This window comes from Burkholderia puraquae (assembly GCF_002099195.1).
Classification (GTDB): Bacteria; Pseudomonadota; Gammaproteobacteria; order Burkholderiales; family Burkholderiaceae; genus Burkholderia; species Burkholderia puraquae.
In genome coordinates, this window is record NZ_NBYX01000019.1 from 56196 (window position 1) to 112282 (window position 56087).

The following is a 56087-nucleotide window of genomic DNA, read 5'->3' on the forward strand; positions in this document are numbered from 1 at the left end:
GGCACGTCGGGCGTGATGCCCTTGTTCTGGATCGAACGGCCGCTCGGCGTGTAGTAGTACGCGGTGGTCAGGCGCAGCGCGGTGTCGGCCGTCATCGGGCGGACCGTCTGCACCGAACCCTTGCCGAACGTCGTCTTGCCCATGATCTGCGCGCGCTTCGAATCCTGCAGCGCACCGGCGACGATTTCCGACGCGGACGCCGAATAGGCGTTCGTCAGCACGATCATCGGCACCGTCTTGAAGACCGGCGGCAGGTTCTTCAGCGGATCGCCGTCGAAGGATGGCAGGCGATAGTTGTCGTACGTATCGCGGTAGACCTGCTTCGAATCGGCGATCTGGCCGTTGGTCGACACGACCACGGAGTCGGGCGGCAGGAAGGCGCCGGCCACGCCCACCGCGCTCTGCAGCAGGCCGCCGCCGTTGTTGCGCAGGTCGAGGACGAGGCCCTTCAGGTTCGGCTGCTGGCGTGCGATGTCCTGCAGCTTCGCGGCGAGATCGGGCGTCGTGCGCTCCTGGAAGCTCGTGATGCGGACATATGCATAGCCCGGATCGAGGATCTTCATCTTCACGCTCTGGACCTTGATGATCGCGCGCGTGACCGTGACCGGGAACGTGCGGTCGTCGCTCTTGCGGAAGATCGTCAGCGTGACCTTGGTGCCCGGCTCGCCGCGCATCTGCTTGACGGCCTTGTCGAGCGTCATGCCGCGCACCGGCTTGTCGTTGATGCGGGTGATCAGGTCGCCCGGACGGATGCCGGCGCGGAATGCCGGGGTATCTTCGATCGGCGAGATCACCTTGACGAGGCCGTCTTCCTGCGAGATCTCGATGCCGAGACCCGCGAAGCGGCCCTTCGTCTGCTCCTGCAGCTCGTCATAGTCGGTCTTGTCGAGGAACGACGAATGCGGGTCGAGGCTCGACACCATGCCCTTGATCGCGGCCGTCAGCAGCTTCTTGTCGTCGACCGGTTCGACGTACTCGCGCTTGATCTGTCCGAAGACTTCCGCGAACAGGCGGAGCTGGTCGAGGGGAAGCGGCGCCGTGGCGGTCTGCTCGGCCGATGCGGAAACCTGCAGCGTGGCGAACACGCCCGTGGCGAGGCCCGCGGCAATCAGGCCGATGTTCTTCAATTTCATTCGCATAGAGATCTGGTGCGGTCGGGAAGCGCGTGGCGGTAGCGGGGATGTAGCGGACAAGTATAACTGTTCGTCCGATGACTCAGTGGAACGGCGCGAAAAGCGTCGAAATGGGCCCGGAGAAGGCCCGCCGGGGCGCCGCCGGACGCGCTGCGGGTTCGAAAGCGGATTCGACAGCACCCGGGGCGCGAAGGTTCGCGCGGTGCGCCGGGCAAGGGCCGGGGCCGCGGCGCACCGCGCCGGGCGCGGCCCACCCGGCCCACCCGGCCGACGGGCGTCAGCCCGCCTTGCCCTGCTTCGCGACGGCGGCCTGCGCCTGCGCGATCGCGTCCTGGTCGCCGAGGTAATAGTGCTTGATCGGCTTCAGGTTTTCGTCGAGTTCATACACGAGCGGCACGCCGTTCGGGATGTTCAGGCCGACGATGTCGCTGTCCGAGATGCCGTCGAGGTATTTGATCAGCGCGCGCAGCGAGTTGCCGTGCGCGGCGATCAGCACCTGTTTGCCGGCGCGGACCGCCGGGGCGATCGACTCGTTCCACAGCGGCAGCACGCGCGCGACCGTGTCCTTCAGGCACTCGGTGAGCGGCAGCTGCTCGCGCGGCACCTTCGCATAGCGCGGGTCGTTGAACGGCGCGCGTTCGTCGGTCGGTTCGAGCGCGGGCGGCGGCGTGTCGTAGCTGCGGCGCCACACGAGCACCTGGTCGTCGCCGAACTTCGCGGCCGTTTCCGCCTTGTTCAGGCCCGACAGCGCGCCGTAGTGGCGCTCGTTCAGGCGCCACGAATGGACGACCGGCAGGTACATGAGGTCCATCTTGTCCTGCACGTGCCACAGCGTGCGGATTGCGCGCTTGAGGACCGACGTGTACGCGATGTCGAACGTGTAGCCGGCCTCCTTGAGCAATTCGCCGGCCTGGTAGGCTTCGTTGCGACCCTGTTCGGTCAGGTCGACGTCGACCCAGCCGGTGAAGCGGTTTTCCTTGTTCCACGTCGATTCGCCGTGGCGGATGAGAACGAGTTTGTACATGGATCTTGCGGTCGGTAGTGAAGGAAGCGGTGGCGCGTCGTGCAGGACCCGACCCGGGCCCGCCATCGCGCAAGACGGTTATTTTATAATGGCGGGATTGTCCTCATCCGATTTCTCTTTTTCCGGCGGAATTCCGTGACGTTCTTTACCGATTACACCAACCTGGCCCTTATCGCGATCCTGGTGGTATCCGGCGGCCTGCTGGCCTGGCCCGCGCTGCGCCGCGGCCGCGGCGGCCTGTCGGCCGCAGAGGCGACGCAACTCATCAACCGCCGCAACGCGGTCGTGATCGACGTGCGCGCCGCGTCCGATTTCGCTGCCGGCCACCTGCCGTCGGCGCGTCAGGTCGCGGCGGGCGAAATCGGCGCGAAGATCGCGCAGGTCGCGAAGAACAAGAGCACGCCGGTGCTGCTCGTCTGCCAGAACGGCCAGCAGTCGCAGAAGGCGGCGCGCGAGGTCGAGGCGGCGGGCTACGCCGAAGTGCACGTGCTCGAGGGCGGCGTGGCCGCCTGGCAGCAGGCCGGGATGCCGGTCGTCAAACAAGGAGTGGCGAAGTGAACAAGGTTTTGATGTACAGCACGCAGGTGTGTCCGTATTGCATCCAGGCCGAGCGCCTGCTGAAGCTGCGCGGTGTCGAGCAGATCGAGAAGGTGCTGATCGACCGCGATCCGGCCCGCCGCGACGAAATGATGACGCGCACGGGGCGCCGCACGGTGCCGCAGATCTATATTGGCGATACGCACGTCGGCGGCTACGACGATCTGTCGAAGCTCGACCGCGAAGGCGGGCTCGTCCCGCTTCTGCAAGCGGCCTGATTAGGGCAGAATGGCCGCCGGCCGCGCCGCGGCTTGGGCGCGCAGGATTCATCCGTGGCGGCCGGCGAGAAGCCGGGCCGCCCCGTCACCACTTTTAGGGAAACACCATGTCCGACGTCGAAAACCAACCGTTCTTCAACATCCAGCGCGTCTACCTGAAGGACATGTCGCTCGAGCAGCCGAATTCGCCGGCGATCTTCCTCGAGCAGGACATGCCGTCGGTTGAAGTCGAAGTCGACGTCAAGGCCGACCGCCTCGCGGAAAGCGTGTTCGAAGTCGTCGTGTCGGGCACCGTCACCGCGAAGGTGAAGGACAAGGTCGCTTTCCTGATCGAAGCGAAGCAGGCCGGCATTTTCGACATCCGCAACATTCCGGACGAACAGCTCGACCCGCTCGTCGGCATCGCATGCCCGACGATCCTGTTCCCGTACCTGCGTTCGAACATCGCCGACGCGATCACGCGCGCGGGCTTCCCGCCGATCCACCTCGCGGAAATCAACTTCCAGGCGCTGTACGAACAGCGTCTCGCGCAGCTTCAGCAGCAGGCCGGTGCCGCAGCAGGCGCGCCGAACGGCACGACGCTGAACTGACGTTTTACTCGGAGGACCGGTGCTGGGTATGAAAGTAGCCGTTCTCGGCGCCGGTGCCTGGGGCACCGCGCTCGCGGGCCATCTGGCCGCGCGGCACGATACGCTTCTATGGGCGCGCGACGCCGCGCTCATCGCCGGGCTGCAGGCCCGGCACGAAAATTCCCGCTATCTGGACGGCATCGCGCTGCCTGACGCATTGCGCTACGACGCCGATCTCGGCGCCGCGCTCGCGCATGGCGCCGCGGACGACGCACTGTGCGTGATCGCGGCGCCCGTGGCCGGGCTGCGCACGCTGTGTCACGCGATGCGCGACGCAGGCTGCGTGCCCGCGCATGTCGTCTGGGTCTGCAAGGGCTTCGAGGCCGACACGCATCTGCTGCCGCATCAGGTGATCGCGGCCGAGCTGCCCGAACAGCAGAGCAACGGCGTGCTGTCGGGGCCGAGCTTCGCACGCGAGGTCGGGCAGTCGCTGCCTGTCGCGCTGACGGTGGCGAGCACGTCCGCCGATTGCCGCGAGCGCACGCTCGCCGCGTTCCACCACGGCGCGATGCGGATCTATACAGGTGACGACGTGGTCGGCGTCGAGGTCGGCGGCGCGGTGAAGAACGTGCTCGCGATCGCGACCGGCATCGCCGACGGCCTCGGCCTCGGGCTGAACGCGCGCGCCGCGCTGATTACGCGCGGCCTCGCCGAAATGTCGCGGCTCGGCGTCGCGCTCGGCGGCCGGGCGGAAACCTTCACGGGCCTCACGGGCCTCGGCGACCTGATTCTCACCGCAACCGGCGACCTGTCGCGCAACCGCACGGTCGGCCTGCAACTGGCGGCCGGCCGCACGCTGAACGATATCCTCGGCGCGCTGGGCCACGTGGCCGAAGGCGTGCGCTGCGCGCAGGCCGTGCTGGCCATCGCGCGCGCGCAGTCGATCGAAATGCCGATCACCGAAGCCGTGTGCGGTGTGCTGTTCGACGGCATCGCGCCGCGCGACGCCGTCAGCGGCCTGCTGCGGCGCGACGCGCGCGCCGAGTAGCGCGAACCGGCGCCGCCTGGCGCCGTGTTTGCCTCGGGCGCGCGGCGTCAAAGCGCGCTACGCTTGAACAGTCTCCGGCGTTCCGGGAGGTTGTCATGCTGCAGATCCATTCCACCACGCTCGATGCGCAGGTCGTCGACATCACGACGCTCGACGTCGACGCGATCGTCAACGCGGCGAACGGCTCGCTGCTCGGCGGGGGCGGCGTCGACGGCGCGATCCACCGCGCGGCCGGCCCCGGCCTGCTCGCCGAATGCCGCACGCTCGGCGGCTGCGAGACGGGGGACGCCAAGCTCACGCGCGGCCACGGGCTGCCGGCGCGCTACGTGATCCATGCGGTCGGGCCCGTGTGGCACGGTGGCGGGCGCGGCGAGGCCGAGCTGCTTGCGTCGTGCTACCGGCGCGCGATCGAGCTGGCCGAAGAGGTCGCGGCGACGTCGATCGCGTTCCCGGCGATCAGCTGCGGCATCTATCGCTATCCGGCAGAGGCAGCTGTCGACATCGCGGTGGGCACCGTCGCCGAAATGCTGCCGCAGGCACCGAACCTCGCACGCGTGGTGTTTGCGTGCTTTTCTCCCGACATCTACGACCTGTATCGCGCGCGGCTCGTGCGGGCGTGACGCATCCCGCGGGGCGGGACGCGCAGCGCAAGCATCATGCGCCGCCTTCGAAGCCGGCCTGGCGCCACGCCTCGAACACGACCACCGCGACCGTGTTCGACAGGTTCAGGCTGCGGTTGTCCGGCCGCATCGGCAGGCGCACGCGCTGTTCGTTCGGGAAGCGCTCGAGCAGCTCGGCGGGCAGGCCACGTGTTTCCGAGCCGAACACGAACCAGTCGCCGGGCAGGAACGCGTGATCGTGGAAGCGGCCCGAGCCGCGTGTCGTGAACGCGAACATCCGCGCGGGATCGGGCGTTTCCGCCGCGACGAACGCGTCCCAGTCGCGGTGCACGCGCATCTGCGCATACTCGTGATAGTCGAGGCCCGCGCGGCGCATCCGCGCGTCGTCGAGCGGGAAGCCGAGCGGCTCGATCAGGTGCAGGCGCGCGCCCGTGTTGGCGCACAGGCGGATCACGTTGCCGGTGTTCGGCGGAATTTCGGGGGCGACGAGAACGACGTTGAACATGTTTCGGTTTGGCTGGGCCGGCCGGGGCGGCGCAACGCGCGCGTTCCCGGCCGGCCGGTTCGTGACGGCCGCCGCCGTGTCCGGTCGGTCGGCCTCTCTATCTAATTAATCCCTGGCGGTGCGCAGCGCAACCAGATTCGTCACGCGCGCGGCGCCCGCCGCCTTCAGCGCATGCGCGGCGGCCGCGAGCGTCGCGCCGGACGTCATCACGTCGTCGACGAGCGCGACGTGGCGGCCGGCGACGCCGCCGGCCACCGCGAATGCCGCCATCACGTTGTCGCGCCGTGCGTGCCGGTCGAGCCGCGACTGCGGCGCGGTGTCGGCGACGCGCGCGAGCAGCGCCGCATCCGCATGCACGCCGAGCCGCCGCGCAAGCGGACGCGCGATCGCCCACGCCTGGTTGTAGCCGCGCGCGACGAGCCGCCGGTGCGACAGCGGCACCGGCGCCACCAGGTCGAAGCCGCCGGCGCCGGGCGTATCGTCGATCAGCCGGACGAGCCGCGCCGCGAATTCGGTGCCGAGCGCGAGTTGCCGGTGAAACTTCAGGCCGCGTGCGAGCCCGTCGAGCGGCGCGCGGTAATCCGCCAGCGCGAGCGTCGCATCGAACGGCGGCGGTGCCGCACGGCACGCGTCGCACCGGTACGCGGCCACGCGGCCGGCGCCTGCGCGAGCGCCGCGGGCCGGATGCGAACGCGGTGGCCCGATGCCGAGCGGCAGCGCGCAGACGTCGCAGCGCAGCCGCGCCTCGTTCCAGTACGCGGCGTCGCAAGCGCCGCAAATCATGGTGTGTGACAAATTGCCGCACAGCGCGCAGCGATTCGGCAGCGCGACCGCGGCGACGCGCGCTGCCAGCGTGCGAACCTGCGACAAAGCGACGCGCATCGTGCGTCGGGCGGAACGACGGATCATCGCAACACTCCTGACACCCCGCCTCAATGAAGCCTGCGGGGCGAGCGAGTATACTTCGGGCTCTTCGCCAGTGTGCCCGACATGTCCCCAGCTTCGACTTCAACCGGCCGTCCGGCCAATGACGCAAGGCGCCTGCGGCGGATCTTCGACCGCCGTGCCGCCACGTTCGATGCGGTCGCGTTCCTGCCGCGCGAGATCGCGCAGCGGATGAACGAGCGTCTCGAATACATCAAGGTGAGCCCCGCAGCCGTGCTGGACGCGGGCTGCGGCCCGGGCGACGACCTGCCGGCGCTGCGCGCACGCTTTCCGGAGGCGCCCGTATTCGGCGTCGACCTGTCCGGTGCGATGCTCGCGCGAGCCGGTCAGCGCGAGGTCGAGCAGACGAGCTGGCGCCGCTGGCTGCCGGCCTCGCTCGGCCGCGCACTGGGCCAGCGCGGCCCGCGCGTCGCGCAGGCCGACTTCGCCGCGCTGCCATTCCCCGGCGGCGCGTTCGACCTGATCTGGTCGAATCTCGCCCTCCACTGGCATTCGCGCCCGGATGCGGTGCTGCCCGAATGGCAGCGCGTGCTGCGCGTGAACGGGCTGCTGATGTTCAGCACGCTCGGCCCCGACACGCTGCGCGAACTGCGCGCGGCCTGTGCGGACGCCGAAGCGGCGCTCGGCATGGTGCCGCCCGCCGCGCGCGTGATCGACTTCGTCGACATGCATGACCTCGGCGACATGCTTGTCGAGAGCGGCTTCGAGATTCCCGTGATGGATCAGGAAGTGCTGACCGTCACCTACAAAACCCCCGACTCCCTGCTGGCCGACGTGCGCCGCTGGGGAGCCTATCCGTTCGACCGCGCGGCGCCGCAGCGCGCGACGCGGCGCTTTCGCGCGGCGCTCGGCGACGCGCTGGAGGCGCGCCGGCGCGCGGACGGCACGATTCCGCTGACGTTCGAAGTGATCTACGGCCACGCATGGAAGGCCGTGCCGCGCACGACCGCCGAAGGGCACGGGATCGTGCGTATCGAGGACATCGGAAAGGGGCGTCCGAAGAATCGGTAAAGCGGTAAAGAGGGGTTTTGTTATGTCTGAAATTAGCGGCGCAAAGCGGGGTCGAATTGGCGCCTGAAATGGCCGGAAAGCTTGTCGCGCTTGGCTCGCGGGCCGATAGTCGCTTGCTTGTGGATGCCATTGAACCCGCCTATAATGCGTCAGCTTGTCGTCCCGGGGTCCCCGCAATACGGGGCGACGAGTCCGATGCAGGCATGCATCGCATGCCATTCGCGTGAGGCGGCGATGGAAGCAGCGAGGGTTTTGGCGGAGACGACGAACGGCGAGCTGGTCCTCGAAGACTGGCTCATGAAACGCAATTGTTCGGCGTCGCCGCGCCAGTTCGTGCTGTTTTACGCGTCGCTCGCGGGCTTCTCGCTGGTGATCGCGACATTGCTGATGTGGCAAGGGGCTTGGCTCGTCATGCCCTTCACCGGAATCGAGTTGCTGGCAGTGGGTGTCGCATTTGCGATCTATGCTCGCCATGCGGTCGATTACGAACGCATCAGGCTGTATCCGCACCGGCTCGTGATCGAGCGGATGGATGCGGAGCGGCTCACGCAGATCGAATTCAACCCGCGCTGGGTGCGGGTCGAGCCGGGTGCGACGCCACGCGATCCGATTCGGCTGGTATCGCGCGGGCAGACCGTCGTAATCGGGCAGCATCTCGCGCAGCACAGGCGTGCGCAGTTCGCCGACGAACTGCGCGTGTCGCTCAGGCGCTGCGGCTGACGAAGCGCGGGCACCGGCCGGATACCGGCCGGCGGCTTGCGACGGGGGAGGGTTTGAATGGAAATTTTGGGTAAGGATGCTATGAAAACAATCAAGCGAGCCCTCACGGGCGTGCTGGCATGCAGCGGATTGCTCTTTGCCGGTGCCGCCCTGGCGGTCGGTGATAGCCCGGGCGGCCCCCGCGTCAACGAGATCAACTTTCAGCCGCCGGTCACGAAGATCGCCGAGGAGCTCTACGATCTCCACACGATGATGCTGATCCTGTGTACGGTGATCTTCGTCGGCGTGTTCGGCGTGATGTTCTATTCGATCTTCGCGCACCGCAAATCCAAAGGCCACAAGGCCGCCAATTTCCATGAAAGCACGACCGTCGAGATCATCTGGACGATCGTGCCGTTCGTCATCGTCGTGCTGATGGCACTGCCGGCGACGAAGGCCGTCGTCGCGATGAAGGACACGACGAACGCCGATCTCACGATCAAGGTCACCGGCTACCAGTGGAAGTGGGGCTACGACTACGTGAAGGGCCCGGGCGAGGGCATCGGCTTCCTGTCGACGCTCAGCACCCCGCGCGACGAAGTGATGGGCAAGAAGCCGATCACCGACACCTATCTGCAGGAAGTCGACAACCCGCTCGTCGTGCCGGTCAACAAGAAGATCCGCATCATCACGACCGCGAACGACGTCGTCCACTCGTGGTACGTGCCCGCGTTCGGCGTGAAGCAGGATGCGATCCCCGGCTTCGTGCGCGACACGTGGTTCAAGGCCGACAAGGTCGGTACGTTCCGCGGTTTCTGTACCGAGCTGTGCGGCAAGGAACACGCGTACATGCCGGTCGTGGTCGTTGTCCTGTCGGATGACGACTACGCGAAGTGGGTCACCGCGCAGAAGGCCAAGCTGGCCAGCGCCGCAGTCGATCCGAACAAGGTCTACACGATGGCTGAACTCGTCGCGCACGGCGAGGAAGTCTACAAGGCGAACTGCGCGGCCTGCCACCAGGTGAGCGGCAAGGGCCTCGGCGCATTCCCGGCCATGGACGGCAGCCCGATCGTGAACGGCCCGATCGCCGGCCACGTCGAGCGCGTGCTGCACGGCAAGGGCGCGATGCCGTCATGGGCGTCGCTGTCGGATCTTGACATCGCCTCGGTCATCACGTACGAACGCAATTCGTGGGGCAACCACAAGAACGACCTGCTGCAGCCGAAGCAAGTGGCCGACGCGCGTAACGGCAAGATGCCGGAAGACGCGGCGGGCGCAGCGGCAGCGGCACCGGCCGAAGCTGCTTCGGCGCCGGCGCAAGCCGCGTCGGGCGCAGCCGAGCAGCCGGCGGCAGCGTCGGCATCGGCCGCCCTGTCGACGATCTACTTCGAGACGGGCAAGAGCGTGCTGCCGCCCGACGCGAAAGCGGCGATCGCCGCCGCGGCCGACTATGCGAAGGCACATCCGGACGCGAAGCTCGCGCTGTCGGGCTTTACCGACAAGACGGGCTCGGCCGACGCGAACGCCGAACTGGCGAAGCATCGCGCGCAAGCCGTGCGCGACGCGCTGAAGGCAGCAGGCGTGGCGGAAGACCACATTATTCTCAAAAAGCCGGAAACGATCACGGGCGGGGCTGACGCGAAGGAAGCCCGGCGTGTCGAGATCGGCCCGGCGGCTTGACGTGTCGCTGAGTTAGTCGACGTATTCGCATTAGGAGATTCTCATGTCTAGCATCGGGCACGACGTAGCCGCGGACCACGCGCACGACGAACACGCGCACGAAATGCCGCACGGCTGGCGACGCTGGCTGTTCGCCACCAACCACAAGGACATCGGTACGCTGTACCTGCTGTTCTCGTTCATCATGTTCCTGTCGGGCGGCGTGATGGCGCTCGCCATCCGCGCCGAGCTGTTCGAGCCGGGCCTGCAGATCATGCGTCCGGAGTTCTTCAACGAACTCACGACGATGCACGGCCTGATCATGGTGTTCGGCGCGATCATGCCGGCGTTCGTCGGCTTCGCGAACTGGATGATCCCGCTGCAGATCGGCGCGTCCGACATGGCGTTCGCGCGGATGAACAACTTCAGCTTCTGGCTGCTGCCGGTCGCGGCCGTGCTGCTGGTCGGTTCGTTCTTCGCGCCGGGTGGCGCGACGGCCGCCGGCTGGACGCTCTACGCGCCGCTGTCGACGCAGATGGGCCCGGGCATGGACTTCGCGATCTTCGCGGTGCACATCATGGGCGCGTCGTCGATCATGGGCGGGATCAACATCGTCGTGACGATCCTGAACATGCGCGCACCGGGCATGACGCTGATGAAGATGCCGATGTTCGCCTGGACGTGGCTGATCACGGCCTACCTGCTGATCGCGGTGATGCCGGTTCTGGCAGGCGCGATCACGATGGTGCTGTTCGACCGCCACTTCGGCACGTCGTTCTTCAACGCGGCAGGCGGCGGCGACCCGGTGATGTACCAGCACATCTTCTGGTTCTTCGGCCACCCCGAGGTGTACATCATGATTCTGCCGGCGTTCGGGATCGTGTCGCAGGTGATCCCGGCGTTCGCACGCAAGACGCTGTTCGGCTATAGCTCGATGGTGTACGCGACGGCTTCGATCGCGATCCTGTCGTTCATGGTCTGGGCGCACCACATGTTCGCCACGGGCATGCCGGTTACCGGCCAGCTGTTCTTCATGTACGCGACGATGCTGATCGCGGTGCCGACGGGCGTGAAGGTGTTCAACTGGCTCGCGACGATGTGGCGCGGCTCGATGACGTTCGAAACCCCGATGCTGTTCGCGATCGGCTTCCTGTTCGTGTTCACGTTCGGCGGCCTGACGGGCCTGATGCTCGCAATGGCACCGCTCGACATCCAGTATCACGGCACCTACTTCGTGGTGGCGCACTTCCACTACGTGCTGGTGGCGGGCTCATTGTTCGCGCTGTTCTCGGGCTGGTACTACTGGGCGCCGAAGTGGACGGGCTGGATGTACAACGAGACGCGCGGCAAGATCCACTTCTGGGCGTCGATGATCTTCTTCAACCTGACGTTCTTCCCGATGCACTTCGTCGGTCTCGCCGGCATGCCGCGTCGCTATGCGGACTACCCGGCGCAGTTCACGGACTTCAACCAGGTGGCGACGATCGGCGCATTCGGCTTTGGCCTTGCGCAGGTGTACTTCCTGTTCGCGGTCGCGCTGCCGGCCTACCGTGGCGGCGGCGAACTGGAAAAGGCGTCGGACAAGCCGTGGGATGGTGCGACGGGCCTCGAGTGGACGGTGCCGAGCCCGGCTCCTTTCCACACGTTCGAGCAACCGCCGCACGTCGAGTAAGTTTCACAGCGCGCTCCGCCGCTGCCTGCCGCGCAGGCAGGCGCGGCGGGTGCGGAATCGAGTTTCAGCGAAGCTTCAGATGAACCGGAATCCACCAGAAAGACGAACGCCCGAGCAGATCCGCGCGGGCAACAAGCGGCTCGGCCTCATCCTGCTCGTCATCGCCGCCGTTTTTTTTGTGGGTGTCGTGATCAAGCAGTGGTGGCTGTCCACTCACTGATGCAGCAACAGACGCAGTAGCGAGGAAGTTGTCGTATGTCGAAGCCGGAAGAGGGCGCCGTCGATCGCGCGTTCAATCGTTCGATGCTGGTGAAGCTCTTCGTCGTGGCCGGGCTGATGTTCGGTTTCGGCTTCGCGCTGATCCCGATGTATCGGGCGATCTGCCAGATCACCGGCATCAACAACCTGGTGCAGCGCGATGTCAGCGAGCGCGAGGTGAAGAACTCGCAGGTCGACACCAGCCGCACGGTATCGGTCGAGTTCGATGCGAACGCGCGCGGCCCGCTCGGTTTCAAGCCGGAGCACAACAGTCTCGACGTGCATCCGGGTGAGCTGACGACGATCGTATACGACGTGACGAACGGGCAGGGCCGGCCGGTCGTTGCGCAGGCGATTCCGAGCTACGCGCCGAAGCAGGCGACGGAGTTTTTCAAGAAGATCGAGTGCTTTTGCTTTACGCAGCAGACGCTGGCCGCGAACGAATCGCGCAAGATGCCGGTGGTGTTCGTGATCGATCCGAAACTGCCGAAGGACGTGAAGACGATCACGCTGTCGTACACGTTCTTCGAGCTGAATACGCCGGCCACGCCGGCGCCCGCGCCGGGCAAGACCGCGGCGCAGGGCGCGGCGAAGCCGGACGCATGACGACGGAGGCGGGGCGATGACGGAGGGCAAGCGGGGCGGGTCGTTTGGCCAGGCGCTGAAAGCGGTGCTGTGGTCGTTCTTCGGGGTACGCAAGCGGCGCGACCTGGAAGCCGACGCGACGCAGCTGAATCCGCTGCACGTACTGATCGTCGCGCTGCTGGCGGCCGGTGTGTTCATCGGTGTGCTGATCCTGATCGTGCGTGCCGTCGTGGGCTGAAGCCCGCGGCCACGAAAGAATGCAGTGCGTGGCGCCACGGCGCCGCGTGCAGGAAGGAGCGGTGGTGGTCACGCCGCGCAAGAAATAAAGCCGGAGCGGTTTCCGGTACACAAATTGGACTGAAGTGGAGAATCAAGCATGAGCGGTCAAAACCAGACCCCGTACTATTTCGTGCCGCATCCGTCGCAGCATCCGATCAGCGCGGCCATCGGCCTGCTGGTCATGCTCGGATCGACAGCGCTGTGGATCAACGGTCACGACTGGGCGCCGTTTACGGCGCTGCTCGGCCTGCTTTGGTTGCTCTTCACGCTGTATCACTGGTTCGGCGATGCGATCGCCGAATCGGAAGGCGGTCATTACGGCAAGAACGTCGACAAGTCGTACCGCTGGAGCATGAGCTGGTTCATCTTCTCGGAAGTCATGTTCTTCGGCGCGTTCTTCGGCGCGCTGTTCTATGCCCGTGAAATCGCGCTGCACCAGCTCGGCAGCCTCGACTACAAGCTGATCTGGCCGGATTTCTCCGCCGTGTGGCCGAACGAAGGCCCCGCCGCGCTCGCCGGTCACTTCAAGACGATGGGCCCGTGGCCGATCCCGACGCTGAACACCGCATTCCTGCTGTCGTCCGGCGTGACGCTGACGATCTCGCACCACGCGCTGCGTGACGATCATCGCAAGAAGGCGATCGCATGGCTGGCCGCGACGCTCGCGTTCGGTATCTGCTTCCTGTTCCTGCAGGGCTTCGAGTACTACCACGCGTACAACGAACTGAACCTGACGCTGAACTCGGGCGTGTACGGTTCGACGTTCTTCCTGCTGACCGGCTTCCACGGCTTCCACGTGTTCCTCGGCGGCACGATGCTCGCGGTGGTGCTGGTGCGGATGATCCGCGGCCACTTCAAGCCCGATCATCATTTCGCATTCGAAGGCGCCGCGTGGTACTGGCACTTCGTCGACGTCGTCTGGCTCGGCCTGTACGTCGTCGTCTACTGGCTGTAAATGGAACAACGGCCCGCGCAGCAATGCGCGGGCCGTTTTCATTGGGTCGGCCGGGCAGCGCGATTGCCGGCCTTCACCACCCTGGCGCCGCCGCGACTCAGTCAGGCGGCGCTTTTGCTTGGTGCCGTGGCCGTGCGGCGAAATGTCACAGTGGTCACAGCGGCCGCGGCAGCAAATCGATCAACGCCCGATCGGCAGGCCGGTCGAATGGATCCAGCCCATCCCGTTCGCGATCAGGATGAGCAGGAACAGCGACACCGACAGCCCGACGCGGGTGGCGAGCGACCAGACCATGCGTTTCGTGTGGCCGCGGTCGTGCATCATGAAGTAGAGCGCCGAGCCCATGCTGGCAATGATGAGGACGAAGGCGATGGGAACGAGTATGTGCATGACACGAACCGGACGACGGCAATTCGAAAGGAAGAGGATAATTATCGCACTTCGCTTTCGGGCATGCGCCGGACGGGCGGCATGATGAAGATTCGCTGGCTGCCTGCGCTGCTGATTCTCGTCGTCGTCGCGGTTACGATCCGTCTCGGTTTCTGGCAGCGCGACCGCGCGCACCAGAAGGAAGCGCTGCAGGCGAGCATCGAGCGCTACGAGCAGGCGGCACCCGTCGACGTCGGCGCGCAACCGATTCCGCTCGCGTCGATCGAGTTTCATCGCGTGCGTGCGACGGGCCGTTTCCTGCCCGACCAGGCCGTGTTCCTCGACAATCGGCCGTATAACGACCAGCCGGGTTTTTACGTCGTGATGCCGTTTAAACTCACGGGCGGCGGCGTCGTGCTCGTGAACCGCGGCTGGCTGCCGCGCAATATCGCCGATCGCACGGCGATCGAGCCGTTCGCGACGCCCGCAGGCGACGTCGAGATCGTGGGCATCGCGCGCGCCGACGCGTCGCGCGCGTTCGAGCTCGGCGAAGGCGGGTCGGCCGCGCACCAGAAGATCCGGCAGAACCTGGACGTCGCCGCGTATGCGAAGGAAACGGGGCTGCCGCTGCAGCCGTTCGTGATCCAGCAGACGAGCGACGACGGTGACAAGCTCGTGCGCGACTGGCCGGCGGCGACGACCGGCGTCGAGCGCAATTACGGTTACATGTTTCAGTGGTGGGCGATGGCGGCGGCCGCGCTCGGCTTCGGCCTGTATGCCGCGAGGCGTGCGGCGAAGAAGTCGGCCGGCGCGTGAGTGCCATGCCAGGACGCGGCGCCGGCGCCGCGGGTTCGTTTCGAGAGGTCTGATTTGTCCATGCAATCTTCCCGTCAGGGTCCGGCCGCTGCGCCGATGTCGCAGGCGGCCCGCAAGCGCGGCCGCTGGATGCTCGTGCTGCTGGGTCTCGTGTGCGCTGCACCGATGATCGCGTCGTACTTCACCTATTACGTGATCAAGCCGAAGGGCGGCTCGACCAACTACGGCACGCTGATCGAGCCGCAGCGTCCGATCCCCGCGGATCTGCAGGTGACCGACGAAACCGGCAAGACCGTGCCGCTGTCGTCGCTGCGCGGCGTGTGGCTGTTCGTGATGACCGACCGCAGCGCGTGCGACGAAGCGTGCGCGAAGAAGCTCTATTTCATGCGCCAGATCCGCGTCACGCAGGCGGGCGAGCGGCACCGGCTCACGATGGTGTGGCTGCGCAGCGATGCAGGCGCGACGCCGCAGAAGGTGCTGGATGCGTACCCGGAGACGCGCCGGCTCGTCGCCGACCCGGCCGCGGTGGCCGCGTGGCTGCCGGCCGACGCGGGCACGAAGGACAGCGACCACATCTACATGGTCGACCCGAACGGCAACCTGATGATGCGCTTCCCGAAGGATCCGAACCCCAGCAAGATCAAGTCGGACGTGACGAAGCTGCTGAAGTGGTCGAGCATCGGCTAAGGCAACGCGAGAGGCAATGAACCGATGTCGTATCTAGTGCAACTCGGCCTGATCGGCTTCTGCATCGCGCTGCTGCCGCTGTCGTACGTGTGGGTGAAGGCCGACGACAACAAGTTTCGCAAGCTGGTGTGGATCACCACCTTCCTGACGCTCGACCTCGTGATGTTCGGCGGCTTCACGCGGCTGACCGATTCGGGGCTCGGCTGCCCCGACTGGCCCGGCTGCTACGGCACGTCGTCGCCGTTCGTCGCGCACGCCGCGATCTCGGCCGCGCACCAGGCGATGCCGACGGGCCCCGTCAGCATGACGAAGGCGTGGATCGAGATGATCCACCGCTATTTCGCGATGGCGATCGGCGTGCTGATCATCGCGCAGGTCGTGATCGCGTGGTCCGCGCGGCTGCGCCGCCGCCCGCTGCACGTGTCGCCGTGGTGGCCGACGAGCCTGCTGCTGCTGATCCTCGTGCAGGGCGCGTTCGGCGCATGGACGGTCACGATGAAGCTGCAGCCGGTGATCGTCACGATCCACCTGCTGCTCGGCCTCACGCTGCTCGGCACGCTCGGCTGGCTCGCGGCGCGGCAGACGCCGCTGCCGTCGTACGACCCGGAAGCCGGCCGCTATCGCGCGGCCGCGCTCGCGGCGCTCGTGCTGCTGGTCGTGCAGATCGCGCTCGGCGGCTGGGTGAGCACCAACTACGCGGTGCTCGCGTGTACCGACTTCCCGACCTGCAACGGCCAGTGGATCCCGCCGATGGACTTCCAGCACGGCTTCCACCTGTGGCGCGCGCTCGGGATGACGAAGGACGGTGAGGCGATCACGCAGGACGCGCTGGTCGCGATCCACTGGACGCACCGCACGTTCGCGTTCGTCGTGGTCGCGTACCTGGTCGCGTTCGCGCTGAAGATGCGCCGCTTCGAATCGCTGCGGCGGCCCGCGAACGGCGTGCTGCTGGTCGTCCTGCTGCAGTTCGTGACGGGCCTGACCAACATCGTGCTGCAGTGGCCGCTGCCGGTCGCCGTTGCGCACAACGGCGGGGCCGCGATCCTGCTGCTGCTCGTCGTCATGTTAAACTTTCGCATCCTTTCAAGCCGCCCCGGCCGTGTCGCGCAGCCTGCGCGCGACGCCGCCCCGGCGTGACCGCCCCCATGCAAAGTACCCTTTCCCAATCGCCCGGTAGCCGGTTTTCGCAGTACATGGCGCTGACGAAGCCGCGTGTCACGCAGCTCGCGGTGTTCTGCGCGGTGATCGGCATGTTCCTCGCGACGCCGGGCATGGTGCCGTGGCATGTGCTGATCGGCGGCACGGTCGGCATCTGGCTGCTGGCCGGCGCCGCGTTCGCGATCAACTGCCTCGTCGAACAGAAGATCGACGCGATGATGCGCCGTACCGCGTGGCGCCCGTCTGCGCGCGGCGAGATCACGACCCCGCAGATCCTGGTGTTCTCGGCCGTGCTCGGCAGTGTCGGCGCATGGACGCTCTATACGTTCACGAACCCGCTGACGATGTGGCTGACGATCGCCACCTTCGTCGGCTACGCAGTGATCTACACGCTGCTGCTCAAGCCGATGACGCCGCAGAACATCGTGATCGGCGGCGCATCGGGTGCGATGCCGCCGGCGCTCGGCTGGGCCGCGGTCACCGGCGCGGTGCCGGGCGACGCGTGGATCCTCGTGCTGATCATCTTCGTGTGGACGCCGCCGCATTTCTGGGTGCTCGCGCTCTATCGCCGCAAGGATTACGAGAACGCGGGGCTGCCGATGCTGCCCGTCACGCACGGCGAGAAGTTCACGCGGCTGCACATCCTGCTGTACACGGTGATCCTGTTCGCGGTCACGCTGATGCCGTTCATCTCCGGGATGAGCGGGGCCGTCTACCTGACGAGCGCGGTGCTGCTCGGCGCGGTGTTCCTCGCGTATGCATGGAAGATCCATCGCGACTATTCGGACGAACTCGCCCGCAAGGCCTTCCGCTACTCGATCGTCTACCTGTCGCTGCTGTTCGCCGCGCTGCTCGTCGATCACTATGCACGCCCGCTGCTCGGCGTGTAACCGCACGGTTTGAACGCAATGCTCCAATCACGGTTCGGGCGCCGCGCGCGCCAAGGCTGGATGCTCGCATGCGCATTCACGGCAGCGCTGCTGCTCGCCGGATGCGACAACGCGCCGAAATTCCAGAATCTCGACATCACCGGCAACACGCAGTTCGGCAGCGACTTCTCGCTGCCCGATACGGCCGGCAAGGTGCGCACGCTCGCCGACTTCAAGGGCCGTGCCGTCGTGATGTTCTTCGGCTATACGCACTGCCCGGACGTGTGCCCGACGACGATGGCCGAGCTGTCCGAAGCGTTGAAGCAGCTCGGGCCCGATGCGGCGAAACGCGTGCAGGTGCTGTTCGTCACCGTCGATCCGGAGCGTGACACGCCGGCGCTGCTCGGCCAGTACGTGCCCGCGTTCGATCCGTCGTTCATCGGGCTGCGGCCGGCCGACGAAGCGGCGCTGAAGAAGGTCACGAAGGATTTCCGCGTGTACTACGCGAAGGTGCCCGGCAAGACGCCCGGCAGCTACACGATGGATCACACCGCCGCGAGCTACGTGTTCGACCGCGACGGCAAGCTGCGCCTGTTCGTGCGCGACGGCCAGGGCCCCGGCCCGTGGGTCCACGACCTGAAGCTGCTGGTCGACTGACCGGCCGACGCCGGGCGCCCGGCCCGGCGATCTCGTGACGGCCGCCACGCGCCGTCACGCTTTCCCGCTCTCCTCGTTGTTTGCATGCGCCGCCTGTCGGGCGGCGTATCGGCCTGCGCGCGCATCGCGCAGGTGTCGCGTTACGGCAGCGCGGGTACGTTGAAGCCGGATGCGGCACGCGTGATCCGGAATTCCGTCACGCGATACGTGGCGAGCCCCTCGGTGACGAACGGATCGGTCTTCAGGATCGCGTCCAGCTCGTCGCGATCGATGCGGGCCGCGAGGATCACGCCGCCTTCGCGCGGCACCTTCGGTCCCGCTGCGATGAAGATGCCCTTGTCGAACTGCGGCTGCAGAAAGGCGCGATGGCGTTCGAGCGCATCGTCGATGCGCTCGAGCGATGCGGTGTAGTGGATGTCGATGACGTACATGGATGGCCCCCGGAATGGCGCCGGCGCTTTGCGCGCCGGCCAGCCGGTCTTTTTAGCACAGCGTATGCGGGCTGTCGCGCCGGCGGTTGCGTGCGGGGCGAGGGGGCATGCCGAGCGCCGGTTCGTATTCAAGTTGTAAGCCTCGGTGCCGTAAATAAATGGGCAAGCGTTTGCGCGCGGCAGGCCGTTCGCGCGCAGCGCGCGCATCGACATCGACAAAGGCACGCAGATGAGCAGAATGAGTTTGAACCGCAAGCTGTGGCTCGCGCTTGCGCTGGTATGGATCGGGCTCCTGGGCGTCGGCGCATGGAGTGCGTACGAGACGCGCGCGACGATGCTCGCCGAACGCAAGGCAGGCATCGCGAATCTCGTCGACTCGGCGGCCGGCATCGTGACGGCGTATCACGCACTCGCGCAGGGCGGCACGCTGCCCGAGGCCGATGCGAAGCGCGACGCGCTCGCGAGCCTCGCCGCGATGCGCTACGGCGATTCGGGCTACGTGTTCGTGATGGACTCGAAACCGGTCGTGCTGATGCATCCGACGCTGCCGAAGCTGGTCGGCACGCAGGTCGGCGACTATCTCGACCCGGACGGCAAGCCGCTGTTCGTCACGATCCTGAACGCGGCGAAGGAAACCGGCAGCGGCTTCGCCGAATACCGCGGGCGCCTGCCGCACAGCGAGACCGCCGTGCCGAAGATCAGCTACGTCACGCGCTTCACGCCCTGGGACTGGAACATCTCGAGCGGCGTCTTCCTGAAGGACATCGACACCATCTATTACCGGACGCTGCTCGGCCACCTTCTGGTCGTGTTCGTGATCGGCTTCGTGATCAGCGCGGCGATGCTGGTGATCATCCGCAACGTGCGCAGCAGCCTCGGCGGCGAGCCCGACGAAGCGGCCGCGCTCGCGGCGCGCATCGCGCAGGGCGACCTGACGCAGCCGGTGCCCGTGCGTGCGGGCGACCGCACGAGCATGATGGCCGCGATGCACGACATGCAGGCACGGCTGCAGGCGACGATCGGCGGGATTCGGCAGTCGGCCGGATCGATCGCGTCGGCGAGCCGCCAGATCTCGGCCGGCAACGACGACCTGTCGCAGCGCACCGAGGAGCAGGCCGCGTCGCTGGAAGAAACCGCCGCGAGCATGGAGCAGCTGACCGCGACGGTGAAGCAGAACGCCGACAACGCGCGGCAGGCGAGCGGGCTTGCGAACAGCGCATCGGAGATCGCGCGCACGGGGAGCGACGTCGTGAACCGCGTGATCGGCACGATGGGCGAGATCGACGACAGCTCGCGCAAGATTGCCGACATCATCGGCGTGATCGAAGGCATCGCATTCCAGACCAACATCCTCGCACTGAATGCGGCAGTCGAAGCCGCGCGCGCCGGCGAGCAGGGCCGCGGCTTCGCGGTGGTCGCGGGCGAAGTGCGCTCGCTTGCGCAGCGCAGCGCGACGGCCTCGAAGGAGATCCGCGAGCTGATCGTCGATTCGGTCGAGCGCGTGCGCAACGGGTCGACGTTGGTCGGCCAGGCCGGCACGACGATGGGCGAGATCCTGCAGGCCGTCGCACGCGTGACCGACATCATGGGCGAGATCGCGGCGGCGTCCGAGGAGCAGGCGAGCGGCATCACGCAGGTCGGGCGCGCGGTCACGCAGATGGACCAGGTGACGCAGCAGAACGCGGCGCTCGTCGAGGAGGCCGCCGCGGCCGCCGCGTCGCTGCAGGAACAGGCCGCGCGGCTGCGCGACACGGTTGGCGCGTTCCGGGTCGGCGGGCAGGCGGTCGAACCTGCATTCGACACGAAGGCGGCCGTTCGGGCGGCGGTGGCGTGACGCGCTCAGGCTGATGCGCAACTCGCATAAACGCAACTAACCGCCGAGTCGCGCAACCTCTGCCAGCACCGCTGCGGTGCATACCCATATGAGCGGGATGTATTTCACTTCCCGCCGATCCTGTGACACCATTTGCCCCTTCCTGCGAGTCGGGGCATACCCGTATCGCGCCCCATTTTTAGTAAGCAAGCAAGCGAGAAACAGATGAAGCGTCGCAGTCTCCTGAAGGTATTTTCCGTGCTGGCCACCGGTGCAGCGCTGACGCTGTCGGCAGGCGCGCACGCCGAAGACAAGGTGATCAAGGTCGGCACGGTCGCCGGCCCGGATTCGGAAGTGTGGCAACTCGTGCAGAAGGTCGCGAAGGAGAAGGAAGGCCTGAACGTGAAGGTCATCGAGTTCAACGACTACGTGCAGCCGAACGCGGCGCTCGACTCGGGCGACCTCGACGCGAACAGCTTCCAGCACCAGCCCTACCTCGACAGCCAGGTGAAGCAGCGCGGCTACAAGATCGTCAGCGCGGGCCTGACCTACATCTCGCCGATGGGCGTGTACTCGAAGAAGTTCAAGGCGCTGAAGGACCTGCCGCAAGGCGCGAAGCTCGCGGTGCCGAACGATCCGTCGAACGAGAACCGCGCGCTGCTGCTGCTGCAGACGCAAGGCGTGATCAAGCTGAAGGCGGGCGCCGGCACGGGCGGCAACAACGCGACGGTGCTCGACATCGTCGAGAACCCGAAGAAGCTGAAGATCTCCGAACTCGACGCCGCGCAACTGCCGCGCGTGCTGTCGGACGTCGACGCGGCCGTGATCAACACGAACTACGCGCTCGCCGCGAACCTGCAGCCGACCAAGGACGCGATCGCGCTGGAAGCGCTGACGAGCCCGTATGCGAACCTGATCGCCGTGCGCGCGAAGGACAAGGATCAGCCGTGGGTGAAGAAGCTGGTCAAGGCGTACCAGTCGCCGGAAGTGAGGGAGTTCATCAAGAAGCAGTTCAAGGGCTCGATGGTCGCGTCGTTCTGAACGCGATCGGGTGACCGAACGAAGGCCTGCACGTGTGCAGGCCTTTTTTATGTGCGATCGGTGTGCTTTCGAGATTCAGGGGCAGCGCGAAGTTACACATTTCAATTGCATTGAAGTTCATTGATAAAAGCCGTTTGGTAACGGTTCGTCACGCTGGTATGGAACGTATGCGCCGTCGCTCGAATTCAGCATCGACATGCACGCTCTCTCTTTGGTGTCCCGTTGCGCCCCGTCACTGTTCACGCCGAGCCAAATAACGATCTATTTCGCGTGAGGCTCCAGCGTCGTTGCGGAGCGATCGGACAACAAATCGGCAGGGTATGTCGGCGCAATAACCGTATGTCTTCGTTAGACTAAAAAGCAGTGTTAAAAATCACACGCGAGGACGCTGAATGGGTGCTGTCGAGAAATCGAGTGGGACTTGCAGTTATTACGGGATGATCAATCTGACCGCGGAAGAGTTGTTCTTCTGGATCATGGTCGACGAAACGATGAATCAGTTGGGCGAGAAGAGTTTTTCAAAAGGCTCAATTCCCGTTTGGTTTGAAATTGCCAACAATGGTGGGCGGTCCCGTACGAAATTTGAAAATCAGGTTGGTTCGAAACATCGGTACCTTTGTAGGAAGAACGATCCCCGTGCTGGGCTGGGTAATTCTTGCAAGCGATATTTATATTATTTCCGGCAAGGCGGTGGCTCACTACAATAGAGTTGCGAGAGGGGAGGATAGGCTATGGTAGATCTTGAGAAAAGAGTGATTGAGTTTGTAAGGAAAAATCCGGATTCTCTATATCATTCATGGCTGATGAGATAACGGAAAGTACCGATTTTGATCTGGACTTGAATTTTGATGATTGTGAGGTCGAGGATCTGATGCGGGAGTATTCGGTGAAATTTAATGTTGATATAAGCGGGTTTGATATAAAAAATATTATCCGGAAGACGATTCTTCGTTTTTTGACTTGATCAATCCATTTAAGAAAAGAGTGATCCATCGTGTTCCGGATCTGAAGGTTCGAATGCTGATCGCATCGGCAAAAGCGGGACGCTGGCTCTACGACTGACTGCTCACCGAGTTTGCCTACGACCTGACGGGCGCGCTGTGCGGTGTTGCTGCAAACATCGCGCAGCCCCTTTTTTCATATCGGTGCACGTCCGCCGTCCGCTCACATCTCGCCGCGCCGCGAGCAGATCGACATGATCTGCTGGATCGCATAGTTGTCGCGCACGCCCGGCAGCGACTGCACGACGCACTCGTGAAAGCGCCGCTCGCGCGGCAGCAGCATCGCGTTGTTGCGGTACAGCGCGTCGCACGAGCGCTGGATCAGCTGGGCCGCCGCCCCGTTGCGGCTTTCGCGCAGCGCATTGAGCATGCAGTCGTCGTATTGCGCATTGCCGTCGGTCAGCGCGAATGCCGCGCCCGGCAGCACCACTGCAACGGCTGCGAATGCGATGGCTCGGATCCCCCGTTTCATGTGCCCTCCGATGGCGTGGACTGGGTCGGCCGACAGCATAACGTAAAGCCGTCAGCGCGGCTGACGCGTTGCGCCGGGGCCGGCGGGAACCGCCGCCGGCCGGGCTTCGCGCGCGTTCGTGGGCTTCGGCGGGCGCTGCGATCCGGGGCGTGATGCGAAAGCGCGGAGTCAGGCGGTGGTCTGCGGAAATGGTATCCTCGTGCGTTCGCCGCTGCACGCCTTCCCGGGGCGCGCACGGGCCGGCTGCCACTGCGTTGCACGCGTGGCGGCGCCCGCACGACGGCGGCGGGAATCCATCATCCAGAACCGACACAATACGGGGGAGACACACCCATGAAGCGTTTCAAGACTTTCGCGATCCGTTCGATCACGGCCGGCGTGGCCGCACTCGCGCTGGCCGGTGCCGCGCACGCACAGACCGTCAAGGTGCTGTCGATCGTCGATCACCCGGCGCTCGATGCGATCCGCGACGGTGTGCGCGCCGAGCTGAAGGCGGAAGGCTACGGCGACGACAAGCTCAAGTGGGAATACCAGAGCGCACAGGGCAACACGGGCACGGCCGCGCAGATCGCGCGCAAGTTCGTCGGCGACCAGCCCGACGTGATCGTCGCGATCGCGACGCCGGCCGCGCAGGCGGTGGTCGCGTCGACGAAGAGCGTGCCGGTCGTCTATTCGGGCGTGACCGATCCGGTCGCCGCGCAGCTCGTGAAGGGCTGGGGCCCGTCGGGCACCAACGTGACGGGCGTGTCCGACAAGCTGCCGCTCGATCGCCAGGTTGCGCTGATCAAGCGCGTCGTGCCGAATGCGAAGACGGTCGGCATGGTCTACAACCCGGGCGAGGCGAACTCGGTCGTCGTCGTGAAGGCGCTCAAGGAGATCCTCGCGAAGCAGGGGATGACGCTGAAGGAAGCCGCTGCGCCGCGTACCGTCGACATCGGCCCGGCCGCGAAGAGCCTGATCGGCAAGGTCGACGTGATCTACACGAACACCGACAACAACGTCGTGTCCGCATATGAAGCGCTCGTGAAGGTCGCGAACGAAGCGAAGATTCCGCTCGTCGCCGGCGACACCGACAGCGTGAAGCGCGGCGGCATCGCGGCGCTCGGCATCAACTACGGCGACCTCGGCCGCCAGACGGGCAAGGTCGTCGCGCGCATCCTGAAGGGCGAGAAGCCGGGCGCGATCGCGTCGGAAACGAGCAGCAACCTCGAACTGTTCGCGAACACGGGCGCGGCCGCGAAGCAGGGCGTGACGCTGTCGCCGGATCTGCTCAAGGACGCGAAGACGGTCATCAAGTAAGCCGCGGCCCGAGCGCTGCGCTTGCGGGCCCGATCCGGGCCCGAACGACACCGCCGGACGGGCGGCTCCCACCCGGGGCCGCCCGTTCGCTTCGCCCGGCCGTATACGTCCGGCCGGGAAGCAACAGGATTTCCCCATCATGTCTCTGTTCTCGTTTCTGGGCGCCCTGGAGATCGGCCTGATCTTCAGCCTCGTCGCCCTCGGGGTGCTGATCTCGTTTCGCATCCTCAACTTCCCTGACCTCACCGTCGACGGCAGCTTTCCGCTCGGCGGCGCCGTCGCCGCGACGCTGATCTCGGCCGGCTACGACCCGTTCAGCTCGACCTGCATCGCGATCGTCGCGGGCGCGGTGGCCGGCTTCATCACCGGCTGGCTCAACGTGCGCCTGAAGATCATGGATCTGCTCGCCAGTATCCTGATGATGATCGCGCTCTATTCGGTGAACCTGCGGATCATGGGCCGGCCGAACGTGCCGCTCATCACCGAGCCGACCATTTTCACCGTGCTGCAGCCCGACTGGATGCCCGACTACGTGCTGCGCCCGGCGCTGCTCGCGATCGTCGTCGTGGTCGCGAAGCTCGGCCTCGACTGGTTCTTCTCGTCGCAGCTCGGCCTCGCGATGCGCGCGACCGGCGCGAACCCGCGGATGGCGCGCGCACAAGGCATCGCGACCGGCCGCGCGACGCTCGCCGGGATGGCGCTGTCGAATGCGCTCGTCGCGCTCGCAGGCGCATTGTTCGCGCAGACGCAGGGCGGCGCGGATATCTCGATGGGGATCGGCACGATCGTGATCGGGCTGGCCGCCGTGATCATCGGCGAGACGCTGCTGCCGGCGCGCCGGCTCGTGCTGACGACGCTCGCCGTCGTGCTCGGCGCGATCGTCTATCGCTTCTTCATCGCCCTTGCGCTGAACAGCGAATTCATCGGGCTCAAGGCGCAGGACCTGAACCTCGTGACGGCCGCGCTCGTCACGATCGCGCTGGTGCTGCCGGCGACGCGCAAGAAGCTGTTCGCGCGCAAGAACGGAGGGGCCTGACATGCTGTCCGCACAAGACCTGAAACTCACGTTCAATCCCGGCACGCCGATCGAGACGCGCGCGCTGCGCGGGCTGTCGCTCGAGATTCCCGACGGCCAGTTCGTTGCGGTGATCGGCTCGAACGGCGCCGGCAAGTCGACCTTCCTCAATGCGGTCAGCGGCGACCAGGCCGTCGATGCGGGACGTATCTCGATCGACGGCACGGACGTCACGCGCAAGGCCGCGTGGGATCGCGCGCACCTCGTCGCGCGCGTGTTCCAGGATCCGATGGCCGGCACCTGCGAGGCGCTGACGATCGAGGAGAACATGGCGCTCGCGATGGCGCGCGGTGCGCGGCGCGGCTTCCGGGCTGCGCTCGACCGGCCGTCGCGCGAGCTGTTCCGCGACAAGCTGCGACTCCTGAACCTCGGTCTCGAGAACCGGCTGACCGACCGGATCGGGCTGCTGTCTGGCGGCCAGCGGCAGGCGGTGAGCCTCTTGATGGCGTCGCTGCGGCCGTCGCGGATCCTGCTGCTCGACGAGCACACGGCCGCGCTCGATCCGAAGACGGCTGCGTTCGTGCTGGAGCTGACCGCACGCATCGTCGCCGAGAGCAAGCTGACGACGATGATGGTCACGCACAGCATGCGGCAGGCGCTCGACTACGGCGATCGCACGGTGATGCTGCATCAGGGGCAGGTCGTGCTCGACGTGTCGGGCGACGCGCGCAAGGGGCTCGACGTGCCGGACCTGCTGCAGATGTTCGAGAAGGTGCGTCACGAGCAGCTCGACGACGACGCTTTGCTGCTCAGCTGACGGGGGACGGCGCGGTGCGGGATGCTGCATCGTGCCGGTTCGTCCGCGGAGTGGCGTGCGGGCCCGGCCGGGCGACTCGGGCCGGATGGCGGTGGAGCGCGTTCGGACACGTTCCGGCCGCGCCCGCTCCGGTGCGGCATAACATGACGGCCGCGCCCGTTTCTCCGTCGTTTTCTTCTGATGAAAACCGGTTTTGCACCGGTGCTGTGCGGCGCGAGCGCATTGCCATATACTGTATATCCATACAGTTGTGGGTGGCGTCATGCTCGCATCCTCCATTTCTCCCGAATCCCTTCATCCGTCCCTTTGGCGCGGTTCGCAACTCGCGCGCGGCGGTTCGCGCACGATCGATACCGGTTTCGCACCGCTGTCGGCCGAGTTGCCGGGCGGTGGCTGGCCGGTCGGCGGGCTCGTCGAACTGCTGGCCGCGCAGCCGGGCTGCGGCGAGATGCGGCTGCTCGCGCCCGCGCTCGCGCGCACCGTCAGCGCCCGGCGGCCACTCGCGCTCGTCGCGCCGCCGCAGTCGCCGCATGCGACTGCGCTCGCCAGTCTCGGCGTGCCGGCCGACGCGCTGTTGTGGCTGCGTGCCGGCAGCCGCACGGATGCGCTGTGGGCCGCCGAGCAGGCGCTCAAGACCGGCTGTTGCGGCGCGCTGCTGCTGTGGCAGGACGCGCGTCCCGATGCGCTGCGGCGCCTGCATCTCGCGGCCGCGCGCACGGGCGACACGCTGTTCGTGATGCTGCGCCCGCTGTCGGCCGAGCGGCAACCGTCGCCGGCCGTGCTGCGCGTCGCGCTGTACCCGGTGCCGGGCGGCGTGTCGCTCGACATCGTCAAGCGGCGCGGCCCCGCCCGCAGCGAGCCGCTCGTGCTCGACCTGCCGTCGCCTATCGTGGAGAGCCGCTATGCGCGTCTTGCTCGGCATCCATCTGCCGCGCCTGCCGCTCGACGTGTGCGCCCCGCCGCCGTCTGACGCAGCGGCCGGCGGCGCGGGCTGTGCGGTGCTCGAGCAGGGTGTCGTGCTGATCGCCGATGCGGCCGCGCGGCGGCAGGGCGTGCGCGCGGGCATGAAGCGCGGCGGCGTGCTCACGCTTGCGCCCGAGACGCAGCTCGTCGAACGCGATCCCGCACGCGAGGCCGATGCGCTGCGCGCGGTCGCGCTCGCGTTGCTGCGTTTCTCGCCGTGCGTCGCGCTCGACGACGAAGCCACGCTGCTCGTCGACGTCGGCCCGAGCCTGCGGCTGTTCGGCGGCCTGCCGTCGCTGTGCCGCCAGGTGCGCGCGACGCTCGCGGCGCTCGGCTATGCGGCGCGCCTGTCCGCCGCGCCGACCGGGGGCGGCGCGTGGCTGCTCGCGCGTGTGTCGGCCCGCGCGCGCATCCGGCGCCGCATCGCCGGCCACGCGTCGCTCGTTCGCGTGCTCGACAGGCTGCCGTGCGTGCTGCTGCCCGATGCGCGTCCGTATGCGGGCTGGTTCGACGGCCTCGGCTGCCGCACGCTCGCCGATCTGCGCGGCCTGCCGCGCGCGGGGCTGCAGCGCCGTTGCGGCCCCGCGCTGCTGGCCGCGCTCGATCGTGCGTATGGCGACGCGGTCGAGCCGCTTGCATGGATGGCGGTGCCGCCCGTGTTCGACGTGCGGCTCGAATTGCCGGAGCGCGTCGAATACGCGGAAGCCGTGCTGTTCGCCGCGCGGCGGCTCGTTGTGCAGCTCTGCGGCTGGCTGGCCGCGCGGCAACTGTCGCTGGCCGCGATGACGTTCGATCTCGAGCACGAGCGCGGCCGCCAGGCCGTGCCGCCGACGCCGCTCGAGCTCGCGTTCGCGTCGCCCGTGCGTGACGAGGCGCATTTCATGCGGCTGCTCGGCGAGCGGCTCGCGCGCGTCGAGTTGCCGGCCGCGGTGATCGCGGTGCGTCTGAAGGCGACGCGCGTCGAATCGGTTGCACCGCCGGCCGACGATCTTTTCCCCGAGCCGGGCGGCACGCGCGAGACGCGCGCGCGGCTGTTCGAGTTGCTGGTCGCGCGGCTCGGTGCGGAGAACGTGCTGCGCGCGGCGCCCGTCGCCGATCACCGGCCCGAGGCCGCGAACCGCTGGCTGCCGCTCGATGCGCAGGCCGGCAAGCCGGCCAGTGGGCCGCCGGTGGTGCCGCCGCGGCCGGCGTGGCTGCTGGCCGAGCCGTTGCTGCTCCTGATGCGTGGCGAGCGGCCGGTATTCCATACGCCGCTGAGGAGGATGTCGTCGGCGGAGCGGATCGAGGCCGGATGGTTCGATGGCCAGCTCGCTGCGCGCGATTACTACGTTGCGCAGGACGAAGCCGGTGCGTGCTACTGGATTTTTCAGGAACTGCCGAGCAGCAGTGGCGGGATCGAACCGCACTGGTTCCTGCACGGCTTGTTCGGGTGAACGGAGATGGTTGCGGAATTCAGCTGGCTGCCCGATTACGCGGAGTTGTTCTGCCGTTCGAACTTTTCGTTCCTGCATGGCGCGTCGCATGCGGACGAACTGGTCGAACGTGCGGTGGAACTCGGCTATCGCGGAATCGCGATCACCGACGAATGCTCGCTCGCCGGCGCGCCGCGCATGCATGTCGCGGCGAAGGCGAAAGGGCTGCCGCTCGTCATCGGTTCGTACTTCGAAGTCACGCCGGATGACGTCGCGCCCGGCCACGACCCGGGCCCCGGTGCGTTCGGGCTCGTGTTGCTCGCGCAGAACCGCGAGGGGTACGGCAACCTGTCCGAACTGATTTCGTGGCGGCGGATGGCGTCGCCGAAGGGTACTTACAAGCTGACGTCGCGGATGCTGTCGGCACCGCCTGCGGAGTTTGCGCACTTGCGCGGCATGCCCGACTGTTTCGCGATTCTCGTGCCCACCTACCCGGTGCGGGCCGACGTGCTCGATGCGCAGGTCGCGTGGTTTCGCGCGACGTTCGGCGAGCGTGCGCGGCTCGGGCTCGTGCAGTTGCAGCGCGCGCTGGACGGCGCGCAGCGCGAGGAGATTCGCGCTGCGGCTGAGCGGCGCGGGGTGCGTGTCGTTGCGCTCGGCGACGTGACGATGCACCGGCGCTCGTGCAAGGAGCTGCAGGACGTGATGACGGCAATCCGCGTCGGCATGCCGGTTTCGGAGTGCGGCTATGCGCTGGCGCCGAATGCGGAACAGCATCTGCGTTTGCGACAGCGCATCGGGCAGTTGTACTCGGCGGACGAGATCGCGGAGACCTGCACGATTCTCGATACGTGCGATTTCAAACTGGACACGCTGCGCTACGAGTATCCCGACGAGATCGTGCCGAAGGGGCATACGCCGACGAGTTATCTCGAGCAGGAGACTCGGGGCGGCGCACTTCAACGTTACGCCGGAAAGATACCCGGGCACGTGCAGGAGCGGATCGATTACGAGTTGGCGCTGATCGAGAAGCTGAGCTACGAACCGTTCTTCCTGACCGTCTACGACATCGTCAAATACGCGCGCAGCCAGAACATCCTGTGCCAAGGGCGAGGCTCGGCGGCGAACTCGGTCGTTTGCTTCTGCCTCGGCATCACCGAAGTGAATCCCGAGCAGAGCACGATGCTGTTCGAACGCTTCATCAGCGCGGAGCGTGGCGAGCCGCCCGATATCGACGTCGACTTCGAGCATCAGCGCCGGGAAGAGGTGATCCAGCACATCTACAAGAAATACGGAGACGACCGTGCCGCACTCGCGGCCGCTGTATCGACCTACCGTCCGCGTGGTGTGCTGCGCGAAACCGGCAAGGCGCTCGGTGTCGATCCGATGCTGGTCGATCGTGTCGCGAAGGGACACCGCTGGTTCGACGGTAGCCGCGATCTGCTGCAACAATTCGGGACGATCGGGCTTGATCCGCAGACGCCGCTCATCCAGGCATGGGCCCGACTCGCCGCGCGGCTCCTCAACTTTCCGCGCCACCTGTCGCAGCATTCGGGCGGGTTCGTGATCAGTCGCGGCAAGCTCACGCGGCTTGTGCCGGTTGAAAACGCGGCGATGGATGGGCGTCGAGTGATTCAGTGGGATAAAGACGATCTCGAATCGCTCAAGCTGATGAAGGTCGACGTGCTCGCGCTCGGCATGCTGTCGGCGCTGCATCGCGCATTCGACATGCGCACCGCGTGGCGCGGGCCGCCGGAACCGGACGGCGAGCCGTTCACGCTGAAGCACATTCCGCAGGACGATGAAGCGACTTACGACATGATCTGCCGCGCCGATACGGTCGGTGTGTTCCAGATCGAATCGCGCGCGCAGATGTCGATGCTGCCGCGCCTGCGGCCGCGCACCTATTACGACCTGGTGATCGAGGTCGCGATCGTGCGGCCGGGGCCGATCCAGGGCGGGGCGGTACACCCCTATCTGAAACGGCGTCAGGGCATCGAAAAGGTCAGTTATCCAAAGGAAGACCTGAAGCCTGCGCTCGAACGCACGAAGGGCGTGCCGATCTTCCAGGAGCAGGTGATGCAGATCGCGATGATCGCGGCAGGCTTCACACCCGGCGAGGCTGATGAACTGCGTCGCGCGATGGCCGCCTGGAAGCGCAAGGGCAATCTCGAGCAGTATCACCGCAAGATCGTCGACGGGATGCGGGAGCGCGACTATCCGCCTGAATTCGCCGAGCAGATCTTCGAGCAGATCAAGGGCTTCGGCGATTACGGTTTCCCCGAAAGCCACGCGGCGAGCTTCGCGAAACTCGCCTACGCGAGCAGCTGGCTCAAGTGCCACGAACCCGCGATCTTCCTCGCGGCACTGCTGAACAGCCAGCCGATGGGTTTCTACCCGCCGTCACAACTCGTGCAGGACGCGAAGCGCCACGGCGTGCAGGTGCTGCCGATCGACGTGACGCAAAGCAACTGGGAAGCATCGCTCGAAGCGCTGCCCGGCCAGTTGCCGCCGCACGGCCAGCCGGCCGTGCGGCTCGGCCTGTCGCTCGTGCGCGGCCTCGGCGAAACCGCCGCGCGCCGCATCGAAGCCGCACGCGCCGCCGGCCCGTTCGACAACGTCGACACGCTCGCGCGCCGCGCGCAGCTCGAACGCCGCGACCTCGAAGCGCTCGCCGCCGCGAACGCGCTCGCGACACTTGCCGGCCACCGCCGCGATGCGCTGTGGCAAGCGGTTGCAGCAGCGCCCGAACGCGACCTGCTGGCCGCCGCGCCGATCGACGAACCCGAGCAGCCCGCACTCGGCGCGCCGTCGGAAGCCGACGACATCCTCGCCGACTATCACACCACCGGCCTCACGCTGAACCGCCACCCCGTCGCGCTGCTGCGGCCCGCGCTGCGCGCGCGGCGGCTGTCGTCCGCGGCCGAACTGCACGACCGGCCCGACGGCCGGCTCGCAAGAGCGTGCGGGCTCGTGACCGCGCGGCAGATGCCGGGCACCGCGAAAGGCGTGATGTTCATGACGCTCGAGGACGAAACGGGCTGCGTGAACCTGATCGTCCGGCCCGAACTGCTCGCGCGGCAGCGCCGCGAAACCCTCGATTCGCGGCTGCTCGCCGCATCCGGCGTGTGGCAGGTCGCGAGCGACGTGAGGCACCTCGTCGTGCAGCATTTCGAGGATCTGACGCCGCTGCTCGGCGGTTTGCGTACGTCGAGCCGCGAATTCCACTGACGCAACCGGCGCGCGCCGCCGAACGCGCGGTGCCTGGCCGCCCATGCATACCAGTCGGCTCAACTGGTTCTATTCAGGTCTTGTATTCGTGCCCAAAACCTGGCCGAACCGCGTACTGGGACTGTCCCTTTGCATACCAATCCGGGTAAATCCCTATCCCGCACCTCGTTGTAAACAAAGGGTTTATATGAGCTAAACCGCTTGCCGGACAAGGCTTTCGGCGATTTCGGCACCGCTAATACCAGTTCGTTGACTGGTATTATGGTGGTTATATAATGCCCTCACTTTCGACGGCCTGCGGTCGTCGTCCGACACCCGGAGGCACATGGAAACCGGCTGGTCCGAACTGGCGCCCGATCCCCTCGGCGACACGCCGCTCTATCTGCAGCTCGCCCGCAACCTGGCGAGCGCGATCCACGCCGGCGCGTGGCGGGCCGGCGAGGCGCTGCCGTCGGAGCGGCTGCTGTCGGTGTCGGTCGGCGTGTCGCGGATCACGGCCCGCCGTGCACTCGCGCTGCTGGTCGAGCAGGGGCTGATCAAGCGGGCGCGCGGGGCGGGCAGCTTCATCACGCCGCGCGTCGCCGATCCGCTGTCGCGTCTCGTCGGCTTCACCGCGAAGATGCAGCAGCGCGGCTTCGTGCCCGATTCGGTGTGGCTGTCGCGCACGCTGCGCGCCGCAAACCGCGACGAGATCACGCGTCTCGGCCTCGCGCCCGGCGCGACGGTGGCGCGGCTCGAGCGGCTGCGCCGCGCGGACGGCATCGTGATGGCCGTCGAGCACTCGACGCTGCCGGCTGCGGTGGTGCCCGATCCGCTGGCGCTCGGTGCGTCGCTGTACGAATACCTCGAGGCGCGCGGGATGACCGTCGTGCGCGCGCTGCAGCACTTTCGCGCGGCGAACGCGACCCACGCGATCGCGAAATGGATGGCGGTGAAGCCGGGCTCGGCACTGCTGGTGATCACGCGGATCGGCTACGGTGCCGACCAGCGCGCGATCGAAGTGAGCGAAACGTATTGCCGCGACGATTACTACGACTTCGTCGCCGAACTGAAACGCTGACGCGCGAGACTGCCCGCGCGCGACAGGCGTGAAGCAACGACACGAATGTGCAAATCACGACGCGGATGCCCGCGTCACCAGATCATCAAGAGAACGTCATGCTGACTGGAAACATCCTTACCCCCGACGGCTGGATTCACGGTTCGCTCGACAGCGAGAACGGCCGCATCACGACTCTCGACGGCACGCCCGTCGATCCCGCGAAGAACGACGCGCCTTACATCCTGCCCGGCTTCATTGACCTGCACGTGCACGGCGGCGGCGGCGCCGACGTGATGGAAGGCGGCGACGCGATCGAGACGATCGCCCGCACGCACGCGCAATACGGCACGACGAGCCTGCTCGCGACGACGATGACCGCGCCGCGCGACGAACTGATGAAAGTCGTCGGCAACCTCGGCAGCGTCGCGCGCACCCGCACGCCGGGCGGCGCGCGCGTGCTCGGCGTGCACCTCGAAGGCCCGTACATCAACCCCGGCAAGCTCGGCGCGCAGCCCGACGCGGCCGTGTCGGCCGTGCTCGACGAAGTGCTGAAGTACCTGTCGATCGCGCCGATCCGCGTCGTCACGCTCGCGCCGGAAATCGCCGGCCACATCGAGATCATCGGCGAGATGGCCGCGCGCGGCGTGCGCGTGCAGCTCGGCCATTCGCTCGCGACCTACGACGACGCGGTGGCCGCGCTCAAGCACGGCGCGTGCGGCTTTACGCACCTGTTCAACGCGATGTCGCCGCTGCATCACCGCAACCCGGGCCTGGTGGGCGCGGCGCTTGCTCACGCCGAATACGCGGAAATCATCCCCGACCTGCTGCACGTGCACCCGGGCGCGATTCGTGCGGCGCTGCGCGCGATCCCGCGCCTGTACGTCGTGACCGACAGCACGTCCGCAACGGGCATGCCCGACGGCGAATACCGGCTCGGCAGCCAGCACGTGACGAAGTGCCTCGGCGGCGTCCGGCTGGCCGACGGCACGCTCGCCGGCAGCACGCTGACGATGGACCAGGCGCTGCGCAACCTCGTGTCGCTCGGCCTGCCGATCGACGACGTGTCGAACCGGATGTCGCGCTATGCGGCCGACTACCTCGGCATCGCCGATCGCGGGCGCCTCGCGCGCGGCGCATGGGCCGATCTCGCGGTGTTCGATCGCGACCTGAACCTCACCGCGACCTATGTCGAAGGAGAATCGATTGTCGAATATGCTTAAGGAAGCGCGCGAGTCCGCCCAGGTCGTCGCCGCGCAGATTGCCGACACCACGCGCGTCGAAGCGCTCGCCGGCCAATTGCTCGATCACCCGCCGGCCGTCGCGCTGACGGTCGCGCGCGGCAGCTCGGATCACGCCGCGAGCTATTTCGCGAGCCTGACGATGAGCCGCCTCGGCGTGCCGGTCGCGTCGCTGCCGATGTCGGTCGCCACGCTGCAGCAGGCGCCGCTGAAGGTGCAGGACCAGCTCGCGATCGCCTTCTCCCAGTCGGGCAAGAGCCCCGATCTCGTCAATACGATGGCCGCGCTGCGCGAAGCCGGCGCGCGCACCGTCGCCGCCGTGAACGTGCTGCCGTCGCCGCTCGCCGACGCGTGCGAGCACCAGTTGCCGCTGCTTGCCGGCCCCGAACTGTCGGTGGCCGCGACGAAGAGCTATATCGCGATGCTGTCGCTGTCCGCGCAGATCGTCGCCTACTGGCAGCGCGACGCCGCGCTGATGACCGCACTGCGCGGCCTGCCCGACGTGCTCGCGCAGGCAGGCCAGCTCGACTGGTCGCAGGCCGTTGCCGCGCTGGCGGGTGTCGAGCGGATGATCGTGATCGGCCGCGGCCTGGGCCTCGCGATCGCGCAGGAAGCCGCGCTGAAGCTGAAGGAAACGTCCGGCATCCAGGCCGAGGCGTTCTCGAGCGCCGAAGTCCGTCACGGCCCGATGGAGCTGATCGACCGCGACTATCCGCTGCTCGTGTTCGCTCCGCCGGGGCCCGAGCAGGCCGGCCTGCTGCAGCTCGCCGCAGACATGCGCGCCCGCGGCGCCGCCGTGCTGCTCGCGGCGCCCGCCGGCACGCCCGGCGCGACGCTGCCGCTTGCGCAGTCCGCCCATTCGGCGCTCGACCCGATCGCCGCCATTCTTTCGTTCTACGTGATGGCGGCGGATCTCGCCGTCGCGCGCGGCCGCAATCCCGACACGCCGCGCCACCTGAACAAAGTCACCGAAACGCACTGATAGCCGAGACCGCCGATGAGACGCGCCGAGGAGTCCCAGTTGAAGAGCCCCACCCACGATCAGATCGTCCTGCTTGCCCCGCTGACGGGGCCGATCGTCGCGCTGGCCGACGTGCCCGATCCGGTGTTCTCCGGCGGGATGTTCGGCGACGGCATCGGCATCGACCCGCTCGCGGGCCAGCTCGTCGCGCCGTGCGCGGGCGTCGTGTCGCATCTCGCGCGCACGGGCCACGCGGTGACGATCACGACGCCGCAAGGCGCGGAAGTGCTGCTCCATATCGGCATCGACACCGTGGAGCTGAACGGGCAGGGCTTCATCGCGCACGTCGAGGCCGGCGCGCGTGTCGAGGCTGGCGCGCTGCTGATCGAGTTCGACCAGGACGCGGTGGCGCGCAGCGCGCATTCGCTCGTGTCGGTGATCGCGATCGCGAACTCGGATGCGTTCGAAGTCGTGGATCGCGCCAGCGGCTTCGCGACGGCCGGCAAGACGCCGCTGCTCGCGCTGCGCGGCAAGGGCGAAGCGGCCGTGCAGGCGGCGCAAACCGGCGCCGCGGCGCACAACGAAGTGCGCCGTGAAATCGTGCTGGCGCAGCCGGGCGGCCTGCATGCGCGGCCGGCCGCGCGGGCGCGTGAAGCCGTGCGCGGGTTCGACGCGACCGTCGACGTGCTGTTCGACGGCCGCAAGGCGTCGATCGCGAGCGTCGTCGGCCTGCTCGGCCTCGGCGCCGGCGAAGGTGCGACGGTCGAACTGGTCGGCCGTGGCGCGCATGCGCAGCAGGCCGTCGATGCGGTCGAGCACGAGCTGCTGCGCGAAGCGCACGGCGAAGTCGAGGAACAACCGGCGCGGCTGAAGTCGCCCGCGCCGCAGACGGTCGCGCGCAATGTCGGTGCACCCGTCGATCCGAACACGCTCGCGGGCGTGTGCGCGGCGCCCGGCATCGCGGTCGGCACGCTGGTGCGCCTCGACGATGCGGAAATCGTGCCGCCCGAGCAGGCTGCCGGCACGCCGGCCACGGAAAGCCGCCAGCTCGACCAGGCGCTGAAGGCGGTCGACGCCGAACTCGACGAAACGGTGCGTAACGCATCGGCACGCGGCGCGGTCGGTGAAGCGGGCATCTTCGCGGTGCACCGCGTGCTGCTCGAAGACCCGACGCTGATCGACGCGGCGCGCGACCTGATCAGCCTCGGCAAGAGCGCGGGCTTCGCATGGCGCGCGACGATTCGCACGCAGATCGACACGCTGTCGAAGCTCGACGATACGCTGCTCGCCGAACGCGCAGCCGACCTGCGCGACATCGAGAAGCGCGTGCTGCGCGCGCTCGGTCATACGAACGGCGCTGCGCGTGCGCTGCCCGACGAGGCCGTGCTCGCGGCCGAGGAATTCACGCCGTCCGACCTGTCGTCGCTCGATCGCCAGCGCGTGACCGCGCTCGTGATGGCGCGCGGCGGCGCGACGTCGCACGCGGCGATCATCGCGCGGCAGCTCGGCATTCCGGCGCTGGTCGCGGTCGGCGATGCGCTGTACGCGATTCCGGACGGCACGCAGGTCGTCGTCGATGCGAGCGCGGGCCGGCTCGAACACGCACCGACCGCGCTCGACGTCGAGCGCGCGCGGCACGAGCGCCAGCGCCTGGACGGCGTGCGCGAAGCGAACCGGCAACTGGCGGGCGAAGCGGCCGCGACGGTCGACGGCCGCGCGATCGAGGTCGCCGCGAACATCGCGACGCTCGACGACGCGAACACCGCGGTCGACAACGGCGCGGACTCGGTCGGCCTGCTGCGTACCGAACTGATGTTCATCCATCGCCAGGTCGCGCCGACGGTCGTCGAGCACCAGCAGAGCTACCAGTCGATCGTCGACGCGTTGCAGGGCCGCACGGCGATCATCCGCACGCTCGACGTCGGCGCCGACAAGGAAGTCGACTACCTGACGCTGCCGCCCGAACCGAACCCGGCGCTCGGCCTGCGCGGCATCCGTCTCGCGCAGGTGCGCCCCGATCTGCTCGACGATCAGTTGCAGGGCCTGCTCGCGGTGAAGCCGTTCGGCGCGGTGCGCATCCTGCTGCCGATGGTGACGGATGCGGGCGAGCTCGTGCGGCTGCGCAAGCGCATCGACGAATTCGCGCGCGCGCAGGGCCGCACCGAGCCGATCGAGGTCGGCGTGATGATCGAGGTGCCGTCGGCCGCGCTGCTGGCCGACCAGCTCGCGCAGCACGCGGATTTCCTGTCGATCGGCACCAACGACCTGACGCAGTACACGCTCGCGATGGATCGCTGCCAGGCCGACCTGGCCGCGCAATCCGACGGCCTGCATCCGGCCGTGCTGCGCCTGATCGACATCGCGGTGCGCGGTGCCGCGAAGCACGGCAAGTGGGTCGGCGTGTGCGGCGCGCTCGGCGGCGATCCGCTCGCGGTGCCGATCCTGGTTGGCCTCGGCGTGACCGAGCTGTCGGTCGACCCCGTATCGGTGCCGGGCATCAAGGCGCGTGTGCGCCGTCTCGATTACCAGTTGTGCCGTCAGCGCGCGCAGGATCTGCTCGCGCTCGATTCGGCACAGGCGGTAAGGGCAGCAAGCCGCGAGGTCTGGCCGCTCGACTGAGCGTCGACGGCAGGTTCGCGACCGGTTTCACGACGAAAGCCATTAGGTCAACGACGATTAACGACGAGACAAGGATTGGAGGACTGAATGAACGGGAATCCGTTTCTGAAAATACAGGGCCTGGGCCGGGCACTGATGCTGCCGATCGCGGTATTGCCGGTCGCCGGCATCCTGCTGCGACTCGGCCAGCCGGACGTGTTCAACATCAAGATGATCGCCGACGCCGGCGGTGCGATCTTCGACAACCTGCCGCTGCTGTTCGCGATCGGCGTGGCGGTCGGTTTCGCGAAGGACAACAACGGCGTGGCTGCGCTCGCGGGCGCGATCGGCTACCTGATCGAAACCGCGATCATGAAGGACATCGATCCCAAGCTGAACATGGGCGTGCTGTCCGGGATCATCGCGGGTGTGGTCGCGGGGCTGCTGTACAACCGCTATAAAGACATCAAGCTGCCGGACTACCTCGCGTTCTTCGGCGGCAAACGGTTCGTGCCGATCATCACGGGCCTGGTCTGCGTGATACTCGGCATCGCGTTCGGGTACGTCTGGCAGCCGGTCCAGCATCTGATCGACGCGGCCGGCCAGTGGCTGACGACGGCGGGCGCGATCGGTGCGTTCGTGTTCGGCTTCCTGAACCGCCTGCTGCTCGTCACGGGCCTGCACCACATCATCAACTCGCTCGCGTGGTTCGTGTTCGGCAACTTTACGCCGCCGGCGGGCGGCGAGATCGTGCACGGCGACCTGCACCGCTTCTTCGCGGGCGACCCGACCGCGGGCACCTTCATGGCCGGCTTCTTCCCGATCATGATGTTCGGCCTGCCGGCTGCGTGCCTGGCGATGCTGCACGAAGCGCCGAAGGAGCGCCGCGCGATGGTCGGCGGCCTGCTGTTCTCGATGGCGCTGACGTCGTTCCTGACCGGCGTGACCGAGCCGATCGAATTCAGCTTCATGTTCCTCGCACCGGTGCTGTACGTGATCCACGCGGTGCTGACGGGGCTGTCGCTCGCGATCTGCCAGATCCTCGGCGTGAAGCTCGGTTTCACGTTCTCGGCCGGCGCGATCGACTACGTGCTGAACTACGGGCTGTCGACGAAGGGCTGGATCGCGATCCCGCTCGGCATCGCATACGGCGCTGCGTACTACGGGCTGTTCCGCTTCTTCATCCGCAAGTTCAACATGGCAACGCCGGGCCGTGAGCCGGCATCGGCCGATGCGGCCGCGGAATCGTACGCATCGGGCGGCTTCGTCGCGCCGGCTGCCGGCGCTGCTGCCGCTGCACCGCGCGCGCAGCGCTACATCGCCGCGCTCGGCGGGGCAGGCAACCTGTCGGTCGTCGACGCATGCACGACGCGCCTGCGCCTGACCGTCGTCGATCCGGAGAAGATCTCGGAGCCGGAACTGAAGTCGATCGGCGCGCGCGGCGTGCTCAAGCGCGGCGGCAACAGCGTGCAGGTGATCATCGGGCCCGAGGCCGACATCATTGCCGACGAGATGCGTGCGGCGATTGGCAGCGGCGCAGCAGGCGCAGCATCGACGTCGACGGCGACGGCCGCCGCTGCACAGCCCGTCACCGGTGCGGCCGCCGGCCCGCTCGATCCGGAGCCGGCGCGCTGGCTCGCGGTGTTCGGCGGCGCGACCAACGTTGCTTCGCTCGACGCGATCGCGACCACGCGCCTGCGTGTGGTCGTGCGCGATCCGTCGGCGGTCGATCGCGACCGTCTCGGTGCGCTCGACGTCGCGTGGGTGTCGCTCGACACGTTCCACATCGTCTGCGGCAACGCGGCAGCACGCTATGCCGAACAGCTCGGCGCGCGCCTGCCGCCGTCGGGCAGCGGGGCGGCCGCACAACCGGCCTGATGCGATGAAGCCGGCCTGATTCGCGATGCGGGTTCGGGCCGGCCGGCAAAACGAAAACGGCTTGCGATGCGTCGCAAGCCGTTTTTCCTTGGTGCGGGCGATGGCGCGATGCGTCCGCCTGCATCGCGCCATCGCCCAGCCATTCACCGATCAGCCGTTCACGGATTCGTCAGCGTGAAGGTCGGCTTCCGGTAGCCGACGCCGGCCCGGTCGAGCTTCGGCAATTCGCGTTGCGTGAGCAGCGTCGCGAAGCCGGCCCAGTCGCGCTGCAGCGCGGCCGTGTCGACGTGATGCGTGTCGCCGCGCTTGAAGCGCACGCCGGCCGCATACGGCAGCTCCCAGTCGGCCCGGTGCCATGCGCGCTCGGCGAGCGCGAGCAGCCGCGGATAGGCCATGTATTCGAGGAAGGTGTCGTTGCGCATCACCTCGCCCCACGCCTGCCCCTGCATGCCTTCGATGCGCGGCGCGGGGCCCGTGCCCGTCACTTCGAACGCGTTGCCGTCACGGTCGCCCATCACTTCGGCGTTCTGCGGCAGGTTTTCGGGCGCGAGCGAGAACACCTTGTACTCGTCCGTCGCGTGCGAGCCCCAGTAGTAGCCGCGCTCGCGCGGGTTGAGCGTGTACGGGAAGTCGAAGTACAGGTAGTCGGGCAGTGCGAGCACCGTCAGGTAGCCCTTGCCGCTCAGGTCGCGCGCGCTGTCCGATGCGCCCCAGAAGATCGTGTCCCACAGCGACACCATCACGTGGCGCGTGCTGAAGTCCTGCGGCCCGTTCGCATGCTTGATGCCGTCCTGCCACGCGGCCATCGTGTCGATCCCGTTCGCGCTGACTGCCGCGCTCACCTGTTGCGCGAAACGCGTCGGCAGCGCGTCGATCGACTTGATCTCGCCGCGCTGGAGCAGCGCCATGCACGCGGGCGAGCGCGCCCACGGCTTGTCCTGCGCGGCGAGATCGATGCGCCCCTTGTTCGGGTCGGTGCCGTTCAGCGCCTGGAAGCCCCCGCCGAGGAAGATGTTCTTCGCCTCGTCGCCACCGTAGTGCCAGGTGCGCAGCGGCGCCTGCGCGTCCGCATGCATCGCGGCGATCTCGCGGATCACCTTCGACGCGAAATTGAGCGCGCCCGGCACGCACGGGTTCAGGTCGCTGCGCCGGTCGTAGAACTGCACCGTCGTCAGGTTCGACGTGTCCTGCGGATCGAGCAGCCGGTATGCGTTCGCTTCCTGCTCGCGGCCGGCCGCATGCAGCCGCTTGTAACGTGCCTCCATCGTCACGACGGCCGCGCGCGCATGCGCGGGCATGTCGATTTCAGGGATGATCTCGACGAAATGCGCGGCCGCGTAGCGCACGAGCGCCACGTAGTCGTCGCGGGTCAGGTAGCCGCCGCCCGAGCGGTTGTCCGGGCCGGAGCCGAGTTGCGGCAGCAGGCAGCGCGTCTCGCCTGGATCGTGGCAGCGGCGTGAGCCGATCTCGGTCAGCTCGGGCAGGCCGGGAATCTCGATGCGCCAGCCTTCGTCGTCGGACAGATGCAGGTGCAGGCGGTTGAGCTTGTATGCGCTCATCTGGTCGATCAGGCGGCGCAGCGTCGCCGGGTGCTTGAAGTTGCGCGCGAGATCGACGTGCATCCCGCGATGCGTGAAGCGCGGCGCATCCTCGACGAGCATCGCCGGGATCGGGCCGCCGCCGGCGGGCACGAGCGAGTAGAGCGTCTGCACGCCGTAGTAGAGGCCGGCGCGATCGTACGCTTCGATGAACGCGCCGCGCGGCCCGATGGCGAGCCGGTAGCCGCCCGGCGTCGCGATGTCGGCCGGCAGCCGGCGCGGCGCGACTACGCCCCATACCGGCACGCGCGCGCCGTCGAGCCCGAGGGTCGCCGCGCGTTCGCGCAGCGCCGCGACCTGCGCGTCCGGCAGGTTCGGCAGCGTGAGCTCGACGCCGCGCAGGTCGAGCGTGCCTGGCAGCGGCTGCTCGCGCTTCACGCTCGGCAAGGCACGGCTGGCGTCGGGCCGCGCGGCCACGGGCGGCGCATTGCCGGTCGAGTTGTTCTGCGCGTCGGCCGGCAGCGATTCGACGTAGCGCAGCTCGTCGTCGGTGTCGTTGTAGCGGAGCACGGCGGGCGGCGCGCCATCGACGACCACATACGGGCGCGGAATCACGTCGCTGTAGCGCAGCAGCCAGTATTCGGCGACGAACGGCAGCTCGATGCGCTCGCCCGGTGCAAGCCGCACCGAACCCGGTTGCGGCGTCAGTTCGTACAGGTCGCCGGTGAGCCGCCGCAGCGCGAAGCCTGGACGATCGATCCGCAGCAGGCGTCGGATGCTGTGCAGGTAGAGCTTCCAGCCGCCGTCGGCGATCGCCTGGTGGCCGCGGTTCTGCAGGATCAGGCGACCCGTCGCACAGGCCGCGCCGTCGGCGCCGAGATCGGCGCACGGCACGCCGGCCGCGGCCGCGTGATTGTTGTCGACGGCGACGCGCAATGCGAGGCCGTTCGACAGCCGCGCCGCGAGATCGGCCGGCGGCGCGGGTGGACGGACGGCGCCGGCCGCCGCGACCACAGCACTCGACGCCGGCGGCGCGCCGAGCGCGACCGGCGACAGTGCCGCGACCAGCAGGCCGGCAAACAGGGTAGGCAAGGTTCGGTTCATGCGGACTCCTGAGAAAAAGGGGGCATAGCGGCGTCGTGGGATGACGTCGCTGCAGGCGGGTCTTTCAACGGAGCTGCGGGGACAACAGGGTGCGCGGGCGATGGGGCTGCCCCGCGCGCAGTCGGCACGCGGGCGCGTGCGTTACGGAACGGGTGGCGGGCAGGTGTGCCGGTCGGATCGGCGCGGGCGGGTGCGCGTCTTCATCGGCGGCGCACGGCAGCGGCGGGCGTCGCGGGCGCAGCGGGTGTGGCGGCGCGCCCGGTGGCAATGCCGCGCGCGCGACCTGCTCGGACGATGATGGCGCCGCTCGCCAGCGACGCGCAACCGGCCGCCGCATGCCGACGGCGAGACGGCGCGCAAGCGCGCGACACATACGGGATTCGCATGTCTCCCCCACCCAGATGGAATAGGCCTGTCAGCGGCCGTGTCCAAAGATCTTATGAAACCTTTTATTGGTATTCAAGTGGTATCAATCTGGCGCTAAATTGGCATCGGTATGCCGGGCCTGTCCGGCCGGCCGGGGCGAAAAAAAACCTCGCGCGAGGCGAGGTTCCTTCCGGACGGCGGCCGCGTGATCGGCCGTACGCGTCAGTCGCGGCGCACGCGTGCTTCCTGCGTCTTTTGCCGCGCTTCGAGCCACATCGCGTTGACGATGCCGAACGACAGCGCAACGCCGATACCGAGAACCCAACTGAAATACCACATGATCCGACTCCTTGCGAAACGGTGGGCGAGGGCGCGCGCGCCCCGGCCCGGTTCAATCGATCAATACATCGAATGCTTGTTCTCTTCGAGCACTTCGCGCGTGACCTTGCCGCGCATCACGCGATACACCCAGCTCGTGTAGAGCAGGACGATCGGCAGGAACACGATCACCGCGAACAGCATCACCTGCAGCGTCATGTGGCTCGACGTCGAATCCCACACGGTCAGGCTGCTGCGCGGGTCGAGCGACGACGGCATGATGAACGGGAACATCGAGAAGCCGGCGGTCAGGATCACGCCGGCGATCATCAGGCCGGTGCAGAAGAATGCCGTCTTTTCCTGCTTCGAGCCGGCGAGCAGCAGCGCGAACAGGCCGCCCGCGATCCCGACGACGGGCGCCGCGATCATCCACGGGAATTCGCCGTAGTTCGCGAGCCACAGGCCCGAGCCCGCGGCGACGTCCTTGAGCAGCGGGTTCGCGACGGTGTCGGTCGGCGCGGCGTGCGTGATGTGGAAGCCGCCGATGGTCGACGCGATCAGCACGCCGGCCAGCACGAACAGCACGACCGCGAGGAACGACGACACGCGCAGCGCGACCGACGCGCGGCGTGCGATCACGCCCTCCGTCTTCATCTTGATGAAGGCCGCACCGTGCGCGACGAGCATCGTGAGGCTGACGAGCCCGCACAGCAGCGCGAACGGGTTCAGCAGCGCCCAGAAGCTGCCGTAGTAGGTCACGCGCAGGTCGCTGTCGAACTTGAACGGCACGCCTTGCAGCAGGTTGCCGAACGCCACGCCGAACACGAGCGCCGGCACGAAGCCGCCGACGAACAGGCCCCAGTCCCAGCCTGCGCGCCAGCGCGGGTCGGGCCGCTTGCTGCGGTAGTCGAAGCCCACCGGCCGGAAGAACAACGCGAACAGCACGAGCAGCATCGCGAAGTAGAAGCCGGAGAACGACGCCGCGTACACGAGCGGCCAGGCCGCGAACATCGCGCCGCCGGCCGTGATCAGCCACACCTGGTTGCCTTCCCACGTCGCACCGACGGTGTTGACGATGATGCGGCGCTCCTCGTCGGTCTTGCCGAGGAACGGCAGCAGCGCGGTCGCGCCCATGTCGAAGCCGTCGGTGACGGCGAAGCCGATCAGCAGCACGCCGACGAGCAGCCACCAGATCAGCTTGAGAGTTGCATAGTCCATAGCGATTCCTTGTTCCGTTTCAGGTGCGTGCTCACGCCGTGGCGCGCTCGCTGGCGGCCGCGACTTCGTGGTGATAGCGGCCGGTATGCAGCGACGACGGGCCGAGGCGCGCGTACTTGAACATCAGCTTGATCTCGATGACGAACAGCGCGGTGTAGAACAGGATGAAGCCCGCGAGACTCAGGTACAGGTCGCTCGGCTGCAGGCTCGACGCGGACAGGTGCGTCGGCAGCACGCCGGCGATCGTCCACGGCTGGCGGCCGAGCTCGGCGACGATCCAGCCGAATTCGATCGCGATCCACGGCAGCGGGATCGCCCATACCGCATAGCGGAGGAACCAGCGGCGGTTGTCCTGCAGCAGTTCGCGGCGCGCGCAGAACCAGAATGCGGCAATGAACGTCGCGACGAACAGGATGCCGAGGGCCACCATGATCCGGAACGAGAAGAACACGGGCGCGACCGGCGGGATCGTCTTCTTCGCGGCAGCCTTGATCTGCTCGGGTGTCGCATCGACCACGTTCGGCGTGAACTGCTTGAGCATCAGCCCGTAGCCGAGATACTGCTTGTGCTGGTCGAACAGTGCGCGGGTTGCATCGCTCGTGTCGCCCTGCTTGATCTTCTGCAGCGCGCCGTACGCGATCATCCCGCTCTGGATGTGCTCCTCGCTGCGCTTCGCGAGATCGCGCAGGCCGATCACCGGTTCGTCGATCGAGCGCGTCGCGATCAGGCCGAGCGCATACGGGATCTTGATCGCGTAGTCGGTGCGTTGTTCTTCCTGGTTCGGAATGCCGATCAGCGTGAACGATGCGGGCGCCGGCTGCGTTTCCCATTCGGATTCGATCGCGGCGAGCTTCATCTTCTGCACTTCACCGGTCGTGTAACCCGATTCGTCGCCGAGCACGATCACGCAGAGCGTCGCCGCGAGGCCGAAGCCGGCCGCGACCGCGAACGAGCGCAGTGCGAAGTCGACGTCGCGCTTCTTCAGCAGGTACCACGACGACACGCCGAGCACGAACATCGCCGCCGACACGTAGCCGGCCGACACCGTGTGCACGAACTTCACCTGGGCGACCGGGTTGAACAGCACGTCGAACAGGCTCGTCATCTCCATGCGCATCGTCTGGTAGTTGAACTCGGCGCCGACCGGGTTGTTCATCCAGCCGTTCGCGACGAGGATCCACAGCGCGGACAGGTTCGAGCCCAGCGCGACGAGGAACGTGACCATCAGGTGCTTGACCTTCGACAGGCGGTTCCAGCCGAAGAAGAACAGGCCGACGAACGTCGATTCGAGGAAGAACGCCATCAGGCCTTCGACCGCGAGCGGCACGCCGAAGATGTCGCCGACATAGTGCGAGTAGTACGACCAGTTCGTGCCGAACTGGAATTCAAGCGTGATGCCGGTCGTCACGCCCATCGCGAAGTTGATCCCGAACAGCTTGCCCCAGAACTGGGTCATGTCCTTGTAGACCTGTTTGCCGGTCATCACGTAGACGGCTTCCATGATGACGAGCAGCCAGGACAGGCCGAGCGTCAGCGGCACGAACAGGAAGTGGTAGAGCGCCGTGATGCCGAACTGCAGACGCGACAGATCGACGACTTCGCTACTTATCATGGTGGTCTCCCTCGGTGGGTGCAGGTGCCGGCACCGAGAGCAGCTTCTCGGCAACGGCGGCAGGCGGCAACGACATGTGCTCGGCCTGCGGATGATTGAAGAATGCGTATTTGAGCGACATCAGGAGGATCAGCTTGACGATCAGCACCAGGGTGATGTCGCGGGCGAGGGTCGGGCCGCGTGCCCACGCGGCGATGCGCGCGCGCCAGCCGATCGTACCGGCCGGCCGCGGGGGAGGCGGCGCAGGCTCTTTATTGATCGAGATCAAGGCGATTATCCTGAATCGATTTAGGTCGGATTTGGGGCGACTTTACGTCGGATTTATGACGGCCGTGAAGCTGTTTTAATCCTTTTGCGCCTGACATGCCAATTTTAAAAGGACGGCTTTCCAATGCCGAGTGCTGCGCTGCGGCAGACCGTCGCGAAACACGGTCTGAAACTTGAGGCAGATCAAGGTTACGCGGAAGGGGCCCGCAAACGGCCTATTACCTGACGAATCGGGTCAATTAATCCGCACGGAAGCGAGTGAAGAAACGAGCGGAGAAACGAATGAAAAGCAGGAGAAAATGCGGGCGAAAAAAAACCGCTGCCGGTTAGGCAGCGGTTTCGATGAGGCGCTCTAAATCGCCGGGATTTATGCGTATTCGGCGAGGGCGGTGCGCATCTTTTTCATGGCGCTCGCTTCGATCTGGCGGATGCGTTCCGCCGACACGCCGAACTCGGCGGCGAGATCGTGCAGCGTCGAGCCGCCCGAGCCGTCGTCGTCGACGTGCAGCCAGCGCGCCTCGATGATGCGGCGGCTGCGCGCGTCGAGCGCGTCGAGTGCCTGCGCGATACCGTCCGTCTGCAGCGTGTCGCGCTGACGCGCGGCGAGTACGGCGGTCGGTTCGTTGTGCGAGTCGGCCAGGTAGGCGATCGGCGCGTACGACTCCTCGCCGTCTTCGACCTGCCCTTCGAGCGCGATGTCGCCGCCCGACAGGCGCGTTTCCATTTCGGTCACGTCTTCGCGCTTGACGTTGAGTTCCTTCGCGAGGCCGTCGATCTCTTCGGGCGTCATCGCCTGCAGGCCCTTCTTGTGGCTGCGCAGGTTGAAGAACAGCTTGCGCTGCGCCTTCGTCGTCGCGACCTTCACCGTGCGCCAGTTGCGCAGGATGTACTCGTGGATCTCGGCCTTGATCCAGTGGATCGCGTACGACACGAGACGCACGTTCTGGGCCGGATCGAAGCGCTTCACGGCCTTCATCAGGCCGATGTTGCCTTCCTGGATCAGGTCGCCGTGCGGCAGGCCGTAGCCGAGATAGTTGCGCGCGATCGACACGACGAGCCGCAGGTGCGACAGCACGAGGCGGCGCGCCGAGTCGAGATTGTTGTCTTCACGGAATTCGGTCGCGTACTGGCGTTCCTCTTCGGGCGTCAGCAGCGGAATGCGATTGACGGCCTGGATATACGCGTCGATGTTGCCAAGCTGGCCCGGCAACATCGATTGAGCGGCGAGCGCCAGCGAGCCTGCCGATGCGGCCTTGGCCGGCGTCGGGCTCAGGGTGTTCGGGAGGGTCAGGGCGTTGCTCACTAAAAAACTCCTTTGGAATCAGGGACAAACCCCCGGTCTCGGATGAGATTCCGTGGGCCATCTTAGCACTCCCGCAATCCGAGTGCTAATTCCTTAGAGCAAGCGTGGGCATCGGAGTTCCCGTTTTTTCTATCGAGCTAGTGGAGTCGATAGTCTAATCTGCGACAAGGGGCGCGAAGCGAAGTTCCGTAAGCCATTGTTTCTGATGGTAATCGGTAGACGATTTCAATTTTTGTCGTTTTGGAAGGAAGCCATTTCGCTTTGTGATGCCGATCCGAAAAGTCCTTTACCATACCATTCAGTTCGCTCGAGCCGGACGAAGCGGCCGGCTCCATTCAACCCACAAAGTTGGAGTGTCAGATGAACAATAAGAAGAATCGCCGGCCCCGCAGCCGGCTTGCGCTGCACGCGATGCTGGCAGCGTCCCTTCTGGGCGGATCGGGTGCGGCATGTGCGGATCGATGGGGGATTCAGGCAGGCGGCGGTTTTTCGGATCGCCACGGCGTCGACAAGGCCGATCTCGGCGTGGTGTGGGATCCGGGCTGGAACTGGTGGGAAATCGGCGGCTGGCACTTCGCGTTCGTCGTGGAAGGGCACGCCGGCTACTGGCACACGGGCGGCAACGTCCACGGCAACATCGGCGAATTCGGCGTGACGCCGATGTTCCGCTTCATCAAGAGCGCCGGGGAGATCCGCCCGTTCATCGAGGCCGGCGGCGGCGTGCGGCTGCTGACGCACCCGACGATTTCGGATCGTTTCTCGATGGGGACCGCGTTCCAGTTCGCACCGACTGCGGGGGTGGGCGTGCAGTTCGGCCAACGGCAACAGTATCAGGTCGGCTACCGTTTTGAACATGTGTCTAACGCGGGTATCAAAGAGCCGAATCCTGGTATAAATTTCCACCAGTTCTACTTGCAGTACAACTTCTGATCCGCACGCCCGCGCACGGCGTGCGCGTTGCCGAGGAGTCAGGCGATGGCGAAGGTGGTCGATGCGATCCGCGCGCTCGAGCGCGATCGGTTCCGGGCGATGGTGGACGGGGACGGCGAGGCGCTCGACGCGCTTTTGTCGGACAAGGTGTTCTTCGTGCACACCAACGGCAAACGCGAAACCAAGCAGCAGTTCATCGACGCCATCGTCGCCGGCCGCCGCCGCTATCGCCAGATCGAAATCCAGTCACAGGACGTACTGCCCGTCGGCGATGAAACCTGTGTCGTCACCGGGCGCGCGTTGATCGAGATGGAAACGAACAACGGCGGCCTGGTCTTCCCGATTGCGTATACCTCCGTCCACACGCACGACCAGGGCCGCTGGAGCCTGTTCGCGTGGCAGGCGACGCGGTGCGCGACCGAGACATGAGCGCGCGTGGCGCTCGTTTTCATGTCCCGACCGAAGCGGCCTTCTGGGCCGCTTTTTGCTGCCTCGTGCGGCGCGGATCGCGCGGCGCACGGGCGGTCACGCCCCGCTCGCTGACGTTTGAACCCTGAAACAGAACCGGGCGGTCAGGCCGCCGCGCGGCGATCCGTGCAGTGCCAGGCCGAGCGGTTGATCGCGCTGACGACCGCATCGAGCGCGGCGCTCGCCGCATCGGCGTGCAGGCCGACGCCGTGCCGCAGCGGTGCATCGCCGACCCGGCAACCGACCGATACCGCGATCCGTCCGTCCGTCGTGCGCGTGTGTTCGCACGACGCGATGTCGATCGCGGCGCCGGCTGCTGCCGCGAATGCTGCGGCCAAATGCCGCGCGGCTTCGTCGGGTGTCGTGTCCGTCGCGGGCGCCGCCGCGATCTCGCGGTTTTGCCACCGCGCGCCGTTGCCGTGACGCGCGGCCGGCCCGTCGGTGTCGAAGAATTCTCGCGCGAACAGTGCGCAGATCGCGTCGCCCGTCACTTCCTCGCCGGATGCGTCGGCGAGCGTCTGCACCGCGTGGCTGAATTCGATCTGCACGCGGCGCGTCGGCGTGAAACCCATCCCGCGTTCGAGCAGGAACGTCGCGCCGCCCTTGCCGGACTGGCTGTTCACGCGAATCACCGCGTCATAGCTGCGGCCGAGGTCGGCTGGGTCGATCGGCAGGTACGGTACTTCCCAGGCCGCGTCGGCGCGCTGCTGCGCGAAGCCCTTGCGGATCGCGTCCTGGTGCGAGCCCGAGAACGCGGTGAACACGAGGTCGCCTGCGTACGGATGGCGCGGATGCACGGGAATCTGATTGCAGCGCTCGACGACGCGGCGCACGGCGTCGATGTCGGAGAAATCGAGGCCCGGATCGATGCCCTGCGTGTAGAGATTCAGCGCGAGCGTGACGAGATCGACGTTGCCGGTGCGCTCGCCGTTGCCGAACAGGCAGCCTTCGATGCGGTCGGCGCCCGCGAGCAGCGCGAGTTCGGCCGCCGCGACCGCGGTGCCGCGGTCGTTGTGCGGATGCACGGACAGCACGATGCTGTCGCGATACGCGAGGTTGCGGTCCATCCATTCGATCTGGTCGGCGAACACGTTCGGGCCCGCGGCTTCGACGGTGGCCGGCAGGTTGACGATCATCTTGTGGTCGCGGGTCGGGCGCCAGGTCTGCGCGACCGCGTCGCAGATCTCGCGCGCGAACGTCAGCTCGGTCATGCTGAAGGTTTCCGGCGAGTACTGGAAGGTCCACTGCGTGTCGGGGCGCGCGGCGGCGTGTTCCTTGATGAGGCGCGTGCCGTCGATCGCGAGCGCCTTCACGTCGGCCTTCGACATCCCGAACACGATGCGGCGGAACGACGGGCACACCGCGTTGTACAGGTGCACGATCGCGCGCGGCACGCCGTCGAGCGCATCGAACGTGCGTGCGATCAGGTCTTCGCGTGCCTGCACGAGCACTTCGATCGTCACGTCGTCGGGAATCCGCTTGTCGTCGATCAGCTTGCGGACGAAATCGAAGTCGGTTTGCGACGCCGACGGAAAACCGACTTCGATCTCCTTGAACCCGATCGCGACCAGCATTTCGAAGAACTCGAGCTTCTGCTCGATGCTCATCGGCTCGATCAGCGACTGGTTGCCGTCGCGCAGGTCGGTGCTCATCCAGACGGGCGCGCGCTCGATGGTGCGCGACGGCCATTTGCGGCCATTGAGGCGGACGGGCTCGAACGGACGGTACTTGTCTTGCGGATTGCGCTGCATCTTCTGGACCTCGGGTCTCAAGTCGCGAGCGAAGACGGGCGGCATGGGCGACGGTTGGCGCTGCCTCGCTCCGCGGCACGTAAGCGCGCTGCGGATGCGGATGATCTTCGCGAATCGGCCGACGGATAGACGGACGAATGCTGACGACTTCGGGTTGTAAAAACTGCGAGAGGGGTACTGCGAGGAACTGCTGGGAGGGACCGTGCGGACAGCACACGGCGCTACGACAGCCTTAGGCTAGTCGTAGCGATAGCGGCCGCGCTAGGCGGCCGGAGGTAATTCGGAGGGTGTTCGGAAAGGAACGCATGACGGTAACTCTATGCCAGGATGCGCCCGCGTGTCAAATGCGCGGCGCGCGGGGCCGGGTCACGTGCGTGCCGTCAGCGCGCGATGCGGGCGATCTGCACGATCGTCGCGACCTGCCGGGCGACCGTGTCGGGCACCGGCAGCTCGCCCCGCAACACGGCGTCGGTCCACGCGGCCGTCGTGGCCGCATCGCGCGATTCGGGCAGGGCGACGGGCGGCGCATCGGTCGACGAGCGCTCGGCCTCGATCAGCGTGTCGCACACGCCGTCGTGCAGCCAGTCGACCTGCACCTGGCGCCGCGTATCGGCAACGGCTTCGCCCTCGGTGCCGCGTGCCAGCAGTGCGCCGCCGAGCGCGGCGTCCGGATGGTCGCGGAACAATTGAGCCAGGCTGTCGCGGTACGGCGGGTGCGTGTAGTTGACGAGCCGCAGGCCGGCCGGCGCGAACGGCTGCAGGATCTTCACGAGCGTGTGCGTCGAGTTGCGCACGCCGAGCACGCTGCGCATCGACAGCAGGTGTGCAATGCGCGGCGCCAGCACCTCGATCGGCGCGAACGCGACGCGGCGCTCGGCAAGCGTGTCCTCGATCGCGTCGTGCGACGTCGACGGCGCGAGCGACAGCGCCGAGAAAATCTCGGCGCTCGTCACGCGGCCCGGATCGCGCTCGACGCCATGCACGAGCACCGGCACGCCTTCGCGCGCGAGCAGCAGCGCGAGCAGCGGTACGAGGTTCGCCTGCTTGCGCGCGCCGTTGTAGCTCGGGATCGATACGGGGCGAAACGCGGCGTCCTGCACGTGCACCGGCTCGAACGACGCCTGCGCGGCGGCGAGCATCGCGGCCAGCTCGTCGGCGGATTCGCCCTTCAGCCGATACGCGATCAGGATCGCGCCGAGTTCGACGTCCGACACGCGCGCGTCGAGCATCGCGCGATAGAGTTCGAACGTGTCCTCGGCGGACAGCGCGCGTGCGCCGTGCGGGCCGCGGCCGATCTCCTTGATGAAACGGGCGCACGGGAACGGAACGGCGGCGGGATCGTGGGAAGCGGTCATCGGGGCGTGGGGGCGGGCGGCCGGCATCGGGCCGCGCTGTGAGCGGTGAGGAATGCCCCGAGTATCGCACGGGTGCGGCCGGCGCAAGCGAGGCCGCGCATCGCGGCGCGCTACACTCTGGTTCCCGGCGGTGCGCGCGCCGGCTGCGCCGCGCCCGTGCCGTCGCCGCCGAATACGACTACGAGAGACATCCCATGAAGCTTTACAGCTATTTCCGCAGTTCCGCGTCGTACCGCGTGCGGATCGCCCTGAACCTGAAGCAGCTGCCGTTCGACTATGTCCCCGTGCACATGCTGCGCGACGGCGGCGAGCAACTGAAGGACGCGTACCGCGTGCTGAATCCGGATGCGGTCGTGCCGACGCTGCTCGACGGCGACGCGACGCTGCAGCAGTCGCTTGCGATCATCGAATATCTCGAGGAAACCCATCCTGAGCCGGCGCTGCTGCCGAAGCAGCCGGTCGATCGTGCGTATGTGCGCGCGGTCGCGCTGCAGATCGCATGCGAAATCCATCCGCTCAACAACCTGCGCGTGCTGAAGTACCTGAAGCACACGCTGAAGGTGCCGGAGGAGGCGAAGAACGCGTGGTACCGGCACTGGATCGAGGCGGGCTTCGAAACGCTCGAGACGCGTCTCGCGAGCGATCCGCGCACCGGCAAGCTGTGCTTCGGCGACACGCCGACGCTTGCCGACGTGTGCCTCGTGCCGCAGGTGTTCAATGCGAACCGCTTCTCGATCGACACGACGCGCTATCCGACGATCCAGCGGATCGTCGACCATGCGTCGACGCTCGACGCGTTCAAGGCCGCCGAGCCCGGCGCGCAGCCCGACGCCGAATGAGCGCGATGCGCCCGGGGCATGCATGACCGGGCGCGCATGAAAAAGGGCGCCCGAAGGCGCCCTGAGCGATGCGTGCCGGCGGTGTTCAGCCGAGCAGTGCGTCCGCGAATTCGACCGCGTTGAACGGCTGCAGATCCTCGACCTTCTCGCCGACGCCGATGAAGTAGACCGGCACCGGGCGCTGCCGCGCGATCGCCGCGAGAATCCCGCCCTTCGCGGTGCCGTCTAGCTTCGTGACGATGAGGCCCGTGAGGCCGAGCGCGTCGTCGAATGCCTTGACCTGCGTGAGCGCGTTCTGGCCGGTGTTCGCGTCGATCACCAGCAGCACTTCGTGCGGCGCGCTGTCGTGCGCCTTCGAGATCACGCGCTTCACCTTCTTCAGCTCTTCCATCAAATGGAGTTGCGTCGGCAGGCGGCCGGCCGTGTCGGCCATCATCACGTCGATCTTGCGCGCGCGCGCGGCGCTGACCGCGTCGAAGATCACCGCGGCCGGATCGCCGCTTTCCTGCTGCACGACCGTCACGTTGTTGCGCTCGCCCCAGACCGCCAGCTGTTCGCGCGCAGCTGCGCGGAACGTGTCGCCCGCGGCCAGCAGCACCGACTGGTCGAAGCTCTGCAGGTGCTTCGCGAGCTTGCCGATGCTGGTCGTCTTGCCCGCACCGTTCACGCCGGTGATCATCATCACGAGCGGCTGCGCGCGGCCGAGCGTCAGCGATTTCTCGAGCGGCGTCAGCAGCTCGACGAGCAGGTCGTGCAGCGCGGCCTTCACCTGCTGCGGGTCGGTCAGGCGGCCCGTGCGCACCTTTTCGCGCAGCGCGCCGAGCAGGTACTCGGTCGCGTCGACGCCGGCGTCGGACATCAGCAGCGCGGTTTCGAGCTCCTCGTACAGATCCTCGTCGATCTTCGTGTTGACGAAGACGCCGGTGATGCTCGAGCCCGTCTTGGCTAGCCCCGTTTTCAGGCGCGCAAGCCACGATTTCTTCGCGGACGCGTCCTGCTGCGGCGGCGGGACGATTTCGACCGTCTCGACGACTTCGTCGCGGCCGTCGTTGGTCGGCGTGACCGTCATCACGACGGCCGGCGCGGCCGGTTGCGCAGGCGCTTGCGGCACGTCGGCCGCAGGCGGGGCCTCGACCGCGGGCGCATCGGACGATTCGTCCGTTTGCGGCGCGTCGGCCGATTGCGATTCCGCCGGATCGGGCTCCTGCGTTTTCTTGAATCGTTTGAAGAAGCTGAACATGGTCTGACGTCGGGAAGAGGGCGGGCCGCCGCCAGCGGCGGGGCACCGAATGGGCCGTTCTGCGTTCGCGCGGGCGCGGCGCACGGCGGCCGAAACCGTGCATTTTATCAGTGCGGCGTGGCGCTCGCGTCAGTGTGCGCCGCCGCTGTGGTAACGTGCGCCTGTTTAGCGGTGCGCCCCCGCGTGCACCCGGTCCCTCCGTTGTCGATATTCCGTATGTCCCGTTCCTCTCCCGGCCGCCCGGCGGCCCCTTCTGGCCGCGGCAAGCCGCACACGATCCGCATCATCGGCGGTGACTGGAAACGCACGCCGCTCGCGGTGCTCGATCTCGACGGCCTGCGGCCGACGCCCGATCGCGTGCGCGAGACGCTGTTCAACTGGCTCGGCCAGGATCTCGAAGGCTGGCGCTGCCTCGACCTGTTCGCGGGCACCGGCGCGCTCGGTTTCGAGGCTGCGTCGCGCGGCGCGGCGAGCGTCGTGATGGTCGAGCGCCATCCGCGCGCCGCGCAGCAGCTGCGTGCGATCAAGGACAAGCTCGGCGCGCGCGCCGTCGAGGTCGCGGAGGCGGACGCGTTGCGGCTCGCGGCCGGGCTCACGCCGGGCGCGTTCGACGTCGTGTTTCTCGATCCGCCGTTCGGCGATTCGGCCGCGCTCGAGCGCGCGGTCGCGCTGGCGGCGCCGCTCGTCGCGGCGGGCGGTGCGCTGTATGTCGAGACGGGGGCGGAACTCGATCCGGCCGAGCACGACGCGCTCGCCGGCTGGCAGGTCGTGAAGCACGGCAAGGCCGGTGCGGTTCACTATCATTTGCTGCGGCGCGAAAATGATGAATAATGCGCGTTCCATACGAGGCGGCGCGCCGCAAAGGCGACGCATGCCCATCTCGGCAGCGGCGTGCGCATCGCACGGCTGCCATCCCGTTTGCGTGATGACAGGAGGAGCGACATGGTAGTCGCCGTGTATCCCGGTACGTTCGATCCGCTGACGCGCGGGCACGAAGACCTCGTGCGGCGTGCGTCGAGCATTTTTGATACGCTGGTGGTCGGGGTTGCCGACAGCCGCGCGAAAAAGCCGTTCTTCTCGCTGGAAGAACGTCTGACGATTGCGAACGAGGTGCTCGGCCATTATCCGAACGTGAAGGTGATGAGTTTCACCGGTCTCCTGAAGGATTTCGTCCGCACCAACAATGCGCGCGTGATCGTGCGCGGCCTGCGCGCCGTGTCCGATTTCGAATATGAGTTCCAGATGGCGGGGATGAACCGCTACCTGCTGCCCGACGTCGAGACGATGTTCATGACGCCGTCCGATCAGTACCAGTTCATCTCGGGCACGATCGTGCGCGAAATCGCGCAGTTGGGCGGCGATGTCAGCAAGTTCGTGTTCCCGTCCGTCGAGAAGTGGCTGACCGAGAAAGTCACTGCGATGGGAGGCCCTGCCGCGTGACGCGGCGCCGGCCGGTTTCGTTGCGAAGCCGGCCGCTGGCCTGAAGAAGTGAGATCAGTATGGCTTTGATGATTACCGACGAGTGCATCAATTGCGACGTGTGCGAGCCCGAGTGCCCGAACGGCGCGATTTCGATGGGCCCGGACATCTACGTGATCGACCCGAACAAGTGCACCGAGTGCGTCGGCCATTTCGACGAACCGCAGTGCCAGCAGGTATGTCCGGTCGAATGCATTCCGCGCGATCCGCAGCATGACGAATCGCACGCGCAATTGATGGAGAAGTATCACGCGTTGATCGCCGTGAAAGGCGACGACGCGTCGTGATCCGGCGGTGACGCGCGCCGGTTGATTGGCGAGCACGCGTTCCGCTTTCAGATCGGCGCCGTCCGGCGCCGGTTCTTCCGTATCAGGCCAGCAGCTCGCGCAATGCCGCGACGAGCGCATCGCATTCGGCATCGGTGCCGACCGTGATGCGCAGGTGCTGGTCGATCCGCGGCAGCCGGAAGTGCCGCACGAAAATCTCCCGTTCCTTCAGTTTCGCTGCGATTTCACCCGCGTCGTGCGCGGGATGGCGCGCGAATACGAAATTCGCGGCCGACGGCACGATGTCGAAGCCGAGCGCGTCGAGCGCGTGCGTGAGCCGCGTCCGACTGTCGATCACGCGCCGGCAGGTGGCGTTGAAATAATCGGTATCTTCGTACGCGGCCTGCGCGGCGGCTTGCGCGAGCCGGTCGAGCGGGTACGAGTTGAAACTGTCCTTCACGCGGTTCAGCGCGTCGATCAGCGCTGCG

Annotated in this window: 54 protein-coding genes and 2 pseudogenes (2 of these 56 cut by a window edge); 39 read left to right on the forward strand and 17 right to left on the reverse strand. The window is 67.0% G+C overall.

The features are described 5' to 3' along the window. Together B7G54_RS28800 and gpmA are read right to left on the reverse strand one after the other, a co-directional pair. On the reverse strand, window positions 1-1139 hold the 5' portion of the coding sequence (locus B7G54_RS28800; protein ID WP_085042130.1) for a S41 family peptidase. Its footprint begins 409 nt before the window's first position; the window shows 1139 of its 1548 coding nt (coding positions 1-1139); its start codon is at window positions 1137-1139; its stop codon lies off the left edge, out of view. A 271-nt stretch (window positions 1140-1410) separates the two neighbouring features. Beyond that, window positions 1411-2157, reverse strand: a complete 747-nt coding sequence (gene gpmA, locus B7G54_RS28805; protein WP_027789056.1) for a 2,3-diphosphoglycerate-dependent phosphoglycerate mutase — start codon at window positions 2155-2157, stop codon at window positions 1411-1413. A gap of 135 nt (window positions 2158-2292) precedes the next feature. On the opposite strand from gpmA, the gene B7G54_RS28810 reads away from it, so the two are divergent. The 5 genes from B7G54_RS28810 to B7G54_RS28830 all read left to right on the forward strand — a co-directional run bounded on the left by B7G54_RS28810 (window position 2293) and on the right by B7G54_RS28830 (window position 5209). Continuing rightward, window positions 2293-2715, forward strand: coding sequence for a rhodanese-like domain-containing protein (locus B7G54_RS28810; RefSeq protein ID WP_021164238.1), 423 nt, complete (start codon window positions 2293-2295; stop codon window positions 2713-2715). Further along, entirely contained in the window at window positions 2712-2972 is a 261-nt protein-coding gene (gene grxC, locus B7G54_RS28815; protein WP_039346228.1) for a glutaredoxin 3, read from the forward strand. The genes B7G54_RS28810 and grxC overlap by 4 nt, the downstream gene beginning before the upstream one ends. A gap of 107 nt (window positions 2973-3079) precedes the next feature. Next, window positions 3080-3562 carry a protein-export chaperone SecB gene (gene secB, locus B7G54_RS28820; RefSeq protein WP_011353285.1) on the forward strand — a complete coding sequence of 161 codons (483 nt, stop codon included), beginning with the start codon at window positions 3080-3082 and terminating at the stop codon, window positions 3560-3562. A gap of 28 nt (window positions 3563-3590) precedes the next feature. After that, window positions 3591-4589, forward strand: coding sequence for an NAD(P)H-dependent glycerol-3-phosphate dehydrogenase (locus tag B7G54_RS28825; protein ID WP_085042131.1), 999 nt, complete (start codon window positions 3591-3593; stop codon window positions 4587-4589). 95 nt (window positions 4590-4684) lie between these two features. Beyond that, window positions 4685-5209, forward strand: a complete 525-nt coding sequence (locus B7G54_RS28830) for an O-acetyl-ADP-ribose deacetylase (RefSeq protein WP_085042132.1) — start codon at window positions 4685-4687, stop codon at window positions 5207-5209. 34 nt (window positions 5210-5243) lie between these two features. Here the strand turns inward: B7G54_RS28830 and trmL are convergent, their stop codons facing one another. After that, complete coding sequence (trmL, locus tag B7G54_RS28835; protein ID WP_011353282.1) at window positions 5244-5714, reverse strand: tRNA (uridine(34)/cytosine(34)/5-carboxymethylaminomethyluridine(34)-2'-O)-methyltransferase TrmL; 471 nt, start codon at window positions 5712-5714, stop codon at window positions 5244-5246. A 105-nt stretch (window positions 5715-5819) separates the two neighbouring features. Beyond that, window positions 5820-6623 carry a ComF family protein gene (locus B7G54_RS28840; protein WP_085042133.1) on the reverse strand — a complete coding sequence of 268 codons (804 nt, stop codon included), beginning with the start codon at window positions 6621-6623 and terminating at the stop codon, window positions 5820-5822. 81 nt (window positions 6624-6704) lie between these two features. Here B7G54_RS28840 and B7G54_RS28845 point away from each other — a divergent pair, with 81 nt between their 5' ends. The 8 genes from B7G54_RS28845 to B7G54_RS28875 all read left to right on the forward strand — a co-directional run bounded on the left by B7G54_RS28845 (window position 6705) and on the right by B7G54_RS28875 (window position 13777). Beyond that, window positions 6705-7670, forward strand: coding sequence for a methyltransferase domain-containing protein (locus B7G54_RS28845; protein ID WP_085042134.1), 966 nt, complete (start codon window positions 6705-6707; stop codon window positions 7668-7670). A gap of 195 nt (window positions 7671-7865) precedes the next feature. After that, entirely contained in the window at window positions 7866-8390 is a 525-nt protein-coding gene (locus B7G54_RS28850) for a DUF2244 domain-containing protein (RefSeq protein WP_085042135.1), read from the forward strand. Between the two features lie 57 nt (window positions 8391-8447). Continuing rightward, a complete protein-coding gene (gene coxB / locus B7G54_RS28855; RefSeq protein WP_085042136.1) occupies window positions 8448-10049 on the forward strand; it encodes a cytochrome c oxidase subunit II in 1602 nt (533 codons plus the stop codon). A gap of 43 nt (window positions 10050-10092) precedes the next feature. Then, a complete protein-coding gene (gene ctaD / locus B7G54_RS28860) occupies window positions 10093-11700 on the forward strand; it encodes a cytochrome c oxidase subunit I (RefSeq protein WP_085042137.1) in 1608 nt (535 codons plus the stop codon). A gap of 79 nt (window positions 11701-11779) precedes the next feature. Continuing rightward, complete coding sequence (locus B7G54_RS39200) at window positions 11780-11920, forward strand: cytochrome oxidase small assembly protein (protein WP_165765633.1); 141 nt, start codon at window positions 11780-11782, stop codon at window positions 11918-11920. 35 nt (window positions 11921-11955) lie between these two features. Next, complete coding sequence (locus B7G54_RS28865; RefSeq protein WP_011353276.1) at window positions 11956-12564, forward strand: cytochrome c oxidase assembly protein; 609 nt, start codon at window positions 11956-11958, stop codon at window positions 12562-12564. Window positions 12565-12580: 16 nt separating this feature from the next. Beyond that, the gene (locus B7G54_RS28870) at window positions 12581-12781 is read left to right on the forward strand and encodes a DUF2970 domain-containing protein (RefSeq protein WP_085042138.1); all 201 of its coding nucleotides are present in this window, start codon (window positions 12581-12583) and stop codon (window positions 12779-12781) included. A 138-nt stretch (window positions 12782-12919) separates the two neighbouring features. Beyond that, window positions 12920-13777, forward strand: a complete 858-nt coding sequence (locus B7G54_RS28875) for a cytochrome c oxidase subunit 3 (RefSeq protein WP_011353274.1) — start codon at window positions 12920-12922, stop codon at window positions 13775-13777. Between the two features lie 180 nt (window positions 13778-13957). Here B7G54_RS28875 and B7G54_RS28880 read toward each other — a convergent pair whose 3' ends face one another. Continuing rightward, the gene (locus B7G54_RS28880) at window positions 13958-14167 is read right to left on the reverse strand and encodes a twin transmembrane helix small protein (protein WP_043187227.1); all 210 of its coding nucleotides are present in this window, start codon (window positions 14165-14167) and stop codon (window positions 13958-13960) included. Between the two features lie 84 nt (window positions 14168-14251). Between B7G54_RS28880 and B7G54_RS28885 the strand changes: the two genes are divergently transcribed. Genes B7G54_RS28885 through B7G54_RS28905 form a run of 5 tightly spaced genes read left to right on the forward strand, consistent with a single transcriptional unit; the run spans window position 14252 to window position 18333 of the window. Next, entirely contained in the window at window positions 14252-14962 is a 711-nt protein-coding gene (locus tag B7G54_RS28885; RefSeq protein WP_244289444.1) for an SURF1 family protein, read from the forward strand. 60 nt (window positions 14963-15022) lie between these two features. Next, complete coding sequence (locus tag B7G54_RS28890; protein ID WP_085042140.1) at window positions 15023-15649, forward strand: SCO family protein; 627 nt, start codon at window positions 15023-15025, stop codon at window positions 15647-15649. 24 nt (window positions 15650-15673) lie between these two features. Then, window positions 15674-16786 (forward strand): COX15/CtaA family protein, encoded by a 1113-nt coding sequence (locus tag B7G54_RS28895; protein WP_085042141.1) that lies wholly within the window; start codon window positions 15674-15676, stop codon window positions 16784-16786. Between the two features lie 8 nt (window positions 16787-16794). Further along, entirely contained in the window at window positions 16795-17697 is a 903-nt protein-coding gene (gene cyoE / locus B7G54_RS28900; RefSeq protein ID WP_085042142.1) for a heme o synthase, read from the forward strand. An 18-nt stretch (window positions 17698-17715) separates the two neighbouring features. Further along, on the forward strand, window positions 17716-18333 hold the full coding sequence (locus B7G54_RS28905) for an SCO family protein (RefSeq protein WP_046544363.1): 618 nt from the start codon (window positions 17716-17718) through the stop codon (window positions 18331-18333). 140 nt (window positions 18334-18473) lie between these two features. Here the strand turns inward: B7G54_RS28905 and B7G54_RS28910 are convergent, their stop codons facing one another. After that, window positions 18474-18764 (reverse strand): YciI family protein, encoded by a 291-nt coding sequence (locus B7G54_RS28910; protein WP_039346187.1) that lies wholly within the window; start codon window positions 18762-18764, stop codon window positions 18474-18476. 229 nt (window positions 18765-18993) lie between these two features. Between B7G54_RS28910 and B7G54_RS28915 the strand changes: the two genes are divergently transcribed. The 4 genes and pseudogenes from B7G54_RS28915 to B7G54_RS40255 all read left to right on the forward strand — a co-directional run bounded on the left by B7G54_RS28915 (window position 18994) and on the right by B7G54_RS40255 (window position 22680). Continuing rightward, window positions 18994-20598 carry a methyl-accepting chemotaxis protein gene (locus B7G54_RS28915; RefSeq protein WP_085042143.1) on the forward strand — a complete coding sequence of 535 codons (1605 nt, stop codon included), beginning with the start codon at window positions 18994-18996 and terminating at the stop codon, window positions 20596-20598. Window positions 20599-20802: 204 nt separating this feature from the next. After that, the gene (locus B7G54_RS28920; protein WP_085042144.1) at window positions 20803-21618 is read left to right on the forward strand and encodes a MetQ/NlpA family ABC transporter substrate-binding protein; all 816 of its coding nucleotides are present in this window, start codon (window positions 20803-20805) and stop codon (window positions 21616-21618) included. A gap of 437 nt (window positions 21619-22055) precedes the next feature. Further along, window positions 22056-22356: pseudogene (locus tag B7G54_RS28925) on the forward strand (STM2901 family protein). Between the two features lie 58 nt (window positions 22357-22414). Continuing rightward, window positions 22415-22680: pseudogene (locus B7G54_RS40255) on the forward strand (DUF1493 family protein). A gap of 102 nt (window positions 22681-22782) precedes the next feature. On the opposite strand, the gene B7G54_RS28935 reads toward B7G54_RS40255, so the two are convergent. Continuing rightward, on the reverse strand, window positions 22783-23091 hold the full coding sequence (locus B7G54_RS28935) for a VF_A0006 family four-cysteine protein (protein ID WP_085042145.1): 309 nt from the start codon (window positions 23089-23091) through the stop codon (window positions 22783-22785). 333 nt (window positions 23092-23424) lie between these two features. Here B7G54_RS28935 and B7G54_RS28940 point away from each other — a divergent pair, with 333 nt between their 5' ends. The 11 genes from B7G54_RS28940 (at window position 23425) to nagE (ending at window position 39545) form a co-directional block, all read left to right on the forward strand. Beyond that, window positions 23425-24390, forward strand: coding sequence for an ABC transporter substrate-binding protein (locus B7G54_RS28940; RefSeq protein ID WP_085042146.1), 966 nt, complete (start codon window positions 23425-23427; stop codon window positions 24388-24390). A gap of 139 nt (window positions 24391-24529) precedes the next feature. Continuing rightward, entirely contained in the window at window positions 24530-25426 is an 897-nt protein-coding gene (locus tag B7G54_RS28945; RefSeq protein ID WP_039346181.1) for an ABC transporter permease, read from the forward strand. A 1-nt stretch (window position 25427) separates the two neighbouring features. Beyond that, entirely contained in the window at window positions 25428-26222 is a 795-nt protein-coding gene (locus B7G54_RS28950; protein ID WP_085042147.1) for an ABC transporter ATP-binding protein, read from the forward strand. A 262-nt stretch (window positions 26223-26484) separates the two neighbouring features. Beyond that, the gene (gene imuA / locus B7G54_RS28955) at window positions 26485-27192 is read left to right on the forward strand and encodes a translesion DNA synthesis-associated protein ImuA (RefSeq protein WP_085042148.1); all 708 of its coding nucleotides are present in this window, start codon (window positions 26485-26487) and stop codon (window positions 27190-27192) included. Beyond that, complete coding sequence (locus B7G54_RS28960; RefSeq protein ID WP_085042149.1) at window positions 27125-28618, forward strand: Y-family DNA polymerase; 1494 nt, start codon at window positions 27125-27127, stop codon at window positions 28616-28618. Before imuA ends, B7G54_RS28960 begins: the two co-directional genes overlap by 68 nt. A gap of 6 nt (window positions 28619-28624) precedes the next feature. Beyond that, on the forward strand, window positions 28625-31828 hold the full coding sequence (locus B7G54_RS28965; RefSeq protein WP_085042150.1) for an error-prone DNA polymerase: 3204 nt from the start codon (window positions 28625-28627) through the stop codon (window positions 31826-31828). A 325-nt stretch (window positions 31829-32153) separates the two neighbouring features. After that, a complete protein-coding gene (locus B7G54_RS28970; protein WP_085042151.1) occupies window positions 32154-32888 on the forward strand; it encodes a GntR family transcriptional regulator in 735 nt (244 codons plus the stop codon). A 98-nt stretch (window positions 32889-32986) separates the two neighbouring features. Beyond that, window positions 32987-34090, forward strand: coding sequence for an N-acetylglucosamine-6-phosphate deacetylase (gene nagA / locus B7G54_RS28975; protein WP_085042152.1), 1104 nt, complete (start codon window positions 32987-32989; stop codon window positions 34088-34090). Then, window positions 34083-35090 (forward strand): SIS domain-containing protein, encoded by a 1008-nt coding sequence (locus B7G54_RS28980; RefSeq protein ID WP_085042153.1) that lies wholly within the window; start codon window positions 34083-34085, stop codon window positions 35088-35090. The genes nagA and B7G54_RS28980 overlap by 8 nt, the downstream gene beginning before the upstream one ends. Window positions 35091-35105: 15 nt before the next feature. Next, window positions 35106-37688 (forward strand): phosphoenolpyruvate--protein phosphotransferase, encoded by a 2583-nt coding sequence (ptsP, locus tag B7G54_RS28985; RefSeq protein ID WP_085042154.1) that lies wholly within the window; start codon window positions 35106-35108, stop codon window positions 37686-37688. 87 nt (window positions 37689-37775) lie between these two features. After that, window positions 37776-39545 carry an N-acetylglucosamine-specific PTS transporter subunit IIBC gene (nagE, locus tag B7G54_RS28990; RefSeq protein WP_085042155.1) on the forward strand — a complete coding sequence of 590 codons (1770 nt, stop codon included), beginning with the start codon at window positions 37776-37778 and terminating at the stop codon, window positions 39543-39545. Window positions 39546-39703: 158 nt separating this feature from the next. On the opposite strand, the gene B7G54_RS28995 is transcribed toward nagE, so the two are convergent. The 6 genes from B7G54_RS28995 to rpoH all read right to left on the reverse strand — a co-directional run bounded on the left by B7G54_RS28995 (window position 39704) and on the right by rpoH (window position 47271). Beyond that, window positions 39704-42187 carry a family 20 glycosylhydrolase gene (locus B7G54_RS28995; RefSeq protein ID WP_085042156.1) on the reverse strand — a complete coding sequence of 828 codons (2484 nt, stop codon included), beginning with the start codon at window positions 42185-42187 and terminating at the stop codon, window positions 39704-39706. A 588-nt stretch (window positions 42188-42775) separates the two neighbouring features. Continuing rightward, a complete protein-coding gene (gene cydX / locus B7G54_RS29005) occupies window positions 42776-42892 on the reverse strand; it encodes a cytochrome bd-I oxidase subunit CydX (RefSeq protein WP_085042158.1) in 117 nt (38 codons plus the stop codon). A gap of 60 nt (window positions 42893-42952) precedes the next feature. After that, window positions 42953-44089: a cytochrome d ubiquinol oxidase subunit II gene (gene cydB, locus B7G54_RS29010; RefSeq protein ID WP_085042159.1), complete on the reverse strand. Its 1137-nt coding sequence runs from the start codon at window positions 44087-44089 to the stop codon at window positions 42953-42955. 31 nt (window positions 44090-44120) lie between these two features. Beyond that, window positions 44121-45701: a cytochrome ubiquinol oxidase subunit I gene (locus B7G54_RS29015; protein ID WP_085042160.1), complete on the reverse strand. Its 1581-nt coding sequence runs from the start codon at window positions 45699-45701 to the stop codon at window positions 44121-44123. Next, on the reverse strand, window positions 45691-45969 hold the full coding sequence (cydP, locus tag B7G54_RS29020) for a cytochrome oxidase putative small subunit CydP (RefSeq protein ID WP_048246999.1): 279 nt from the start codon (window positions 45967-45969) through the stop codon (window positions 45691-45693). Before cydP ends, B7G54_RS29015 begins: the two co-directional genes overlap by 11 nt. A gap of 366 nt (window positions 45970-46335) precedes the next feature. Next, a complete protein-coding gene (gene rpoH / locus B7G54_RS29025; protein WP_085042161.1) occupies window positions 46336-47271 on the reverse strand; it encodes an RNA polymerase sigma factor RpoH in 936 nt (311 codons plus the stop codon). Between the two features lie 360 nt (window positions 47272-47631). On the opposite strand from rpoH, the gene B7G54_RS29030 reads away from it, so the two are divergent. Together B7G54_RS29030 and B7G54_RS29035 are read left to right on the forward strand one after the other, a co-directional pair. Continuing rightward, window positions 47632-48201 carry an acyloxyacyl hydrolase gene (locus B7G54_RS29030; RefSeq protein WP_046544377.1) on the forward strand — a complete coding sequence of 190 codons (570 nt, stop codon included), beginning with the start codon at window positions 47632-47634 and terminating at the stop codon, window positions 48199-48201. 45 nt (window positions 48202-48246) lie between these two features. Then, window positions 48247-48630, forward strand: a complete 384-nt coding sequence (locus B7G54_RS29035; protein ID WP_085042162.1) for a nuclear transport factor 2 family protein — start codon at window positions 48247-48249, stop codon at window positions 48628-48630. Between the two features lie 143 nt (window positions 48631-48773). Here B7G54_RS29035 and leuA read toward each other — a convergent pair whose 3' ends face one another. Both leuA and ybiB read right to left on the reverse strand, forming a co-directional pair. Continuing rightward, on the reverse strand, window positions 48774-50420 hold the full coding sequence (gene leuA, locus B7G54_RS29040) for a 2-isopropylmalate synthase (protein WP_085042163.1): 1647 nt from the start codon (window positions 50418-50420) through the stop codon (window positions 48774-48776). Between the two features lie 380 nt (window positions 50421-50800). After that, the gene (gene ybiB, locus B7G54_RS29045; protein ID WP_085042164.1) at window positions 50801-51775 is read right to left on the reverse strand and encodes a DNA-binding protein YbiB; all 975 of its coding nucleotides are present in this window, start codon (window positions 51773-51775) and stop codon (window positions 50801-50803) included. Between the two features lie 194 nt (window positions 51776-51969). Between ybiB and maiA the strand changes: the two genes are divergently transcribed. Then, window positions 51970-52614: a maleylacetoacetate isomerase gene (gene maiA, locus B7G54_RS29050; protein ID WP_085042165.1), complete on the forward strand. Its 645-nt coding sequence runs from the start codon at window positions 51970-51972 to the stop codon at window positions 52612-52614. An 85-nt stretch (window positions 52615-52699) separates the two neighbouring features. On the opposite strand, the gene ftsY is transcribed toward maiA, so the two are convergent. Next, window positions 52700-53854: a signal recognition particle-docking protein FtsY gene (gene ftsY / locus B7G54_RS29055; RefSeq protein WP_085042166.1), complete on the reverse strand. Its 1155-nt coding sequence runs from the start codon at window positions 53852-53854 to the stop codon at window positions 52700-52702. Between the two features lie 216 nt (window positions 53855-54070). Between ftsY and rsmD the strand changes: the two genes are divergently transcribed. From rsmD to B7G54_RS29070, 3 genes are all read left to right on the forward strand, one after another. Beyond that, window positions 54071-54685, forward strand: coding sequence for a 16S rRNA (guanine(966)-N(2))-methyltransferase RsmD (gene rsmD, locus B7G54_RS29060; RefSeq protein ID WP_085042167.1), 615 nt, complete (start codon window positions 54071-54073; stop codon window positions 54683-54685). A 111-nt stretch (window positions 54686-54796) separates the two neighbouring features. After that, complete coding sequence (gene coaD, locus B7G54_RS29065; RefSeq protein WP_021163047.1) at window positions 54797-55294, forward strand: pantetheine-phosphate adenylyltransferase; 498 nt, start codon at window positions 54797-54799, stop codon at window positions 55292-55294. A gap of 59 nt (window positions 55295-55353) precedes the next feature. After that, window positions 55354-55620, forward strand: a complete 267-nt coding sequence (locus B7G54_RS29070; RefSeq protein WP_006477774.1) for a YfhL family 4Fe-4S dicluster ferredoxin — start codon at window positions 55354-55356, stop codon at window positions 55618-55620. Between the two features lie 82 nt (window positions 55621-55702). Here B7G54_RS29070 and hisC read toward each other — a convergent pair whose 3' ends face one another. Continuing rightward, window positions 55703-56087, reverse strand: partial view of a histidinol-phosphate transaminase gene (gene hisC / locus B7G54_RS29075; protein ID WP_085042168.1) — the end only. It continues 683 nt past the right edge of the window; only the last 385 of its 1068 coding nucleotides appear in the window; its start codon lies off the right edge, out of view; its stop codon occupies window positions 55703-55705.

Coding starts and splice junctions, on each gene's coding strand:
- B7G54_RS28895 (WP_085042141.1), top strand. CDS start 15,674: ATGTCGTATCTAGTGCAACTCGGCCTGATCGGCTTCTGCATCGCGCTG.
- B7G54_RS28850 (WP_085042135.1), top strand. CDS start 7,866: ATGCAGGCATGCATCGCATGCCATTCGCGTGAGGCGGCGATGGAAGCA.
- cyoE (WP_085042142.1), top strand. CDS start 16,795: ATGCAAAGTACCCTTTCCCAATCGCCCGGTAGCCGGTTTTCGCAGTAC.
- ctaD (WP_085042137.1), top strand. CDS start 10,093: ATGTCTAGCATCGGGCACGACGTAGCCGCGGACCACGCGCACGACGAA.
- B7G54_RS28980 (WP_085042153.1), top strand. CDS start 34,083: ATGCTTAAGGAAGCGCGCGAGTCCGCCCAGGTCGTCGCCGCGCAGATT.
- B7G54_RS28865 (WP_011353276.1), top strand. CDS start 11,956: ATGTCGAAGCCGGAAGAGGGCGCCGTCGATCGCGCGTTCAATCGTTCG.
- maiA (WP_085042165.1), top strand. CDS start 51,970: ATGAAGCTTTACAGCTATTTCCGCAGTTCCGCGTCGTACCGCGTGCGG.
- B7G54_RS28905 (WP_046544363.1), top strand. CDS start 17,716: ATGCTCCAATCACGGTTCGGGCGCCGCGCGCGCCAAGGCTGGATGCTC.
- B7G54_RS28965 (WP_085042150.1), top strand. CDS start 28,625: ATGGTTGCGGAATTCAGCTGGCTGCCCGATTACGCGGAGTTGTTCTGC.
- B7G54_RS28845 (WP_085042134.1), top strand. CDS start 6,705: ATGTCCCCAGCTTCGACTTCAACCGGCCGTCCGGCCAATGACGCAAGG.
- B7G54_RS28910 (WP_039346187.1), bottom strand. CDS start 18,764: ATGTACGTCATCGACATCCACTACACCGCATCGCTCGAGCGCATCGAC.
- B7G54_RS28825 (WP_085042131.1), top strand. CDS start 3,591: ATGAAAGTAGCCGTTCTCGGCGCCGGTGCCTGGGGCACCGCGCTCGCG.
- B7G54_RS28830 (WP_085042132.1), top strand. CDS start 4,685: ATGCTGCAGATCCATTCCACCACGCTCGATGCGCAGGTCGTCGACATC.
- B7G54_RS28940 (WP_085042146.1), top strand. CDS start 23,425: ATGAAGCGTTTCAAGACTTTCGCGATCCGTTCGATCACGGCCGGCGTG.
- secB (WP_011353285.1), top strand. CDS start 3,080: ATGTCCGACGTCGAAAACCAACCGTTCTTCAACATCCAGCGCGTCTAC.
- B7G54_RS28880 (WP_043187227.1), bottom strand. CDS start 14,167: ATGCACATACTCGTTCCCATCGCCTTCGTCCTCATCATTGCCAGCATG.
- ftsY (WP_085042166.1), bottom strand. CDS start 53,854: ATGTTCAGCTTCTTCAAACGATTCAAGAAAACGCAGGAGCCCGATCCG.
- B7G54_RS29015 (WP_085042160.1), bottom strand. CDS start 45,701: ATGATAAGTAGCGAAGTCGTCGATCTGTCGCGTCTGCAGTTCGGCATC.
- rsmD (WP_085042167.1), top strand. CDS start 54,071: ATGTCCCGTTCCTCTCCCGGCCGCCCGGCGGCCCCTTCTGGCCGCGGC.
- B7G54_RS28995 (WP_085042156.1), bottom strand. CDS start 42,187: ATGAACCGAACCTTGCCTACCCTGTTTGCCGGCCTGCTGGTCGCGGCA.
- imuA (WP_085042148.1), top strand. CDS start 26,485: ATGCTCGCATCCTCCATTTCTCCCGAATCCCTTCATCCGTCCCTTTGG.
- B7G54_RS28960 (WP_085042149.1), top strand. CDS start 27,125: ATGCGCGTCTTGCTCGGCATCCATCTGCCGCGCCTGCCGCTCGACGTG.
- B7G54_RS29070 (WP_006477774.1), top strand. CDS start 55,354: ATGGCTTTGATGATTACCGACGAGTGCATCAATTGCGACGTGTGCGAG.
- B7G54_RS28970 (WP_085042151.1), top strand. CDS start 32,154: ATGGAAACCGGCTGGTCCGAACTGGCGCCCGATCCCCTCGGCGACACG.
- coaD (WP_021163047.1), top strand. CDS start 54,797: ATGGTAGTCGCCGTGTATCCCGGTACGTTCGATCCGCTGACGCGCGGG.
- B7G54_RS28920 (WP_085042144.1), top strand. CDS start 20,803: ATGAAGCGTCGCAGTCTCCTGAAGGTATTTTCCGTGCTGGCCACCGGT.
- B7G54_RS28870 (WP_085042138.1), top strand. CDS start 12,581: ATGACGGAGGGCAAGCGGGGCGGGTCGTTTGGCCAGGCGCTGAAAGCG.
- ybiB (WP_085042164.1), bottom strand. CDS start 51,775: ATGACCGCTTCCCACGATCCCGCCGCCGTTCCGTTCCCGTGCGCCCGT.
- nagA (WP_085042152.1), top strand. CDS start 32,987: ATGCTGACTGGAAACATCCTTACCCCCGACGGCTGGATTCACGGTTCG.
- cydX (WP_085042158.1), bottom strand. CDS start 42,892: ATGTGGTATTTCAGTTGGGTTCTCGGTATCGGCGTTGCGCTGTCGTTC.
- leuA (WP_085042163.1), bottom strand. CDS start 50,420: ATGCAGCGCAATCCGCAAGACAAGTACCGTCCGTTCGAGCCCGTCCGC.
- gpmA (WP_027789056.1), bottom strand. CDS start 2,157: ATGTACAAACTCGTTCTCATCCGCCACGGCGAATCGACGTGGAACAAG.
- B7G54_RS39200 (WP_165765633.1), top strand. CDS start 11,780: ATGAACCGGAATCCACCAGAAAGACGAACGCCCGAGCAGATCCGCGCG.
- nagE (WP_085042155.1), top strand. CDS start 37,776: ATGAACGGGAATCCGTTTCTGAAAATACAGGGCCTGGGCCGGGCACTG.
- trmL (WP_011353282.1), bottom strand. CDS start 5,714: ATGTTCAACGTCGTTCTCGTCGCCCCCGAAATTCCGCCGAACACCGGC.
- B7G54_RS28875 (WP_011353274.1), top strand. CDS start 12,920: ATGAGCGGTCAAAACCAGACCCCGTACTATTTCGTGCCGCATCCGTCG.
- B7G54_RS28840 (WP_085042133.1), bottom strand. CDS start 6,623: ATGATCCGTCGTTCCGCCCGACGCACGATGCGCGTCGCTTTGTCGCAG.
- B7G54_RS28945 (WP_039346181.1), top strand. CDS start 24,530: ATGTCTCTGTTCTCGTTTCTGGGCGCCCTGGAGATCGGCCTGATCTTC.
- coxB (WP_085042136.1), top strand. CDS start 8,448: ATGGAAATTTTGGGTAAGGATGCTATGAAAACAATCAAGCGAGCCCTC.
- cydB (WP_085042159.1), bottom strand. CDS start 44,089: ATGGACTATGCAACTCTCAAGCTGATCTGGTGGCTGCTCGTCGGCGTG.
- ptsP (WP_085042154.1), top strand. CDS start 35,106: ATGAGACGCGCCGAGGAGTCCCAGTTGAAGAGCCCCACCCACGATCAG.
- B7G54_RS28885 (WP_244289444.1), top strand. CDS start 14,252: ATGAAGATTCGCTGGCTGCCTGCGCTGCTGATTCTCGTCGTCGTCGCG.
- B7G54_RS28935 (WP_085042145.1), bottom strand. CDS start 23,091: ATGAAACGGGGGATCCGAGCCATCGCATTCGCAGCCGTTGCAGTGGTG.
- B7G54_RS29030 (WP_046544377.1), top strand. CDS start 47,632: ATGAACAATAAGAAGAATCGCCGGCCCCGCAGCCGGCTTGCGCTGCAC.
- B7G54_RS28915 (WP_085042143.1), top strand. CDS start 18,994: ATGAGCAGAATGAGTTTGAACCGCAAGCTGTGGCTCGCGCTTGCGCTG.
- B7G54_RS28950 (WP_085042147.1), top strand. CDS start 25,428: ATGCTGTCCGCACAAGACCTGAAACTCACGTTCAATCCCGGCACGCCG.
- B7G54_RS28890 (WP_085042140.1), top strand. CDS start 15,023: ATGCAATCTTCCCGTCAGGGTCCGGCCGCTGCGCCGATGTCGCAGGCG.
- B7G54_RS29035 (WP_085042162.1), top strand. CDS start 48,247: ATGGCGAAGGTGGTCGATGCGATCCGCGCGCTCGAGCGCGATCGGTTC.